The following is a 55783-nucleotide window of genomic DNA, read 5'->3' on the forward strand; positions in this document are numbered from 1 at the left end:
TCGCCGTTGATGCCGACGTCGATGACCTCCTTCACGCGCGGGTCCTTGAGCAGGTCGGCCTTGATGGCGTCCTTGTAGGACAGCCCGGCCTCGTCGGCGGCCACGACGACACGCCACTGCGGGGTCTCGGTCACGGTGATCTCCTCGGTGTCTCGTGCGGTCAGAGGTTGTCGGCGATGGTGCGGGTCACCAGCGCCAGGGAGATCGCGCCGGCGTCCGGGTGCCCCAGGGACCGCTCGGCCAGCGGCCGGGCCCGCCCGATCTGCGGGCGCAGGTCCTTGGTGGCCTCCGCGGCGGCCGTGGAGGCCTGCGCGGCGGCCGCCCAGGCGGTCTTCAGGTCGTCGCCGGCCGCCACGCGCTCGGCGAGCGCCTCGGCGAACGGCACCTGCGCGTCCAGCATGGTCTTGTTGCCCACCCGCGCCCCGGCCAGGCGCTGCACGGCCTCCACCGACGCGCCGGCACCGGCGGCGACCTGCTCGGCGGTGGGCGCGCCCGCATCACCGAGCTGGTCGGCGAACGCGTGCAGCAGCACCCCCCAGATCACCCCGGAGGTGCCCCCGGCGCGATCGGCCCACGCCCCACCGGCCGCGGCCAGCGTCGAGGCGGCGCCCGCCCCGGCGTCGGCGGCGGCGCGGGCGGCCTGCGCGGCGGCCACCGAGCCGTTGACCATGCCGGTGCCGTGGTCGCCGTCACCGGCGATGGCGTCGATGCGGCCCAGCTCGGCCTCGGCGTCCTCGAGGACGTCGCGCACGGCCTCGATGAGCGCGGCCACCTTCTGGCCGGCCTGCTGCGCGGCCTCGGGGGTGCCGGAGTAGTCGGCCACCTCCTCCTCGGGCGCCTGGAACACCGGGGCGGGGGTGGTCTCGATGACCGGGCCCACCGACAGCGCCGGGCACTGGGCCGGAGCCGTCCACAGCGTCTCCAGCTCCTCGTCCAGCCAGGTGACCGTCAGCGAGGCGCCGGCCATGTCCAGGGAGGTGACCAGCTCTCCGACCTGGGGGGCGACGATCTCGTAGCCGGCCGCCCGCAGCCGCGCCGCGATCGGCGCGTAGAGCAGGAACAGCTCCTCGTACTTGGTGGAGCCCAGGCCGTTGACGAGCACGGTGATCCGGCCGGTGTCGGGGGCGCCGGCGGGCTTGGCGCCCAGGACCCGCTGCACCAGCAGCTCGGCGATCTCCTCGGGGGAGCCGATGGGCTCCTCGGAGATGCCCGGCTCGCCGTGGATGCCCAGACCGACGCCCATGTGCCCGGGCGTGACCGTGAACAGCGGCTCGCTCTCGCCGGGCAGGGTGCACCCGGCGAAGGCGATGCCCATCGAGCGGGTCAGGTCGTTGGCGCGGCGCGCGGCGCGCACGACGCCGTCGAAGTCGTAGCCGGCCTCGGCGGCCGCGCCGGCGATCTTGAACGCCACGACGTCGCCGGCGATGCCGCGGCGCTGGCCGTTGGCCCCCTGGCCCTCGGAGGCGACGTCGTCGGTGACCACGATGAGCTCGGCCGGGATGCCTTCGGCGCGCAGCCGCTCGGCGGCCAGGCCGAAGTTGAGGATGTCACCGGCGTAGTTGCCGAAGCCCAGGACCACCCCGCCGCCGCGGTTCGCGGCCTTGGCCACGTCGTAGACCCAGCGGGTGGAGGGCGAGGCGAACACGTTGCCGCACACGGCGGCGTCGGCCAGGCCTGGGCCGACGTAGCCGGCGAAGGCGGGGTAGTGCCCGGAGCCGCCGCCGGCGATCACGGCGACCTTGCCCTCGGGGGTGGCGGTGGAGCGGATCACGCCGTGCGGCACCGGCTGCACGTACTGCGAGTACAGGTCCACGAACCCTGCCATGGCGTCGTCGACGAACGAGGCCGGGTCACCGAAGATCTTCGTCATGTCGAACGGTCTCCTTCGATCGCTCAGAGGGTGCGGAACGGCGCCCAGGGCGTCTGCTTGGGCAGGACGCGGCGGATGTACTCGCGGTTGGTGGCGCCGACGCTGATGCTGTCGCCGCCGTAGTGCTCCACGCAGAACGTGCCCCGGAAGCCGGACTCGATCGCGATGCCGATCGCCTTGCGGTAGTTGATGGTGCCGAACTCCAGCGGCGCGGGGTGCGTGCGCACCGAGCCGGTGCTCGGCTCCTCGTCGCGGTAGTAGTTCTTCAGGTGCCAGTAGTTGGTGTGCGGCAGCATCTTCGCCGCGATCTCCTCCCACGGCTCCACGGGCCGGTGCAGGCGCCAGATGTTGCCGAAGTCGGGGTTGAGGCCGACGTTGTCGTAGCCCACCTCGTGGATGAACTGCACGGCGGAGTCGGCGGTGCCGAGGTAGGTGTCCTCGTACATCTCCAGCGCGATCTGCACACCCACCTCCTGGGCGTGCTTCGCGAGCTCCTGGATCTTCTTCACGGCCGTGCGGCGCGCCTCGTCGGAGAAGTCGTCGGAGTAGCCGGGCTCCAGCCAGAACCACAGGGCCTTCGCCTGCGCGGGGGTGAAGCCGCGCATGAAGCCGAAGTTCACCAGCGGGATGCCGATGGCGGCGCACGCGTCGATGGCGCGGTGCGAGTAGGCGAGGTTCTCGTCGGCCTTCTCGTGGTCCATGACGCTGCGGCGCGAGGTGGAGAACGCCGGGATGCTCAGGCCGGCGGCGCGCACGGTGCGGGCGAACTCCTGCAGCCGCTCCGGCGACAGGTCCGCGATGCGGATCCAGGTGTCGGTCGGGTCGATGCTGGTGTAGCCGGCGTCGACCATGACGTCGAGGGTCGCGGCCCAGCCCTCGGCGGGCTGGTCCTGCACCGACGTGCCGTCGGGCAGCACACCGGGGTGCGGCATCATCGGCACGGTGATCGGCCAGTTCTCCCGCGTCAGGACCTCGGGGTAGCCGTCGAAGACGGTCGTGCGCTGGGTGGGCTGTGCGGCGTCGTCGCTCACGTCTCGCTCCATCGGGACCCGGGGTCCCAGATTCTATAGAAAATCAGGACGGGGAGCAGACTGCCTCACCGCGCCCGAGCTGTCAACGCCCGGCACCCCGTCCGGGTGCCCGCGGCGGCGGCCCCCGCCGGGGGTCAGTCCGTGGTGGCCCTGGCCAGCACCCCCTCCAGGTGCGCGCGCATCGCCGCGGCCGCCGCGACCGGGTCGCGCACCTCGAAGGCGCGCACGATCGCCTCGTGCTCGGCCACGCTCTCCGCGGAGTCCGGCACGTGCTGCTCGACCTGGTGCAGGCGCTGCACGAACCCGCGGAAGGAGTCCAGCGTGCGCACGATGAAGGGGTTGCCCGTGCCCTCGGCGACGAGCTCGTGGAAGGCCCAGTCGGCGGCCAGGTAGTCCTTGAACCCGCTGTAGCCCGGCCCCGTGGGGGCGTGCCGCTGCCGCTCGACCGCCGCGTGCAGCCGGGCGACGAACGCGTCGTCGGCGCGGGTGCAGGCCCGCTCGGCGTTGCCCGGTTCCACCAGCAGGCGCACGTCGACGAGCTGGGCCAGTTCGCGCGCCGACAGCAGCGGCGCCGCCCGGTAGCCGCGCCGGGCGCTGCGCACCACCAGGCCGGTGCCCTCCAGGCGCGCCAGCGCCTCGCGCACCGGGGTGGCCGAGACGCCCAGCCGGTCGGCGAGGCCCTGCGTGCGCAGCGCCGAGCCGGGTTCGACCCCGCGGCTCATGAGCAGTTCCAGCAGCGCGTCGTGGACGGCGTCGGTCACCCCGCGGTGCCCCTCGCCCGTCCACTCGCCCGCGCCGGCCGGGCGTGCCGGTGCGGCGGCGGGTGGTGGGGTTCCCATGGCACGCGGACGTTACCGTCCGCACCGGGTCCGTCCCGCGCACCGGGCGGGCGGCGTCTAGCGTGGCGGGCGTGAGCGCACAGGGGAACGCGACGGACGGTGGCCGGGCGAGCGGGGAGGGGGCGGGCCTGTCCGCGCAGGCGCGGCAGGTGGCCCAGGACGAGGTCGTCGACCTCGCCCGCGACCTCATCCGCATCGACACCTCCAACCCGGGTGACGGTTCCGGACCCGGCGAGCGGGCCGCGGCCGAGCACGTCGCGGCCCTGCTGCACGAGGTGGGCCTGCAGCCGGAGTACGTCGAGGGTTTCCCCGGTCGCGGCAACGTCGTCCTGCGCATCCCCGGCGACGAGCGCGGCACCGCCGAGCGCGGTGCGCTGCTGCTGCACGGGCACCTGGACGTCGTCCCCGCCCGCGCCGCGGACTGGAGCGTCGACCCCTTCGCCGGCGAGATCGCCGACGGCTGCCTGTGGGGCCGCGGCGCCGTGGACATGAAGGACATGGACGCGATGCTGCTGGCCGTCGTGCGCGACCTGGCCCGCACCGGCCAGCGCCCGCCGCGCGACCTGGTCGTGGCCTTCCTCGCGGACGAGGAGGCCGCCGGGGTGCAGGGCGCGGAGTGGCTCGTGCACCACCGCCCCGACCTCTTCGAGGGGGTGACCGAGGCCGTCAGCGAGGTCGGCGGTTTCTCCGTCGACCTGGACGGCAGGCGCGCGTACCTGCTGCAGACCGCGGAGAAGGGCCTGGCGTGGCTGCGGCTGGTGGCGCACGGGCGCGCCGGGCACGGTTCGCAGGTCGGCACCGACAACGCCGTCACCCGGCTGTGCGCCGCCGTGGCCCGCATCGGCGCGCACCAGTGGCCGATCGAGTACACCGCCACCGTGCGCCAGTTCCTGCAGGGGGTCTCGGAGATCACCGGGGTGACCTTCGACGAGGACGACCCCTCGGCGCTGCTGGCGACGCTGGGCACCACCGCCCGGTGGGTGGGCGCCACCCTGCAGAACACCGCCAACCCGACCGTGCTGGAGGCCGGGTACAAGCACAACGTCATCCCCGGCACCGCCACGGCGCTGGTGGACTGCCGCTACCTTCCCGGCCGGCAGGAGGAACTGCTGGCCACGATCCGCGAACTGGCCGGTGAGCGCATCGACGTCGAGACCGTCAACGAGTCCGTGGCGCTGGAGACGGACTTCGCCGTGCCCCTGGTGGACCGCATGCGCTCCGCGCTGGAGGCGGAGGACCCCGGGGCCGCCGTGCTGCCGTACTGCCTGGCCGGTGGCACCGACAACAAGTCGTTCTCGCACCTGGGGGTGCGCGGGTACGGTTTCGCGCCGCTGCGCCTGCCGGCCGGCATGGACTTCGCCGGCATGTTCCACGGGGTGGACGAGCGCGTCCCGCTGGACGCGCTGCGCTTCGGCGTGCGGGTGCTGCAGCGGTTCGTCGCCACCTGCTGAGCGGGTCCGCCCGCTCCGGCGCGCATGGATCGGCGCGCACGGGGCAGGAGTGCGGCCAGAGCCGCCGCGCCGCGGCGCGCCGCGACCCGGAGGTCCGCAGTGAGCACTCCCGACACGTCCCGCCCGTTCGCCGTCGTGACCGGCGCCTCCACGGGCATCGGGCTGGAGCTGGCCAAGCAGTTCGTCGCCGGCGGCTACGACGTGCTCGTCGCCGCCGAGGACGAGCGCATCACCGCCGTGCCGGAGCAGCTGGCCGAGGTGGAGGACGCCGCCCGCGTCGAGGCGGTCCGCGTGGACCTGTCCACCGCCGCCGGTGTGGAACAGCTCTGGGCGGCGGCCACCGCGGGCGGGCGGGACGTGGACGCGGTGGCGATCCACGCGGGGGTGGGCGTGGGCGGCGAGTTCGTCGAGACCGACCTCGAGGCCGAGCTGCACCTGATCGACCTCAACGTCGTCTCGTTCGTGCACCTGGCCAAGCTGGCCGCCCGCGCGATGGTGCGGCGCGGTGAGGGCCGGATCCTGTTCACCTCCTCCCTGGCCGCGCGCGTGCCGGCTCCCTACCAGGCCGTCTACGGCGCCTCCAAGGCCTTCGTGCAGTCCCTGGCGCAGTCGCTGCGCCAGGAGCTGCAGCAGGCGGGGGTCGGCGTGACCGCGTTCCTGCCCGGCCCCACCGACACGGAGTTCTTCGAGCGCGCCGGCATGGAGGACACGAAGATGGCGCAGACGTCCGCCAAGGACGACCCGGCCACCGTCGCCCGGCAGGCGTTCAAGGCGCTGAGCAAGGACCGCGACCACGTGGTCACGGGGTCGCTGGGCACCAAGCTGCAGGGTGCCACCGCCAACCTGCTGCCGAACGCCCCGCTGGCCAAGGGGCAGGGCAAGCTCGCCGAACCCGGCTCGGCGGACTGACGGCACCGCGGCGGCGGCCGGCGGGAGCGGCCCCGTGCACGGTCCGTCGCAACCCGACAACTGTCGGTAGTACTTGTGCAGCAGTGCGGGTGAACACCGCGCCCCGCACCCCGGGCACTGGCACACTGCCCACCTCGGCCCCCTCGCGGGGCGGGCCGGGACCAGGACGTGGAGCGCCGGGGGAACCGGGATCGCGCGCAGGAGCGCGGCACCGGGCGGCGCCGGGGGGAGGAGTGGATCCAGTGAGCGCACCGACACTCGTGCGTCAGGAGGCGGGCACGGGTGCCGGCCTGCCCGTCGTGGTCGCCGGCGCCGGATCGCGGGGTCTGGCGGCCGCCGAGGCCCTGCTGGACGCCGGCGTCGACGTGGTCGTCGTCGAGGCCGCCGACACCGTCGGCGGCCTGGCCCGGTCGGTGGAGCTGTGGGGCCTGCCGCACTCGCTGAGCTCACCGGGGTGCGCGGTGGACGCCGCGCCGCAGGTCGTCGCCCAGTGGCTGGACCTCAGCGGCGGGCACGTGGAGCGCACCCGCGCCCGGCACGCGCTCGCCCCGCGGGGACACCGGCCGCGGGCGCCGCGCCGCGGCCCCGAGGTCCTCAGCCCCGTGGCCGGCACCGGCGCGCTGTGGGCCGAGCTGGCCCGCCGGTTGCGGGCCCGCGGTGCGCTCGTGCTCACCGGGGCCACCGCCACCGGCCTGCACGCGCAGGACGGCCGGGTGGCCGCCGTGCGCGTCCGGGACGCCACCGGCGAGCACCTCCTCGCCTGCCGCGGCGTCGTCGACGCGCTGCCCACCCACCGGCGCCTGCTCCCGCCGGGCGCCGTGGCCGTGGCCAGCAGCCGCGACGCCCACCTGGTGCACCTGCTCGTGGACGCCCCCGACGGCGCCGTCGTCGGCCCCCGCGCCCACGACGTCACCGCAGCCGACCCCGGGCCCCGCGTGCGCCGCCTGACGTCCGCGCGAGCGTGGCGCCCCCGCACCCTGGCCGCGGCCCACGGCGCGGTCCTGCGCGCCGAGCTGTCCGCCCCGGGCGACGAGCTGACCGCGATGGACGACGCCGCCCTGCGGCGCCTGGTCCTGGCCGAGCTGCCCGCCCTCGGCGTGCCCGGGCCGGTGCGCGTCCTGGACGACGCGGTCGTGCGCCTGCCCGCCAGCCTGCCGCTGACGGCCGAGGAGGCCGGTGGTGCCCCGCTCCCCGGCCTGGTCCGCGTGGAGGACGGCCCCGTGGCCGGTGCCGGCGACGGGCTGCCCGCCGCCCGCGCCGCGGTGCAGCGGCTCGCGGTCCCCGTGCGCTGAGGGCGCGGCGGTCCCGGGGAGCACCGGCCCGGGCCGCTGCGTCGGTGCCCCGGCTTAGCCTCTACGCGTGCCCGACCCCGCCACCTACCGCCCCAAGCCCGGGGAGGTCCCCGACGAGCCCGGCGTCTACCGCTTCCGCGACCCGGCGGGGCGCGTCGTCTACGTCGGCAAGGCCAAGAACCTGCGCCAGCGCCTGGCGAACTACTTCCAGGAGCCCTCGGCGCTGCACCCGCGCACCCTGGCGATGGTCACCACGGCCGCCGGCGTGGAGTGGACGGTGGTCTCCACCGAGGTCGAGGCGCTGCAGCTGGAGTACTCCTGGATCAAGGAGTTCGACCCGCGCTTCAACGTCAAGTACCGCGACGACAAGTCCTACCCGTACCTGGCGGTGACCATGGGCGAGGAGGTGCCGCGCGTGCAGGTCATGCGCGGCGCCAAGCGCAAGGGGACCCGCTACTTCGGGCCCTACACGCACGCCTGGGCCATCCGCGAGACCGTCGACCTGCTGCTGCGGGTCTTCCCCGTGCGCACCTGCTCCTCGGGGGTGTTCAAGCGCGCCGCCGCCTCCGGGCGCCCCTGCCTGCTGGGCTACATCGACAAGTGCTCCGCACCGTGCGTGGGGCGCATCTCCACCGAGGACCACCGCGCCCTGGCCGCGGACCTGTGCGACTTCGTGGCCGGCAACACCGCCAGGTTCGTGCGCCGCACCGAGCAGGAGATGCGCGCCGCCGCCGCCGAGCTGGACTTCGAGCGCGCCGCCCGCCTGCGCGACGACCTCGGCGCCCTGCAGAAGGCGCTGGAGAAGTCCGCGGTCGTCCTGCCCGACGCCACCGACGCGGACGTGTTCGCCGTCGCCGACGACGAGCTCGAGGCCGCCGTGCAGGTCTTCCACGTGCGCGGCGGGCGGGTGCGCGGCCAGCGCGGCTGGGTGGTGGAGAAGGTCGAGGACGTCGGGCCCGCCGAGCTCGTCGAGCAGCTGTTGCTGCAGGTGTACGGCGGCGAGTCCGGCGAGGCCGTGCCCCGCGAGGTGCTGGTGCCGCACCTGCCGGCCACCGGCGAGGCCGAGGTGGAGGACTGGCTCGGCGAGCTGCGCGGCTCCCGCGTCGACCTGCGCGTGCCGCAGCGCGGCGACAAGCGCGCCCTGATGGAGACGGTGCAGCGCAACGCGACCCAGGCGCTGGCCCTGCACAAGACGCGCCGCGCGGGGGACCTCACCACCCGCAGCCAGGCGCTGCAGGAGCTGCAGGAGGCCCTCGGCCTGGACGAGGCGCCGCTGCGCATCGAGTGCTTCGACGTCTCGCACACCCAGGAGACCAACGTCGTCGCCTCCATGGTCGTCTTCGAGGACGGCCTGCCCAGGAAGTCCGACTACCGCCGTTTCGCCGTGCGCGGCGACGAGGGCGGCCTGGACGACACCCGCGCCATGCGCGAGGTCCTCACCCGCCGGTTCAAGCGCTCGCGCGCCGAGCGCGACGACGGTGCGGCCCCGGTCGCCGGCCTGGCCGAGGTGGAGGCCGAGACCCCGGGGGGGACCGGGGCCGCGGCGGAGGGCGGGCTCGTGGTGGAGCTGGACGGCGCCACCGGCGATCAGGCGCCCGGGGTCGACCCCGACACCGGGCGCCCCCGGCGCTTCGCCTACGCGCCCAACCTCGTCGTGGTCGACGGCGGCCGCCCCCAGGTCGAGGCCGCCGCGCGGGCGCTCGCCGACGCCGGCGTCGTCGACGTGGCCCTGTGCGGGCTGGCCAAGCGGCTGGAGGAGGTCTGGCTGCCGGGGGAGGAGCACCCCCTGGTCCTGCCGCGCACCAGCCAGGGCCTGTTCCTGCTGCAGCGGGTGCGCGACGAGGCCCACCGCTTCGCCATCACCTACCACCGCTCCAAGCGCAGCCGGGCCATGACCACCAGCGCCCTGGACGGCGTGCCCGGCCTCGGCGCGGCGCGCCGCGCCGCGCTGCTGAAGCACTTCGGCTCCGTCAAGAAGCTGCGCGCCGCCACCGCCGAGGAGGTCGCCGAGGTGCCCGGCGTGGGCCCGCGCACCGCGCTGGCCGTGGTGGCGGCCCTCGCCGGCGCGCCGGCCCCCGAGCCGGCGGTCGACACCGCGACGGGCGAGCTGCTGGAGTGAGCGGCGCGGGGCGCCGGGCGGGTCTCGTCCAGCGGTGAGGGGAACGCCACGTCACCTCACGGCTGCGGAGCGTGCCGTCCTCGTCGCGCGCGACACGCCCGGGGTGACAGGATGGCACCCGTGGAACCACCGGCAGACGCCCGCCCCGAGGCTCCCCAGGGCTCTGCGCCCGCGGGGTCCGACGCCGTTGCCGCGCAACCGGACCCGGCGCAGGAGGCCCGCCCGCGCCGGCCCGAGCTGCTCATCATCACCGGCATGTCCGGTGCGGGCCGCTCGACCGCCGGCAAGGCGCTGGAAGACCTCGGCTGGTACGTCGTGGACAACCTCCCGCCGCAGATGCTCGAACCGCTGGCCGAGCTGGCCGCCCGCGCCGGGCTGTCCGTGCCGCGCATCGCCGTGGTCGTCGACGTCCGCGGCGGCAGCTTCTTCGCCGAGCTGACCGGCACGCTCGCCGCCCTGGACACCCGCCACGTCTCCCCGCGGGTGCTCTTCCTCGACGCCACCGACGAGGCCCTCGTGCGCCGCTTCGAGTCCGTGCGCCGCCCGCACCCCCTGCAGGGCGACGACCGCATCGTCGACGGCATCGCCCGCGAGCGCGCCCTCACCGGCGACCTGCGCTCGCGCGCCGACGTCGTGGTGGACTCCTCCTCCTTCAACGTCCACCAGCTCGGCGCCCTCGTGGCGTCCCTGTTCGAGGCCGAGGGCACCGACGACCTGCGCGTGACCGTCATGAGCTTCGGCTTCAAGTACGGCACCCCCGCCGACGCCGAGCACATCGCCGACCTGCGCTTCCTGCCCAACCCGCACTGGGAGCCGGAGCTGCGCCCGCTCACCGGCCAGGACGCCCCCGTCTCGGCGTACGTGCTGGCCGCCGAGGGCGCCCGCCCCTTCCTCGACCGCTACGTCGAGGCGCTGGAGCCGGTGCTGACCGGCTACCGCCGCGAGAACAAGCGCTACGCGACCATCGCGTTCGGCTGCACCGGCGGCAAGCACCGCTCCGTGGCGATGGCCGAGGAGCTCGGCACCCGCCTGCGCCGCGCCGGCGTGGGCGTGCGCGTCCTGCACCGGGACCTGGGGCGCGAGTGAGCCTGCCCACCGGCCCCGTCCCGATCACCGGTGCCCTGCCCGCGCGCACCGCGCCCGCCGCGCCGACGGGGGCGCCGGCCGTCGTCGCGCTGGGGGGCGGCCACGGGCTGTACGCCTCCCTGTCGGCCCTGCGCCACCTCACCGACCGCCTGACCGCCGTGGTCACCGTCGCCGACGACGGCGGTTCCTCCGGCAGGCTGCGCCGCGAGCTGGGCGTGCTGCCGCCCGGGGACCTGCGGATGGCCCTGTCCGCCCTGTGCGACGACTCCGAGTGGGGCCGCACCTGGCGCGACGTGCTGCAGCACCGCTTCGACTCCGCCGGCGGCCTGCACCAGCACGCCACCGGCAACCTGCTCATCGCCACCTTGTGGGAGCTGCTCGGCGACGAGGTCAGCGGCCTGGACTGGGTCGCCCGGCTGCTCGGTGCGCGCGGGCGCGTGCTGCCGATGGCCGCGGTCCCGCTGGACATCGAGGCCGACGTGCTCGGGCTGGTGCCCGGCGACGACACGGCCGTCACGCCCGTGCGCGGCCAGGTCGCCGTGGCCTCCACCACCGGCCGCGTCAGCGGGGTGCGGCTGGTGCCCCCGGACCCGCCGGTGCCCGCGGAGGTGGTCCACGCCGTGCGCGCGGCGGACTGGGTGGTCCTGGGGCCGGGGTCCTGGTTCACCAGCGTCCTGCCGCACCTCATGGTGCCCGCGCTGGCGCAGGCGCTGTGCGAGACGAGCGCCCGGGTGTGCGTGACGCTGAACCTGGCCGCCCAGCCGGGGGAGACCGACGGCTTCAGCGCCGAGGCGCACCTGGAGGTGCTGGCGGCCCACGCCCCCGGGCTGCGGGTGGACGCCGTGGTCGCCGACCCGGTGGCCGTGGGCGACCCGTCGGAGCTCGCCGCCGCGGCGGCCGGGCTGGGGGCCGAGCTCGTGCTGCGCCCCGTCTCCACCGGCGACGGCACCGCGCGGCACGACGCGCTGCGGCTGGCGGCGGCCTACCGGGACGTCTTCGCCGGCCCGGTGGTCCCCGGCCCGGGCGCGGGGGTGGCACCGTGGGGTCGGTCGTGAGCGCGCCGGCGGGCGCGGGCGGGGACACGCAGGAGGCGGCGCGGTGCGCGCCGCCGCGGGACGCGAGGTCCGAGGAGGACTGGGCATGGCGATGACGGCGGCGGTCAAGGACGAGCTGAGCCGGCTGCCGGTGACGACGACCGCGGCGCGCAAGGCCGAGGTGTCGGTGATGCTGCGCTTCGCCGGTGGGCTGCACATCGTCTCCGGGCGCATCGTCATCGAGGCGGAGCTGGACTCCGCCTCGATCGCGCGGCGGCTGCGCCGCGACATCGCCGACGTCTTCGGCCACCCCAGTGACCTGCTCGTCGTGCAGGCCTCCGGCCTGCGCCGCGCCACCCGGTACGTGCTGCGCGTGGCGCGCGAGGGGGAGTCCCTGGCGCGCCAGACCGGCCTGCTGGACACCCGCGGCCGGCCGGTGCGGGGCCTGCCCTCGCACATCGTGTCCTCCTCGGCGCAGATCGCCGAGGCCGCCTGGCGCGGGGCGTTCCTGGCGCGCGGCTCGCTCACCGAGCCCGGCCGCTCCGCCGCCCTGGAGGTCACCTGTCCCGGCCCCGAGGCGGCGCTGGCCCTGGTGGGCGCGGCCCGGCGGCTGGAGCTGTCGGCCAAGGCCCGCGAGGTGCGCGGCGTGGACCGGGTCGTGCTGCGCGACGGCGACGCCATCAGCGCGCTGCTGACCCGGCTGGGCGCGCACGACGCGATGATGACGTGGGAGGAGCGGCGGATGCGCCGCGAGGTGCGCGCCACCGCCAACCGCCTGGCCAACTTCGACGACGCCAACCTGCGCCGCTCGGCGCGCGCCGCCGTCGCCGCCGGCGCGCGCGTGGAGCGGGCCCTGGAACTGCTGGGCGACGACGTGCCGGAGCACCTGCTGCAGGCCGGGCGCCTGCGCCTGGAGCACAAGCAGGCCAGCCTGGAGGAGCTGGGGCAGCTGGCCGACCCGCCGATGACGAAGGACGCCATCGCCGGGCGCATCCGCCGGCTGCTGGGGATGGCCGACAAGCGGGCCGGCGAGCTGGGGGTCCCGGGCACCGACTCGGGCCTGTCCGCGGACATGCTCGACGCCTGAGCGCCGCGCGGCGCCGGGCCGCCGACGCACCCCGGCTGCACCCGACGTGACGCAGGCCATAGGGTCGTACCGTCGCCGCGGCGCTGCGGCTGGCGCAGCAATGACGATCACGCAGAGCTGACGCGCCCGGGCCCGCCCGGTGCGTCGAGGAGGAGAGCGCATGACCACCAAGGTCGGCATCAACGGCTTCGGCCGCATCGGCCGCAACTTCTTCCGCGCCGCACTGGCCTCCGGTGCGGACATCGAGGTCGTGGCCGTCAACGACCTCACCGACGCCAAGGCGCTGGCGCACCTGCTCAAGCACGACTCCGTCCTGGGCAAGCTGGCCGAGGAGGTGCGCGTCGAGGGCGACTCCATCGTGGTGGGGTCCCGCTCGGTGAAGGTCCTGGCCGAGCGCGACCCGGGCAAGCTGCCCTGGGGCGAGCTGGGCGTGGACGTCGTCATCGAGTCCACCGGCTTCTTCACCGACGGCGAGAAGGCCAAGGCTCACGTGACGGCCGGCGCCAAGAAGGTCGTCATCTCCGCGCCCGCCAAGAACGACGACGTCACCGTCGTCATGGGCGTCAACGACGGCGACTACGACGCCGCCAAGCACACGATCATCTCCAACGCCTCGTGCACCACCAACTGCCTGGCGCCGCTGGCGAAGGTCCTCAACGACGCCTTCGGCATCGAGCGCGGCCTGATGACGACGGTGCACGCCTACACCGCCGACCAGAACCTGCAGGACGGCCCGCACAAGGACCTGCGCCGCGCCCGCGCCGCCGCCCTGAACATCGTGCCGACCAGCACCGGTGCGGCCAAGGCGATCGGCCTGGTGCTGCCCGAGCTGAAGGGCAAGCTGGACGGCTACGCGCTGCGCGTGCCGGTCCCGACCGGCTCGGCCACCGACCTCACCGTGACCCTGAGCCGCGAGGTCAGCGCCGAGGAGGTCGACGCCGCCTACCGCGCCGCCGCCGACGGCCCGCTGAAGGGCTACCTCGTGTACTCCGACGAGGAGCTGGTCTCCAGCGACATCGTCACCGACCCCGCCTCCTGCATCTACGACTCGGGCCTGACCAAGGTCATGGGCGACCAGGTGAAGGTCGTCGGCTGGTACGACAACGAGTGGGGCTACTCCAACCGCCTCGTCGACCTCGTCAAGCTGGTCGGCAGCTCCCTCTGAGCACCGCCACCGGCCCGGGGCAGCGCGCCCCGGGCCGGTGAGGGCTGCCCGCCCGCACCCGCCCGACGCCCCCAGGCCCCCGGAGGAACCGTGAAGACCATCGACGACCTCGAGCGCGAGCTCGGCGGCCTGCGCGGCCGGCGGGTGCTGGTGCGCAGCGACCTCAACGTGCCGCTGGACCACTCCGGCGACGCCCCCCGCATCACCGACGACGGTCGCGTGCGCGCCTCGGTGCCCACGCTGCGCCGCCTGCTGGACGCCGGCGCCCGCGTCGTCGTCACGGCCCACCTGGGCCGGCCGAAGGGGGCCCCGGAGGCGAAGTACTCCCTGGCCCCCGTGCACGCCCGCCTGGCGGAGCTGCTGGACGGCGTGGACGTCTCCTTCTGCCCGGTGACCGTCGGCGACGAGGCCGCCGCGGCCGTCGGGTCGCTGGCCGACGGTTCCCTGGTGCTGCTGGAGAACGTGCGCTTCAACGCCGCCGAGACCAGCAAGGACGACGCCGAGCGCGGCGCCTTCGCCGACTCCCTCGCCGCCCTGGCCGACGCCTACGTCTCCGACGGCTTCGGCGCCGTGCACCGCAAGCACGCCAGCGTCTACGACGTCGCCCAGCGCCTGCCGCACGCCGCCGGCGGCCTGGTCGCCACCGAGGTCGAGGTGCTGCGCCGGCTGACCACGTCCCCCGAGCGCCCCTACGCCGTGGTGCTCGGCGGCTCGAAGGTCTCCGACAAGCTCGGCGTCATCGACAACCTCCTCGGCTCCCTGCTGGCCCCCGGCGACCGGCTCCTGGTCGGTGGCGGCATGGTCTTCACGTTCCTGAGGGCCGCCGGCCACGAGGTCGGCAAGTCCCTGCTGGAGGAGGACCAGCTCGAGACCGTGCGCTCCTACCTGCGCACCGCGCAGGACAAGGGCGTCGAGGTGGTGCTGCCCAGCGACGTGGTCGCCGCCACCGCCTTCGCCGCCGACGCCGACCACGCCGTCGTCGCGGCCGACGCGATCCCCGCCGACCGCATCGGCCTGGACATCGGGCCGAACTCCGCCGACGCGTTCGCCGCGAAGCTCGCCGACGCGCGCACCGTGTTCTGGAACGGGCCGATGGGCGTGTTCGAGATGGAGCCGTACGCGGGCGGCACCCGCACCGTCGCCCAGGCCCTGGCCGACTCGCAGGCGTTCAGCGTCGTCGGCGGCGGCGACTCCGCGGCGGCCGTGCGCACCCTCGGGTTCGCCGACTCCCAGTTCGGCCACATCTCCACCGGTGGCGGCGCCAGCCTGGAGTTCCTGGAGGGCAAGCACCTGCCGGGCCTGGACGTCCTCGAGGACTGACGACGGACCGACCACCCCGACCCAGCCCGCCCCCGACCCACGGACGGACCCCATGAGCCGCACCCCCCTGATCGCCGGGAACTGGAAGATGGTCCTGGACCACCAGCAGGGCACCCTGCTGGTGCAGAAGCTGGACTGGACGCTCAAGGACGCCAAGCACGACCACTCGGCCGTCGAGGTCGCCGTGCTGCCCTCGCACACGTCCCTGCGCACGATCCAGACCCTCATCGAGGGCGACCAGCTGGCGATCAAGCTCGGTGCCCAGGACGTCTCCGCGCACGAGTCCGGCGCCTACACCGGTGAGGTCTCCGCGGCGCAGCTGGCCAAGCTGGGCGTCACGTACGTCGCGGTGGGCCACTCCGAGCGCCGCCAGTACCACGGTGAGGACGACGCCACCGTGCGCGCCAAGACCGCCAAGGCCCTCGAGCACGGGCTGGTGCCGATCGTGTGCGTCGGGGAGGCCCTGCAGGTGCGCAAGGCCGGTGAGCACGTCGCGTTCACCGTCGGGCAGGTCACTGCGGCGCTGGAGGGCCTGCGCGCCGGGCAGGTGGCCGGGCTCGTGCTGGCCTACGAGCCGGTGTGGGCCATCGGCACCGGTGAGGTCGCCACCCCCGAGGACGCCCAGGAGGTCTGCGAGGCGGTGCGCACCGCGGTGGCCGGTCAGTTCGACGCGGAGACCGCGCAGGCCGTGCGCATCCTGTACGGCGGCAGCGTCAAGCCCGCCAGCATCGCCTCGATCATGCGGCAGCCGGACGTGGACGGCGCCCTGGTGGGTGGCGCCAGCACCGACGCCGGCGACTTCGCCGCCATCGTCCGCTACCGCGACCACCCCGCCTGACGACCCGCCCGGCCCCGGCCGGGGCACGCCGACGGCGTCCTGGTCGACCTGACCGCGGCGCCGATGGCCTACTCTGGTCCAGCCCCGACCCGGTCGGCCCGCTGCGCGGGCGACCACGAGATGAAGGATCCGCGTGTCCGTCCTCCGCATCGTGCTGCAGGTCCTGCTGGCGCTGTCCAGCCTCTTCCTGACGCTGCTGATCCTCATGCACAAGGGCAAGGGCGGGGGGCTGTCGGACATGTTCGGCGGCGGTGTCACCACCAGCCTGTCGGGGTCCAGCATGGCCGAGCGCAACCTCAACCGCTTCACGGTCGGGATCGCCCTGCTGTGGTTCGTGTCCATCGTGCTGCTCGGCCTGGTGCAGCGCTTCGCCGACGACTTCTGAGCAACAGAGCACCACACCGCGAGCAGCGGACGAGGGGAGACGTTCAACGTGGCAGGTGGCAACGCCATCAGGGGCAGCAGGGTCGGCGCCGGCCCCATGGGGGAGGCCGAGCGCGGGGACACCGCCCCTCGCGTCCGCATCTCCTACTGGTGCGCCAACGGGCACGAGACGCGGCCCAGCTTCGCCGAGGAGTCTGGCGTGGAGCCGCCGGAGACGTGGGACTGCCCGCGCTGCGGGTTCCCCGCCGGCACGGACCGCGCCAACCCGCCGGCGCCGCCCCGCAACGAGCCGTACAAGACGCACCTGGCGTACGTGAAGGAACGCCGCAGCGACGCCGACGGTGAGGCCATCCTCAACGAGGCCCTGGAAGGTCTGCGCGCTCGCGGTCTCATCCGCTGAGGGCCCCTGGGCGGTTCCGTCACCGGCACCGCCGTGAGCACGACCGAAGGCCCCGACCGTCGCGGTCGGGGCCTTCGGTCGTGCTCGGTGAGCGGTCAGCGGGGCAGGTCCGCGGCGGCAGCGTCGTCCACGAGCCACAGCGTCGCCTCGGTGCCGCGCACGCCGGCCGCGGGAGTGGTGCTCACGTCCTCCCCGGCGACGCCGCGGGCCACCGCACCGGCCTTCTCCGCACCGGAGGCGACCACCCACACCTGCCGGGCGCGGGCCAGCGCCCCGAAGGTGAAGGACAGCCGCACGGGCGGCGGCTTCGGCGACTGCCGCACCCCGATGACGCTGGACTCGTCGCGCGCCAGACCGGGGTGGTGCGGGAAGAGGGAGGCGACGTGACCGTCGGGCCCCATCCCCAGCAGCAGCACGTCGAACGCGGGGACCTCCGCGCCACCGGCCAGCGAGGCCAGTTCCGCGGCGTAGCGGGCGGCCGCGGCGTCCGGGTCGTCGCCGTCCGGGCCGTCGGAGGCGGGCGGTTCGTGCACCGTGGCCGGGTCCAGGTCCAGCGCGTCCAGCAGGGCGCGGCGGGCCTGGGTGGCGTTGCGCTCCGGGTCCCCCGCCGGCAGGAAGCGCTCGTCGCTCCACCACAGGTGCACCCGGCGCCAGTCCACGGCGTCACGGGCGGGGGAGGCGGCGACGGCCTCGAGGGTCTTGCCGCCGATCGTCCCGCCGGTCAGGGAGACGTGCGCGACGCCCCGCTGGGCCAGGGCGTCGGTGACGGCCGTCAGCAGCCGCCCGGCCGTGGCGTGCGCGAGCGCCTCCGGCGTGGGGTGGACGACGACGAGGGGGTGCGCGCTCACGCCGAAGCCCCGCGGGTCGTGCGCCCGGCGGTCCCGCCGGCCGCGGCCCGCTTCGCCGGTGCCGCCTTCTTCGCGGCCGCGCCCCTGCCGGCCGCCGTCCGCTTCGCCGCGGCGGTCTTCTCCGCCGGTGCCGTCCCGCGCTCCGAGGCGTTCTCGGAGTGCACGTCGTTCGGCACCGCGGTGCCGCCGACGCGCTGGGTGGGCTCGGCGGGCTGGGCCCGCTTCATCGCCCGGGACACGCGCGCGGACTCCACCTCCGCGGCAGCCTGCTCGCGCGCGGTCTCCGACGGCGGGCGCAGCCGCCCCTGCGCCTGCGCGGCGCGGACCGTGACGACCTTGGAGCCGACCTTCGGCAGCCCGTCCCGCAGCACCTCGCCGTAGACCTCGTCCGGGTCCAGGCGGCGCAGCTCCTCCGACAGGCAGTCCTTGACGGGCCGGCGGGCCAGGGCCATCCGCCGGTCCGGCTGACCCGGCTGCGTCAGCGTCGCCACGTTCTGGTCCGGGCGCACCAGTTCCACGGGGCCCGAGGTGCGCTCCAGGCGCACGCTCTGCACGCCGGTGCCCTTCTTCGTGCGCGCCCGCAGCACCGGCGCCTTCAGCTTCACGGCCAGCCACGCCGCCAGCAGTTCGGTGCTCGGGCTGTCCGGCGCCCCGGCCACCGTGATGGAGGTGACCCGCTCGAAGGGCGGCTGGTCCAGCGCCGCGGCCAGCAGCGCCCGCCAGTTCGTCAGGCGCGTCCACGCCAGGTCGGTGTCCCCGGCGCGGTAGGTGGCCCGGCGCTGCTCCAGGGCCTTGCGCGGGTCGCGGGCCTCGGCGGAGTCGGTGATCCGGCGCTGCGCGATGCGCCCGATGGGATCGCTCGCGAGGTCCTCCGGCGCCGCTCCCGGCCACCACGCCACGATCGGCGCGTCCGGCAGCAGGAGCGAGACGACCGTGGTCTGGCCGTGCTCGACCAGCGGGCCGTACGCGCGCAGCACCACGACCTCGCTGGCCCCGGCGTCCCCGCCGACGCGGATCTGGGCGTCCAGGCGTGCCGCGCCGCGCTTGTTGCCGCGCGCGAGCACGAGCACCCGGCACGGGTGCTCGCGGCTGGCCTCGTTGGCCGCGGCGATCGCGTCCTCGGCGTGCGCGTCGTCGGTGACGACGACGAGCGTGAGCACCCGGCCGAGCGCGACCGCGCCCCCGGAGTCGCGCAGGTCGACCAGGGCCTTGTTGATGGCGCTGGTGGACGTGCTGGGCAGGTCGATGATCACTTCGTCCGCTCCCCGTCGAGGTGCTGTCCGGTCGTGGGGCCCGCCGCCCGGGCAGCGGGCGTCACGGCCGCCGCCACGAGCGGCCGGTGCGCTCGAGCATGGCCGTGGCCGAGGCCGGTCCCCACGTCCCCGACGCGTACGGCTCGGGCTTGCCGTTGCGGGCCCAGAAATCGATGATCGGGTCGAGGATCTTCCAGGAGAGCTCGACCTCCTCGTGCCGGGGGAACAGCGGCGGGTCGCCGAGCAGCACGTCCAGGATGAGCCGCTCGTACGCCTCGGGGCTGGACTCGGTGAAGGCGTGGCCGTACCCGAAGTCCATGGTGACGTCGCGCACCTCCATCGCGGTGCCCGGCACCTTGGAGCCGAACCGCAGGGTGACGCCCTCGTCGGGCTGCACCCGGATCACCAGGGCGTTCTGCCCCAGCTCCTCGGTGGCCGTGTGCTCGAAGGGCAGGTGCGGCGCCCGCTTGAAGACGACCGCGATCTCCGTGACCCGGCGGCCCATGCGCTTGCCGGCGCGCAGGTAGAACGGCACGCCCGCCCAGCGGCGGGTGTCGATCTCCAGCTCGATCGCGGCGAACGTCTCGGTCGTGGAGTCCGCGGGGATGCCCTCCTCGTCCAGGTACCCCTTGACGTGCTCGGAGCCCTGCCACCCGGCGGAGTACTGCCCGCGCGCGGTGGAGCGGGCCAGGTCCTTCGGCAACCGCACCGCGGAGAGGACCTTCGCCTTCTCCGCGCGCAGCTCGGCGGCCTCGAAGGACACCGGCTCCTCCATGGCCGTCAGGGCCAGCAGCTGCAGCAGGTGGTTCTGGATGACGTCGCGGGCCGCGCCGATGCCGTCGTAGTAGCCGGCCCGGCCACCGATGCCGATGTCCTCGGCCATCGTGATCTGCACGTGGTCGACGTGGTTGGCGTTCCACAGCGGCTCGAACATCTGGTTGGCGAACCGCAGGGCCAGGAGGTTCTGGACCGTCTCCTTGCCGAGGTAGTGGTCGATGCGGAACACCGAGTCGGCGGGGAAGACGTCCTCGACGACGGTGTTCAGCTCTCGCGCGGACTTCAGGTCGTGCCCGAACGGCTTCTCGATGACCACGCGGCGCCACTGGTCGCCGTGCTGGGCGCTCAGCCCGCTGCGCGCCAGCTGCTTGGCCACGACCGGGAAGAACCGCGGCGGGATCGACATGTAGAACGCGTGGTTGCCACCGGTGCCGCGCACGCGGTCCAGGTCGGCCACCGTGGCGGCCAGCTGGTCGAAGGCCTCGTCGTCGTCGAACTCGCCGGGCACGAACCGGAAGCCCTCGGCCAGCTGCGCCCACACCGACTCGCGGAAGGGCGTGCGGGCGTGCTGGCGCACGGAGTCGTACACGATCTTGCCGAAGTCCTGGTCCACCCAGTCGCGGCGGGCGAACCCGGTGAGGGCGAACCCCGGCGGGAGCAGCCCGCGGTTGGCGAGGTCGTAGATCGCCGGCATCAGCTTCTTGCGGGCCAGGTCGCCGGTGACTCCGAACATGACCATCCCGCACGGCCCGGCGATCCGCGGCAGGCGGCGGTCGCGGGGGTCGCGCAGCGGGTTCGAGCCCGCCGGGGTGGGGCTCACTTGCCCTCGACCTGGGTCTTCACGCGCTCCAGCTCGTCGGTGACCGTCTGCAGCAGCTCGCCCCAGCTCTTCTCGAACTTGTCCACGCCCTCGCGCTCGAGCAGGTCCACCACCTCGGTGTAGGACACGCCCAGGCGCTCCAGGTCGTCGAGCACGGCCTGCGACTCGCCGTAGGAGCCGCGGATCGTGTCGCCGGTGACCTCGGCGTGGTCGACCGTGGCGTCCAGCGTCTTGCCGGGCATCGTGTTGACGGTGTTCGGCGCCACGAGCTCGGTCACGTACAGGGTGTCCGGCAGGTTCGGGTCCTTCACGCCCGTGGAGGCCCACAGCGGCCGCTGCGCCTTGGCACCGGCCTCCTTCAGGACCTGCCAGCGCGGGGTGCCGAAGACCTCCTCGTAGGCCTGGTAGGCCAGGCGGGCGTTGGCCAGGCCGGCCTTGGAACGCAGGGCCTTCGCCTCGTCGGTGCCGATGGCGTCCAGGCGCTTGTCCACCTCGGAGTCCACGCGGGAGACGAAGAACGAGGCGACCGACTCGATCTTGGAGATGTCCAGGCCCTTCTGCTGGGCCTGCTCCAGACCGGTCAGGAACGCCTGCATGACGGCGCGGTAGCGGTCCAGGGAGAAGATCAGCGTGACGTTGACGCTGATGCCCTCGCTGATGGCCGTGGTGATCGCACCCAGGCCCTCCACGGTGGCCGGGATCTTGATGTAGAGGTTGGGGCGGTCCACGGCCGCCCACAGCTGGCGGGCGGAGGTCTCGGTGGCCGCGGTGTCGTGCGCCATGCGCGGGTCCACCTCCAGGGAGACCCGGCCGTCCAGCCCGTCGGTGCGGTCGAACACCGGCCGCAGGACGTCGCAGGCGCGGCGCACGTCCTCGGTGGTGATCTGGAACACCGCCTCCTCGGTGTCGGCACCGGCGGCGACGAGCTCCTTGACCTGCTCGGTGTAGGCGTCGCCCTTGGCCAGCGCCGTGGCGAAGATCGTCGGGTTGGACGTCACGCCCAGCACGCCCAGGTCGACCAGGCGCTGCAGCTCACCGGAGTCGGTCAGCTCGCGCGAGAGGTCGTCCAGCCACACCGACACGCCGTGCTGGCGCAGGGCCTCGAGGTTCTTGTTGCTCACGGTGGTTCTCCGTTCCGTTCGTCCACTGCGGGCGCCGGGACGGGCGCCCTCGCTGCTGGCGCCCGCCCCGCAGGGCGGGACGCCGGTGCCCCGCGGGGCCGCCCGGTGGGCGGCCCCGCGGGGGAGGGGTCACTGCAGACCGGCCAGGCTCTCCTTGGCGGCGGTCGCGACGACCTCGTCCGTAAGGCCGAACTCCCGGTACAGGTCCTGGTAGTCCGCCGAGGCGCCGAAGTGCTCGATGCTCACCACGCGGCCGGCGTCGCCGACCAGGTCGTGCCAGCCCTGGGCGATGGCGGCCTCGACCGACACGCGCGCCTTGACCTGCGGCAGCAGGACGGTGTCGCGGTACGACTGGGGCTGCTCGTCGAACCACTCGCGGCACGGCATCGACACCACGCGGGTGGGGATGCCGGCCTCCTCGAGCTTCTCGCGGGCGGCCACGGCGATCTGCACCTCCGAGCCGGTGCCCATGAGGATCACCTGCGGCGTCGCCGCGGAGGCCTCCACCAGGACGTACCCGCCCTTGGCGACGCCCTCGGCCGCGCCCCAGCCGGGCTGGGAGCGGTCGAAGGTCGGCAGGTTCTGGCGCGAGAGGGCCAGGCCCGCCGGGCGGTCGGTGTGCTCGAGGATCGTGCGCCACGCCCACGCGGTCTCGTTGGCGTCGGCCGGGCGGACGACGTCCAGACCCGGGATGGCGCGCAGCGAGGCGAGGTGCTCGATCGGCTGGTGCGTCGGGCCGTCCTCGCCCAGGCCGATGGAGTCGTGCGTCCACACGTACGTCACCGGCAGCTTCATGATCGCGGCCAGGCGCACCGACGGGCGCATGTAGTCGCTGAAGACCAGGAAGGTGCCGCCGTAGGGGCGGGTGCCCCCGTGCAGGGCGATGCCGTTGAGGATCGCGCCCATCGCGTGCTCGCGGATGCCGAAGTGCAGGGTGCGCCCGTACGGGTTGCCGTCCCACGTCTTCGTCGTGCGGCTGGCCGGCAGGAACGACGGCTCGCCCTTCATGCTGGTCAGGTTGGACTCGGCCAGGTCGGCCGAGCCGCCCCACAGCTCCGGCAGCACCGGGGCCAGGGCGTTGAGCACCTCGCCGGACGCCTTGCGCGAGGCGATGGCCTTGCCGGGCTCGAAGACGGGCAGCGCCTGCTCCCAGCCGGCCGGCAGGGTGCGGGTGCTCACGCGGTCGAACAGCTCGGCGCGTTCACCGGCGACCTTGCGCCACGCGTCCATCGAACCCTGCCACTGCTCGCGCAGCGCCTTGCCGCGCTCGCGGGCGGCGCGGGTGTGGGCGATGACGTCCTCGGGCACCTCGAAGGTCTGCTCGGGGTCGAAGCCGAGGACCTCCTTGGTGGCGCGGACCTCGTCCTCGCCGAGGGCCGAGCCGTGCGACTTGCCGGTGTTCTGCAGGTTCGGGGCGGGGTAGGCGATCGTGGTGCGCAGGACGATCATCGACGGCTTGGTGGTCTCCGCCTTCGCCGCCTGCAGCGCGTCCCACAGGCCCTGCACGTCCTCGGTGTAGGGGCCCTCGCCGCCGTTGGTCCAGTCGAGGGTCTGGACGTGCCAGCCGTAGGCCTCGTAGCGCTTGCCGGTGTCCTCGGCCAGCGAGATCGCGGTGTCGTCCTCGATCGAGATGTGGTTCGCGTCGTAGATCGCGATGAGGTTGCCGAGCTCCTGCACGCCCGCGATGGCCGAGGCCTCCGCGGACACACCCTCCTGGATGTCGCCGTCGGAGGCGAGCACGTACACGAAGTGGTCGAACGGGCTGGTGCCCGCCGGGGCCTCGGGGTCGAACAGGCCCCGCTCGCGGCGCGCGGCCATCGCCATGCCGACCGCCGAGGAGATGCCCTGGCCCAGCGGGCCGGTGGTCATCTCCACGCCCGCGGTGTGGCCGTGCTCGGGGTGACCCGGCGTCTTGCTGCCCCACTTGCGCAGCGCCTTCAGGTCGTCCAGCTCCAGGCCGTAGCCGGCCAGGTACAGCTGGATGTAGAGGGTGAGGCTGGAGTGCCCGCAGGACAGCACGAAGCGGTCGCGCCCCGTCCAGTCCGGGGCGGCCGGGTCGTGCTGCATCAGCTTCTGGAACAGCGTGTAGGCGACGGGGGCCAGGCTCATCGCCGTGCCGGGGTGCCCGTTGCCCGCGCGCTGCACGGCGTCCATCGCCAGGACGCGGACGGTGTCGACCGCCTTGCGATCGAGGTCGCTCCACTCGAGGCTCTGCTGGCTCACGTGTCTCCTCCCGTGCGAACCAGCTGACCGTCCAGCGCCGCCGGGGCGGTGGGGGAACCGGCCGTGGTCCGCTCTCTGTCTGCGTCTTCGTCCCCGGCGCCGTCACCGGTCCCCGGCGCGGACCGGCGACGCGGCCCGCAGGGCTGCGCCGGGACCCGGTCCGCCCGCGGTCGTCGTCAGTGGTGCCGGCCGAGGGCCACCGCCAGGAGCGGCGACGGACGGTCCGGCGGATCACTGCGTGTCGAGCCTACTCTCAGCTCGGCGTGGCGCAGCTCACGGCCGGTCGGCGGCCCCCGCCGCGCCACGACGCGCCCCGGACAACGACACGACGTAATAGAGGCGTAGCATCGCCGGTGCCCGCTGCCGCCTCGCCCAGAGGATCCTGTGACTGTCGTCGACCCGCGTCCCTCCGACGCCCCCGCGCACTCGCGGCCCCTGGTGGGGCGCCGGCGCCGGGCCCGCCGGGGACCCAGCCGATTCCCGCGCGCCGCGGCCTACCTCGCACTGACGAAGCCGCGCATCATCGAGCTGCTGCTCATCACGACGATCCCCGTCATGGTCTTCGCGGCCGGCGGGCTCCCGCCCCTGGGCCTGGTGCTCGCCACGTTCGTCGGCGGCGCCTTCGCCGCCGGGTGCGCCAACACCCTCAACTGCTACTTCGACCGCGACATCGACGCGGTCATGAAGCGGACCTCCAACCGCCCCCTGGTCACCGGGGCGGTGACCCCGCGGCAGGCGCTGGTCTTCGCCGCGGCGCTCGGCCTGACCTCGGTCGCGCTCTTCGTGACCTTCGTCAACGTGCTCTCGGCCGTGCTGGCCGTGGCCGCCATCGCGCTGTACATCCTGGGCTACACGCTCCTGCTCAAGCGGCGCACCTCCCAGAACATCGTCTGGGGCGGCGTGGCCGGCTGCATGCAGGTCCTCATCGGCTGGACGGCGGTGACCGGCAGCCTGGACTGGGCGCCGTTCGTCCTCTTCGGCGTCATCTTCCTGTGGACGCCCCCGCACTACTGGCCCCTGTCGGTGCGCTACCGCGAGGACTACGCCAACGCCGGGGTGCCCATGCTGCCCGTGGTGGCCCGCCCCACGACCGTCTCCCGGCAGATCGTCGCCTACACCGTGGCGATGGTGCTCTGCTCGCTGCTGCTCGTCCCCGTGGGCGGTGCCGGTGTGCTCTACGGCGTCGCGGCCCTGCTGCTCGGTGGCGGTTTCCTGGCCCAGACGATCGCCCTGCACGGGCGCGCGCGCCGCTTCGAGCAGGAGACCGGTGGCCGCGACGCCGGCACCGCCGAGCAGCTCAAGCGCATCAGCCCCATGGGCGTCTTCCACGGCTCCATCACGTACCTGACGCTGCTGTCGCTCGCCGTGGCGGTGGACCCGTTCCTGCGGGTCGCCTGGCCCTTCTGACACCTCTCGCGCACGAGCCCCCGTCGACCCCGGTCGGCGGGGGCTCCTTCGCGTCCGGTGCGGGTGGTGCGGCGCGTGGTCGGGTTGGTGCGGGTGGCGGCGGGTGCTGCGGCCGGCTCTCCGCCCGCTGCCGGGTGCACCACCTCACCGAGGGTGAGCTGGGCGGGCTCCGGACGCCGACCTCCGCACCCGCCGCCACCCGGACGCGCGCTGCGGTGGCCGCGTGGCCCGGCCGCCTCGTGGGACCTCGCCGAGGGTCGCGACCCGCCCGGTGGCCGCGAGGCGTCGGGGACCGGTGCTCAGGTGCGGCTGGAGGGTGGTGGGGTGGTCCGTTCGGCGGGCGTCCGGAGCCCGCCCTCCGCGCGGCGGCGAGGTGGTGTGCGGGAGCAGCGGGCGGAGAGCCCGACGGGCGGACCACCCCACCACCCGGGCGCAGACCCGGCCACGCGACCGCCCCCGGAGGGGGCGCCGGGATCAGGCGGTGGCTGCTGCGACGGCCGGGGAGAGCGCCTCGCGCGGGGCCGTCAGCGCACACAGCAGGCGGACGTGGAAGACCACCAGGGCGCAGGCGCCGGCCATGTGCACGGCCACGAGGACCCAGGGCAGGTCGGTGAAGTACTGCACGTACCCCACCGCGGCCTGGGCGAGCGTCACGAGCAGCAGCTGCCAGGCGGCGCGGACGGCGGGGCGCGGGGCGGACGTGGCGCGCAGCGCCACCAGCACGCCCACGAGGAGCCCCGTGTAGGCCATGACGAGGTCGGCGTGCAGCCAGCTCACCGACTGCGGGTCCAGGCCGAAGCGGGCGGGCTCGTCGGCGTCGCCGGAGTGGGGGCCCGAGCCGGTGACGACGGTGCCGACGACCACGACGGCGTAGAGCACGGCGGCGGCCAGCCAGGCGGCACCGCGCACCTCGCGGCGCACGGCGGGCACCCGGGGGCCGGGCGCCTCCAGGCCGCGGCGCCACAGGACGGTGGAGGCCGTCACCAGCAGCACCGAGACCAGGAAGTGCGTCATCACGACGCCGGGGTGCAGGTCCGTGTGCACGGTGATGCCGCCGATGACGGCCTGCGCGAGGATCCCGAAGAGCAGCAGCCCCACGTACGGCAGCAGGTCGCGGCGCCGGTTGCGCCACACCACCACGAGGCAGGCGAGCGCCAGCAGGCCCACCAGGCCGGTGAGGGTGCGGTTGCCGAACTCGATCCACTTGTGGAAGCCCTCCTCCTGCACCACCACCGGGGTGTAGGAGCCGGGCACGCACTCGGGCCAGGTGGGGCAGCCCAGGCCGGAACCGGTCAGGCGGACCACGCCGCCGGTGACGACGATGAGGCACTCGCCGAGGACGTTCAGCAGCAGCACCAGGGCGCCCCAGGTGCCGAGCGCGCGCGCGGGCGCGCCGGGCCGGGTGTCCACGCCTGCGGGGGCGGAGATCAGTCCCACGTGCTCACTACTCCCAGGAGAACCATCGGGCGGACGCGGCGACGGCTGCGGCCGTCCACGCGAGGAGGACGAGCAGTGGGCCGGCGGCCACGGCGTGCTCGGTGAGGGCGCCGCGCAGCGCGGCCCCCAGGGCCCCGGAGGGCAGCGCGGAGGTCAGGGCCGGCACGGGCGAGGGCAGCACGAGGCCGCCCCCGGCCAGCAGCAGCACCCACACGAAGTTGGCGGCCGCGAGGGTCGCCTCGGCGCGCACGGTGCCGGCCAGCAGCAGCGCCAGGGCCGTGAAGGCCGTGCAGCCCAGGACGAGGGCGGGCAGTGCGGCCAGCAGGCCCAGGGGGTCGGGCCGCCACCCGCAGGCGGCGGCCACGGCGCACAGGACGACGAGCTGCACCGCCACCAGCAGGGCCACGGCGCCGGCCTTGCCGGCCAGCAGGCCGCCGCGGCCGAGGGGGCTGGTCGCCAGCAGGCGCAGCACGCCGTTGCGGCGGTCGAAGCCGGTGGCGATGGCCTGGCCGGTGAACGCGGTGGAGACCACGGCCACGGCCAGCACCCCGGCCAGGGCCAGGGAGGGGCGGTCGCCGTCCCCGAGGTCCACGGCGGTGGTGCGCACCGCGGCCACCAGGACGATCACGGGCAGCACGAGGGTCAGCAGCAGCTGCTCGCCGTTGCGCAGGGCGATGCGCGCCTCCAGCCCGGCCTGGCGCAGCGTGCGGCGCCACAGCGGGGCGGCGGTGCCGCGGGGGGTCAGGTCCAGGGCGGGCCCGGGGGCGGCGGTGCCGGCCGGCCCGCTGCTGCGCCCGGGGGAGGCGGCCACGCCGGCGCCGCTCACCGCAGCGTCCGGCCGGTGAGGTCGAGGAACACGTCCTCGAGGGTACGGCGGGACGCGCCCAGCCCCTGGGCGAGCACGTCGTGGGTGGCGCACCAGGACGTCACCGTGGCGGCGGTGCGCGGGTCGGCGGGCACGCCGCTGACGACGTAGCGGCCCGGTTCGGGCTCGGCCACGACGGCCCCGACGGGCAGCGCCGCCTCCAGGGAGGCGGTGGGCAGGCCGGAGGGGGCGGTGAAGGTCAGCGCCGCGGCCCCCCGGGTGAGCTCGGCGGGGGAACCCGCGGCCACGAGGCGGCCGTGGTCGACGACGACGACGTCGTCGGCGAGCCGTTCGGCCTCCTCCATCAGGTGCGTGGTGAGCAGCACGGCGACGCCGGCGTCGCGCGCCTGGCGCACCACCTCCCACACGGCGAGGCGCGCCTGCGGGTCCAGCCCGGTGCTCGGCTCGTCCAGGAAGAGCAGTTCGGGGCGGCCCACGAGGGCGCAGGCCAGCGCCAGCCGCTGGCGCTGCCCGCCGGACAGGCGCCGCACGCGCGTGCGGGCGAACGACGTCAGGCCCAGCCGTTCGGCGAGCGGTCCCACCGGCAGCGGGTCGCTGTGCAGGCCGGCCAGGTGCCGCAGCGCCTCCATCGCGCCCACCCCGGTGGGCAGCCCGCCGTCCTGCAGGACCACGCCCACCCGCGCGCGCAGGGCGGCGCCGTCGGTGGCGGGGTCCCGGCCCAGGACCCGCAGCGTGCCGGAGTCGACGCGGCGCAGGCCCTCGCAGCAGGCCACGGTCGTGGTCTTCCCGGCGCCGTTGGGACCCAGCAGCGCGGTGACGCGCCCGCGGTGCGCGGTGAAGCTCAGCCCGTCCAGGACGGTGGCGCCGCCGTAGCTCTTGCGCAGCCCGCGCGCCTCGACCGCGAGGTCCGCGGCGTCGCCCGGTGCGGGGGAGGGGGGGAGGGCCACGGGGCACGAGTCTACGAGGCGCGGTAGTAGTCCCCGGCACGCCGCCGTGGTGTCCCGCATCACCCGCCGGTGCCTCGTCCCGCCCGGTTCCCGCGCGCCCGCCCATTTAGGTAACATGGGTGTTGTGGAAATGGTGAGGGTGACCTCACCCCGGGCGACGCGCACCGGGGGTGAGCCGAGCGCCGCGGAACTGCGCACGCGCACCCGCGTGCACGCCGCCGTCGCCGAGCTGGGCCCCGTCAGCGCGGCCCGCATCGCCACCCTGCTGGGCCTGAGCGGCCCCGCGGTGCGCCGGCACCTGGACGCGATGGTCGCCGAGGGCGTCGTGGAGGCGCGCGAGCCGCGCCCCGCCCAGCGCCGCGGCCGCGGTCGGCCCGCCCGCGAGTTCGTCGTCTCCTCCGCGGGGCACGACTCCATGGCGGCCGGCTACGACGACCTCGCCCTCGCCGCGCTGAGCTACCTGGCCCAGGTGCAGGGCCCCGAGGCCGTCGCCGCCTTCGCCGAGCAGCGCTTCGCCGCGCTCGAGGCGCACCTGTCGGCCGCCGTGCCGGCCGGTGCGTCCACGTCCGAGCGCGTCGAGGCCCTGGCCGCGGCCCTCGCCGCCCAGGGCTTCTCGGCCTCGGCCCGGCCCGTGGGCGCCGGAACAGGCGCCGAGGGGACGCAGTTGTGCCAGGGGCACTGCCCCGTGCGGCGCGTCGCCGAGGCGTTCCCCGAGCTGTGCGAGGCCGAGCGCCGCGCCTTCGAGCGGGTCCTGGGCACGCGCGTGCAGCGCCTGGCCACGCTGGCCCACGGCGACCACGTGTGCACCACGCACGTGCCGCACGAGGCTCCGCGGGACCGGGCCCCGCAGGACCAGGGCCCCCGCCGGGGCCCGCACCAGACTCCCCTCGCCGTCACCACCGCGGGGAACCAGACGCCGACGGAAGGACGACGACTGTGACCGACACCGTGTCTGACACCCAGACCACCGACCTGGCGGGACCGCCGGAGCTCGAGGGCCTGGGCAAGTACCGCTACGGGTGGGCCGACTCCGACAGCGCCGGCTCCGCCGCGCGCCGCGGGCTCTCCGAGGAGGTCGTGCGCGACATCTCGGCGAAGAAGGGCGAGCCCGAGTGGATGCTGCAGATGCGCCTGAAGGCGCTGAAGCTCTTCTACCGCAAGCCCATGCCCAACTGGGGCTCGGACCTCACCGGCATCGACTTCGACAACATCAAGTACTTCGTCCGGTCGACGGAGAAGCAGGCCACCAGCTGGGACGAGCTGCCCGAGGACATCAAGAACACCTACGACCGCCTGGGCATCCCCGAGGCGGAGAAGCAGCGCCTCATCGCCGGCGTCGCCGCGCAGTACGAGTCCGAGGTCGTCTACCACCAGATCCGCGAGGACCTGGAGGAGAAGGGCGTCATCTTCGTCGACACCGACACGGGCCTGCGCGAGCACGAGGAGCTCTTCAAGGAGTACTTCGGCTCCGTCATCCCCGTCGGCGACAACAAGTTCGCCTCGCTGAACACCGCGGTGTGGTCCGGCGGCTCCTTCATCTACGTGCCCCCGGGCGTCCACGTCGACATCCCGCTGCAGGCCTACTTCCGGATCAACACCGAGAACATGGGCCAGTTCGAGCGGACGCTGATCATCGCCGACGAGGGCTCCTACGTGCACTACGTCGAGGGCTGCACCGCGCCGATCTACCAGTCCGACTCGCTGCACTCCGCGGTCGTCGAGATCGTCGTGAAGAAGAACGCCCGCGTGCGGTACACGACCATCCAGAACTGGTCGAACAACGTCTACAACCTGGTGACCAAGCGCGCCACGGCCGCCGAGGGCGCCACCATGGAGTGGATCGACGGCAACATCGGCTCCAAGGTGACGATGAAGTACCCGGCGGTCTACCTCATGGGCGAGCACGCCAAGGGCGAGACGCTGTCCATCGCGATGGCCGGCGAGGGCCAGCACCAGGACGCCGGCGCCAAGATGGTGCACGCCGCACCGCACACCGCCAGCTCGATCGTCTCCAAGTCGATCGCCCGCGGCGGCGGGCGCACCTCCTACCGCGGCCTGATCCAGGTGCTGGAGGGGGCGCACCACTCGGCCTCGACGGTGCGCTGCGACGCCCTGCTGGTCGACACCATCTCCCGCTCGGACACCTACCCCTACAACGACATCCGCGAGGACGACGTCGTCATGGGGCACGAGGCGACCGTCTCCAAGGTGAGCGACGACCAGCTCTTCTACCTCATGAGCCGCGGCATGGCCGAGGACGAGGCCATGGCCATGATCGTCCGTGGTTTCATCGAGCCCGTGGCGCGCGAGCTGCCCATGGAGTACGCGCTGGAACTGAACCGCCTGATCGAGCTGCAGATGGAAGGGGCCGTCGGCTGATGACCGCCGTCGACGAGACGAAGACCGACCCGGCGGCGGGTTCCCCCGTCAACACCGCCAGGGCGCACAGCCACGGCGCCGGCGTCGTGCCCGACGCCAGCCGCGCCGAGCGCGTGACGTCCTTCGACGTCGCCGACTTCGCGGTGCCCACCGGTCGCGAGGAGGAGTGGAAGTTCTCGCCGCTGCGCGAGTTCGCCCCCCTCTTCGAGACCGCCCCGGCCGGCTCCGCCCAGGTCGAGGTCAGCGCGCCGGACGCGGTGGCGCACCGCACCGGCACGCTGCAGGAGGTGGGCGCCGGCACGGCGTTCACCCCCGGCGACCGGGCCGCGGCCGCCGGGTGGGCCGGCACCACCGAGGCGCACCTGCTCTCCGTCCCGGCCGAGGCCGAGCTGGACGCCCCCGTGCTGGTGACGGTGCGCGGCACCGCCGGCAGCACCACCTCCGGCCACCTGGTCGTCGAGGCCGGTCACCACGCCAAGGCGCTCGTCGTCCTCGCGCACACCGGCTCCGGTGCCCACCGCGGCGGCGTGGAGGTGCGCGCCGGCGACGGCGCCGACCTGACGGTGGTGACCCTGCAGGAGTGGGACGCCGACGCCGTGCACGTCGGTCAGCACGACGTCCTGGTCGGGCGCGACGCCCGCGTGCGGCACATCGCCGTCAGCCTCGGCGGCAAGGCGGTGCGGGTGTCCACCAACGTGCGCTACGCCGCGCCCGGCGGCGACGCGCAGGCCCTGGGCGTGTACTTCGCCGACGCCGGCCAGCACCTGGAGCACCGCCTGTTCGTGGACCACGAGGCCACGAACTGCAAGAGCTACGTCGAGTACAAGGGCGCCCTGCAGGGCGACGACGCGCACGCGGTGTGGATCGGCGACGTCCTCATCCGCGCCGCCGCCGAGGGCACCGAGACCTACGAGCTCAACCGCAACCTGGTCCTCACCGACGGCGCGCGCGCCGACTCGGTGCCGAACCTGGAGATCGAGACCGGCGAGATCGTCGGGGCGGGTCACGCCTCGGCGACCGGCCGCTTCGACGACGAGCAGCTGTTCTACCTGCAGGCGCGCGGCATCCCCGAGGCGGAGGCCCGCCGCCTGGTGGTGCGCGGCTTCTTCGCCGGCATCGTCGAGCGCATCGGCGTGCCGGAGATCTCGCAGCGCCTCATGACCACGATCGAGACCGAGCTCGCCGCCACCGCCCAGGCCGGCGCGAGCAGCACCGAGGAGAACTGATGCCCACGCTGGAGATCCGCGACCTGCACGTCACGGTCGACGAGGCCGACGGCGGCACCAAGGAGATCCTCCGCGGTGTCGACCTCACCATCAACTCCGGTGAGGTGCACGCCGTCATGGGCCCGAACGGGTCCGGCAAGTCCACCCTGGCGTACTCCATCGCCGGCCACCCGAAGTACACCGTCACCGGCGGCTCGGTGACGCTGGACGGCGAGGACGTGCTGGCCATGAGCGTCGACGAGCGCGCCCGCGCCGGCCTGTTCCTGGCCATGCAGTACCCCGTCGAGGTCCCCGGCGTGACGGTGTCGAACTTCCTGCGCACCGCCAAGACCGCCATCGACGGCGAGGCGCCGAAGCTGCGCACCTGGGTCAAGGACGTCAAGCAGGCGATGGACGACCTGAAGATGGACCCGACCTTCGCCGAGCGCAACGTCAACGAGCACTTCTCCGGCGGTGAGAAGAAGCGCCACGAGATCCTGCAGATGGAGCTGCTCAAGCCGAAGTTCGCGGTCCTGGACGAGACCGACTCCGGCCTGGACGTCGACGCGCTCAAGATCGTCTCCGAGGGCGTCAACCGCGCCCTGGCGAACACCGGCCCCGGTGTCCTGCTGATCACGCACTACACGCGGATCCTGCGCTACATCAAGCCGCAGTTCGTGCACGTCTTCGTCGAGGGCCGCGTCGCCGAGCAGGGCGGCCCGGAGCTCGCCGACTCCCTCGAGGAGACCGGTTACGACCGTTTCCTCACCCGCGCCTGAGACCCCGGAGGTCGTCGTGAGCGAGACCACCACCCAGAGCACCGAGCAGCCCGCCGAGCAGCCCGCCGCCCCCGCGGCGACGGGTCCGGTCCCCGCCCCCCTGGAGGAGGTCGAGGAGGCCCTGCGCGACGTCGTGGACCCCGAGCTGGGGATCAACGTCGTCGACCTCGGCCTGATCTACGGCCTGTCCGTCTCCGAGGACAACGTGGCCACCATCGACATGACGCTCACCAGCGCGGCCTGCCCGCTGACCGACGTCATCGAGGAGCAGACCGAGCAGGCGCTCGTGGACGTGGTCGCCGGGCACCGCATCAACTGGGTGTGGATGCCGCCGTGGGGCCCGGAGAAGATCACCGACGACGGGCGCGAGCAGCTGCGGGCCCTGGGCTTCAACGTCTGAACCGCAGCACCCCCGAGCCGGGGCCGTCCGCCGCCGCGGACGGCCCCGGCTCGCGTCCGGGCCCCGCGTCCCCGGGTGCCTCGCCCCCGGGTGCCTCGGCCCCTCCGTCGTCCGGCCCGTGCTCCAGCCCGCGCGCCGCCAGCGCCTCGGCGACCGCCTCGGCGTGGGCCACGGTGCGCACCACCGCCGGCACCAGCACCGCCCGCGGGTCGCCCCGCAGGCCGCGGGCGGCGGCGGCCTCGCGCGCCTCCGCCAGCAGGCGCGCCACGACCGGCACCCCGGCCAGCGCGACGCTGAACGTCAGCGCGACGTGCTCGGGGTCCACGCCCACCCGGCGCAGCGGCCGCGCAGCGCGGGCCAGGGCGTCCAGCAGCACCGGCACCGGGGTGGTGGCGGTGAGCGCGGCCGCCGCCCACAGGCACCCCACGAGCCCGGCCAGCACCGCCGCGGCCGTCGCCGGACCGTTCGACCAGACCTGGAAGACCCCCAGCGCCAGCAGCACCCACGCCAGCGAGCGCACCTGCCCGGCGAGGTAGCGCGGCCGCAGCCCGGCGCTCAGGGCGAGCCCGGCGAGCAGGGCGGCCAGCCCCGCCAGCACGAGCGCGGCCGGTGCGGGCGCCAGCAGCCAGCGCGCCAGTCCCGTCGCCACCCCCACGGCGACCACCCCCACCAGCTTCGCGCCCGCACCGGCGCGGTGCAGCCAGGACGAGCCCGGCTGCAGGCGCCCCAGCAGCGGCGCGTCGACGACCAGGCCGCGGTGCCGCCGCACCCGCCACCTGACGCGCCGGCTCACGCGCCGGCCCGGTAGGCCGCCACGACCTGCGCGGCCGGCCCGTCGGCGACCACGCGCCCCTCGTGCAGCCACAGCGCGCGCCGCGTGCGGGCGGCCAGGTCCAGGTCGTGCGTGGCCACCACCAGCTGCGCCGGTGAGCTCAGCAGCACGTCCGCCACCCGCCGGGCGTTGCGCAGGTCCAGCAGCGTCGTCGGCTCGTCGCACGCCAGCACCGCCGGGCCGGTGGCCAGCACCGCCGTCAGCGCCAGCAGTTGGCGCTGCCCGGACGACAGCCGGCGCACCTCGCCGTCGGCGCCCTCCGCCAGCCCCTGCTCGGCCAGCAGCCGCCGCGCGTGCTCCTCCCGGTCGCGGCGCGGCACCCCGGCACGCCGCAGCGACAGGGCCACGTCCTGCACGGGGGTGGGCATGACCACCTGCGCGTCGGGGTCGGGGAAGACGAAGCCCACCCGCCGGCGCACGGCCGCCAGGGCGTGCTCGGGCTGCAGGCCGTCCACCTCGACGGTCCCCGCGGACGGCAGCACCAGGCCGTTGAGCAGGCGCAGCAGGGTGGACTTGCCGGAGCCGTTGGGCCCGACCAGGGCCACCGACGGCTCACCGAGCTGCACGCTCAGCGGGTGCAGCACCACCTTCTCCCCGGCGCGCACCGCCACCTGCGACAAGCGGATCACGGCGCGGCGCTCACCACGGCGACCGGCTCGGCACGCTGAGCCCGTGCGCGCCGGTCAGCGGCCCAGCAGCAGGCGGGGGGACGCGCGGTGCACCGCCGAGGCGACCACGACGGCCACCACGAGCTTGACCAGGTCGCCGGGCACGTACCGCAGCGACGCCCACGCCGCCTCCTGCAGGGTCAGGCCGCCGGCCAGGGCCATGCCCGGGACCCCGCCGGCGTAGACGACGGCCACGCCACCCAGCAGGCAGCCGGCCACCAGCCCGGCGCCGGTCGCGCGCCGCCGGGCACCGGCCCGGGCCAGGGCCCCGGTCACCAGCGCCCCGGCGGGGTAGGCCAGCAGGAACCCGGCGCTGGGGCCCGCCAGCACCGCCGGGCCCGCCGCGCCCCCGGCGAACACAGGCAGCCCCGCCAGGCCCATCAGCAGGTAGACCAGCGCGGCCAGCGCCCCGCGCCACGGCCCCAGCACCGCCCCGCACAGCATCAGGCCCAGCGTCTGCAGCGTGACGGGCACGCCCACCGGGCCCGTGGGCAGCGCCGGCGTCAGCGCCAGCGCCGCCACCAGCGCGGCGAAGACGGCCACCAGGGCCAGGTCGCGGGTGCGGCTGGCGGGGCGCCGCACGTCGCCGCCGGAGGGGACCTGCGCGGCGGCGCGCGCCGGTGAGCGGCGCAGGGGGGAGGACATGGCGCGACGGTAGCGGACCCGGACCCGGACCCGGACCCGCGCCCGGTCCCGTCCGGCACGCCCTAGGATGGTGCCGTCCCCCGAACGTCCCCGTCCGCTGAGAGCTGCCCCCGTGATCGTCGCCACCGACATCGAACTGCGTGCGGGAGCCCGGCTCCTGATGGAGGGCGTGGACTTCCGCGTCGCCGCCGGCGACCGCATCGGCCTGGTCGGGCGCAACGGCGCCGGCAAGACCACCCTGACGAAGGTGCTGGCCGGCGAGGCCCAGCCCGCCTCGGGCACCGTGACCCGCTCCGGGGAGATCGGCTACCTGCCCCAGGACCCGCGCGCCGGCGACCCCGAGATGCTGGCCCGCGACCGCATCCTCGCCGCTCGCGGCCTGGACGACGTGATCACCCGCCTGCGGCGCGCCGAGCAGGACATGGCCAGCGACGACCCCAGGGTCCGCGACCGCGCGATGGACAGGTACACCAAGCTCGACGCCCGCTTCGTGGCCATGGGCGGCTACACCGCCGAGAGCGAGGCGGCGCGCATCTGCGCGAACCTCAACCTGCCCGAGCGCATCCTCGACCAGCCGCTGAAGACCCTCTCGGGCGGTCAGCGCCGGCGCGTGGAGCTGGCCCGCATCCTCTTCTCCGCCAGCGAGACCCTGCTGCTGGACGAGCCCACCAACCACCTGGACGCCGACTCGATCGCCTGGCTGCGCGATCACCTCAAGAGCTACTCCGGCGGCCTCATCGTCATCAGCCACGACGTGGAACTGCTGGAGGTCGTCGTCAACCGGGTGTTCCACCTGGACGCCAACCGCGCCACGATCGACGTCTACAACGTGGGCTGGAAGAACTACCTCAAGCAGCGCGAGACCGACGAGAAGCGCCGCCAGCGCGAGCGCGCCAACGCCGAGAAGAAGGCCGGCGCGCTGATGGCGCAGGCCGACAAGATGCGCGCCAAGGCGACCAAGGCGGTCGCCGCGCAGAACATGGCCAAGCGCGCCGAGCGGCTGGTCAGCGGCCTGGAGGACGTCCGCGTCCAGGACAAGGTCGCCAAGCTGCGCTTCCCCAAGCCCGCCCCCTGCGGCAAGACGCCGCTGACCGCGCAGGGCCTGTCCAAGTCGTACGGCTCGCTGGAGATCTTCACCGGCGTGGACCTGGCCATCGACCGCGGCAGCCGCGTGGTGATCCTGGGCCTGAACGGTGCCGGCAAGACGACGCTGCTGAGGATGCTGGGCGGGGTGGAGGAGCCGGACACCGGCCGCATCGTCGGCGGCCACGGCGTGAAGATCGGCTACTACGCCCAGGAGCACGAGACCCTGGACGTGAACCGCACCGTCCTGGAGAACATGCGCTCGGCCTCCCCGGACCTGGACGACACCCGGGTGCGCACCGTGCTGGGCTCCTTCCTCTTCTCCGGCGACGACGTCGACAAGCCCGCCGGGGTGCTCTCCGGCGGGGAGAAGACCCGCCTGGCGCTGGCCACCCTCGTGGTCTCCAGCGCGAACGTGCTGCTGCTGGACGAGCCGACGAACAACCTCGACCCGGCCAGCCGCGCCGAGATCCTCGACGCGCTGCGGCACTACGAGGGCGCCGTCGTGCTCGTCACCCACGACGAGGGGGCGGTGGAGGCGCTGGACCCCGAGCGCGTCGTGCTGCTGCCCGACGGCGTGGAGGACCTGTGGAACGCCTCCTACGCGGAGCTGGTCTCCCTGGCGTGAGCACCCCGCTCGCTCTCGCCCGCGCACCCCGCGTGAGCACGGGAGGGGCGTTCGAGTGGCCGATCCCGCCGCGGGTGGTGACCATGGTGCACGTCGGCGACGACGTGGAGGAGGTCGGTGTGACCGAGGCGGTCAAGCGGGGATCCCGGTTGAGCGGGACCGAACGTGCGCAGCTCGCCGAGGAGCTGTCGAAGGGCTACGCGGAGGGCAAGAGCATCCGGGCGCTCGCGGAGGAGGCCGGGCGTTCCTACGGCTTCGTCCACCGGCTGCTCAGCGAGAGCGAGGTCTCCCTCCGCAGCAGGGGGGGAGCCACCCGGGGGCGCGGCAAGCAGCAGTCCGAGCCGGAGCAGCGGGCGAGCTGAACCCCGCCCGTGGACGGGGCCGCCGGCCGCTCACAGCGAGCGGTCGGCGCCCCCGTCCACGGTCAGGGACGCACCGGTGACGTAGGACGCCGCCGGGGACAGCAGGAAGACCGCGGCGCGCGCGAACTCGTCGGGCAGGCCCGCGCGGCGCAGCGGCACCGCCTCGAACCCGTCGCCGTCCACGGTGGTGGGTTCCTCGAACTCCAGGGGCGAGTCCGCGTCCACCCGCCCCACCAGGACGTTGTTGATCCGGATGCCGCGCGGCCCCAGCTCGTCGGCCAGCGCCTTGGCGGCCATGGCCAGGCCGGGGCGCAGGCCGTTGGCGACCCCGGCGTCCTGCGCGGGGCTGCGCACCGTGCTGGACAGCAGCATCACCAGCGAGGCGCCCTCGCCGGTGGCCGCCTTGGCCACCGACCGCGCGAGCCGCAGCGGCCCCAGCAGGCTCGCCTCGAAGGCCTCGCGCCAGGAGGCGTCGCTGGCCTCCACCACCGAGGAGGTCGGGGGCGTGCCGCAGGAGACCACCGCGCCGTCCAGGCGACCGAAGCGCGCGTTGGCGGCGGCCACCAGGCGCGTCTCGGTGCCCGGCTCGGTGATGTCGCCGGGGACCAGCAGCATCCGCTCCGGTGCGCCGATGCCGCCCGCCACGGCGGCCAGCTCCTCCGGGTCGCCGGCGGACAGCACCAGCAGCGCGCCCTCGTCGGCCAGGACCTGCGCGCACGAGCGCCCCAGGCCGGAGGAGGCACCGGAGACGATGTAGACGCGATCACTGAGGCCGAGGTCCATGACCACATTGTTGCGCAGAGTCGCTAGTGCTCAACGCAGCATCACCACTTGGAGCATCGGCGTCCGTGGGGGGCGGCCGGCTCAGCGCCGGGGGCGTGCGCCGGCCTCGACCTCGAGGTCCTCGGCCTCCTCGTCGCTGCCCGGGCGTGCGGGCCGCGCCCGCCGCGCGGGGCGCCGGATCGGGGCGGCGGGTCCTCCCGCTGCCGGGCCACCCCTGCGCGCGCCCTCCGGAGCCGACCCGGGACGCTGGGCGTCGCCTGCGCCGCCGGCACCCGCCGGGGCGCCGTCGGCGCCGGGAGCAGCCGGCAGCGCGCGCGCCTGCAGCTCGCGCCTGCCCGCCACGACCCAGACCACCAGCGCCGTCAGCGCGAAGCCGTACCACTGCACCGTGTAGGCTAGGTGGGGACCCTCGTCGACCTCGGGGCGCTCGGCGCTCGCAGGAGCCGGCAGCGCGGCCGGGTCCTCCGAGGCGAGCACCGCGTACCCCCCGCGCAGCGGCGGCACGCCGGCGGCGCCGGTCACCTCGGCGACCGGGCCGGGGGCGATGGAGGCGACCTGCCCCTGCGGCACGGTGCTGTCGCGGGCGGGCTCCCACGCGCGCACCCGTGCCGTGACGCTCACGGTGCCCTCCGGGGGGGCGGGGACCGCGTCCGGCGCGCTGCTGGTGCTGCCGGCCGGCACCCACCCGCGGTCCACGAGCAGGGCGGTGCCGTCGGCCAGCACCAGCGGCACCAGGACGTCGTAGCCCACCGCCTGGCCGTGCTGGCGGTTGCGCACCAGGACGGTGCCCTCCGCGGCGTAGCTGCCGCTGACGCGCACCGGCGTCCACAGGTCGTCCTCGGCCGGCGGCGAGCCGTCGGCGGGAAGCACGGCGTCCAGCGCCACGGGTGCCGCGTCGTAGTTGCTCACCAGCGGTGCGTTGGCGGCCAGGCGGTCCTGGCGGCGGTGCCACTGCCACTGGCCCAGCACCAGGCACACCGCGGCCACGGCCAGCGCCAGGGCCAGGCCGCGGCGCCAGCCGGGCTCGCGCAGCAGCCCGAGGACCCCGCGCACGCCCGTGCCGGGGGGCGTCGCCGCGGCGGTGGGGGGGAGGGGGGTGGTGCCGGTGCTCACGACGACAGGGCGTCCACCCCGACGACCTCCCGCAGGAAGCCGCGGGCGCCGAGGAACTGCGCGAGGTGCTCGCGGTGCTGGCCGCAGGCCAGCCACGTCTTGCGCCGCTCGGGGGTGTGCAGGCTGGGGTTGTTCCACAGCAGGCCGAAGTCGGCCGGGCGGCTGCAGCCGCGGGCGCTGCAGACGAGGTCGGACGGCGGTTCGTGCCCCGGTTCCCCGGCGGCGCTGCGCGTGCGCGGCGCCGCGGGGACGGCTGGAGTGTCCACGGCGCCAGTCTCGCACCGCCGCGGCGCGGGGTCGACGTGCCCCCGGGGGTCTGCTCCGGGGGCGGCGGCGGTGCTCAGGCGGCTCCGGGCCGGCCCGCGGGGGAGTCCTCGCCGGGGGAGCGCACCGCGGTCACCCGCGCCTCCAGGGCCGGCAGGTCGCGCGGGGGCGCCTCGGGGACGCTGAAGGACTGCGGCGGTGGCGCCTTGGACTCCCGGCCGGCGTTGGCCAGCACGACGGCGACGTAGGGCAGGAACAGGGCCCCGGCCACGAACAGCCAGCGGGTCCAGTGGTCCACGACGACGAACAGCACGAAGCAGGCCGTGCGCACGAGCATGGAGACGACGTACTTGCGGTAGCGCACGCCGAGGTCGTCGGTGTGCGCGGTGGGGGCGGCGGTGATCCGGTACACGCCGGGCGGGTCCGCGTCAGCGGTGTGCCTGCCGGTGGGGGTGGGGTGCGAGGGCACGACGCCCACGGTAAGCGCTGGGTGCGACACGTGCCCCCGCTGAGGGTCCCGGCCGCAGGCGGGGACCGCCCCGGGCGGGCCGGTGGTCCCGGCGGGTGGTGGCTCCCGGCGGGCGATGCGTTAGCTTTCCTCCCCGTGCCCGACGCCACGACCCCGCCCCCCGCTCCCGCCACCGGTGGGGAGAGCGCCGCCGGGCGCGCCCCCCGCAGCGTCCTGGTCACCGGCGGCAACCGCGGAATCGGCCTGGCCGTGGCGCGGGCCTTCGCCGCGCAGGGCGACCGGGTCGCGGTCACCCACCGCTCCGGGGAGGCGCCCGAGGGCCTGCTGGGGGTGCGCGCCGACGTCACCGACGGTGCCTCCCTGGACGCCGCGTTCGCCGCCGTGGAGGAGGCGCACGGGCCCGTGGAGGTGCTCGTCGCCAACGCCGGCGTCACCCGCGACCAGCTGCTGATGCGCATGGGCGACGACGACTTCGACGCCGTGGTGGACACCAACCTCGCCGGCGCGTGGCGCTGCGCGCGCCGGGCGGTGCGCGGGATGGTGCGCGCCAAGCGCGGGCGCATCGTGTTCGTCTCCAGCGTCGTGGGCCTGTACGGCTCGCCCGGGCAGACGAACTACGCGGCCAGCAAGTCCGGCATGGTGGGCCTGGCGCGCTCCATCGCCCGCGAGCTGGGCGGGCGCGGCATCACCGCCAACGTGGTCGCCCCCGGCTTCATCGACACCGACATGACCCGCGCGCTGCCCGAGGCCACCGCGGCGGACTACCGCGGCCGCATCCCCGCCGGCCGCTTCGGTGCCGTCGACGACGTCGCGCAGGCCGTGCTGTTCCTCGCCGACGCCGGCTACGTCAACGGCGCGGTGCTGCCCGTCGACGGCGGCCTCGGCATGGGCCACTGACACCGAACGAAGGACGAGAGGGAACCTGATGGGTCTGCTGGACGGCAAGCGCCTGCTCGTGACCGGAGTGCTCACGGACCGCTCGATCGCCTTCGCGGTCGCGCGCGTGGCGCAGGAGGAGGGCGCCGAGGTCGTGCTGTCGTCCTTCGGGCGCCAGATGAAGATCACGTCCACGATCGCCAAGCGGCTGCCGAAGCCCGCGCCGGTGGTGGAGCTGGACGCGACCAGCGAGGAGGACCTGGCCGCGCTGGAGTCGCGCGTGCGCGAGCACGTCGACGGCCTGGACGGGGTGCTGCACTCCATCGGCTTCGCCCCCAAGGACGCCATGGGCGGCAACTTCCTGAACACCGAGTGGTCCAGCGTGGCGACCGCGCTGCAGGTCTCGGCGTACTCGCTGAAGTCCATCGCGGTGGCCGCGCTGCCGCTCATGGCCAACGGCGGCTCGGTCGTCGGCCTGACCTTCGACGCCCGCGTGGCCTGGCCGGTCTACGACTGGATGGGCGTGGCCAAGGCCGCGTTCGAGTCCACCGCCCGCTACCTCGCCCGCGACCTCGGCCCGAAGGGCGTGCGCGTCAACGTGGTCTCCGCCGGGCCGCTGCGCACCACCGCCGCCACCTCCATCCCGGGCTTCGAGACCCTGGAGGGCACCTGGGGCGAGCGCTCCCCGCTGGGCTGGGACGTGACGGACACCGAGCCCCCCGCGCGCGCCGCGCTGGCGCTGATGTCCGACTGGTTCCCCGCCACCACCGGCGAGATGATCCACGTCGACGGCGGTTTCCACGCCATGGGGTCCTGAGGTCCGTGGCCGAGCAGCCCCCGCCCTCGGGCGGCCGGCGCCTGGCGGTGCTGGCCGGTTCGATGGTCCTCGTCGTCGCGGTGCTGGTGGCCCTGGCCACCTGGGCCAGCGTGAACGGCTGACCGGGCCCGGTGCGGTCCACACCGAGGTGGGACCGCACCGGGGTGGTGCCCGCCGCGCGCCTCAGCGACCGGCGGGCGCCTCCCGCCCCGGTGCCAGGGCCTCGTCGGCCAGGTCGGCGTCCTCCACGTCCTCGCGGGTGATGCCCAGCAGCGGCAGCACCGCGTCCAGGTACGGCACGTTCACGGCCGCGTCGGCCTGCTCGCGCACGACGGGCTTGGCGTTGAAGGCGATGCCCAGGCCCGCCGCGCCGATCATGTCCAGGTCGTTGGCGCCGTCGCCGATCGCGACCGTGCGGTGCAGCGGCAGGTGCTCGGCGGCGGCGAACTCCCGCAGCGCGGCGGCCTTGGCCGCGCGGTCCACCACCGGGCCCAGCAGTCGGCCGGTGAAGCGCCCGTGCACCACCTGCAACCGGTTGGCACGCACGTGCGCGATGCCCAGCTCGGCGGCCAGCGGCCCCACCACCTCCAGGAAGCCGCCGGAGACCAGCGCCAGCGTGAAGCCGAGGCGGTGCAGGGTGCGGCACAGCGTGCGCGCGCCGGGGGTGAGCACGACCGCCTCGCGCACCCGCTCGACCACGGCCACGTCCAGCCCCTCGAGGCAGGCCACCCGCTGGCGCAGGGAGGCCGCGAAGTCGATCTCCCCGCGCATGGCGCGCTCGGTGACGGCGGCCACCTCGGCCTCGCGTCCGGCGTGCGCGGCCAGCAGTTCGATGACCTCCTGGCGGATGAGCGTGGAGTCCACGTCCATGACGACCAGTCGCCGGCCCATCCGGGCCAGCCCGCCGGGGGAGACGGCCGCGTCCAGGCCGTGCCGGGCCGCCTCGGCCGCCAGGGTGCGGCGCAGGTCCAGGACCTCCTCGGGCGTGGCGTCGAGCGACACGTCGAACTCGACGCTGGTCACCGGGGCCGAGGCCATCCGCCGCACCCGGTCCACGTTGGCCCCGCGCTCGGCCAGCACGGCGGTGGTGCGGGCGACCGCGGCCGGGCGCAGCGGGGCGCCCAGCAGCGTGACGTGCAGCCGCCGCGGGCGCACCGCCGGCGCCCCCGGCGCGCGCACGGTGCAGGTCACGTCCAGCCCGTCCCCGCCCCAGCCGGACAGGGCCGCGGTCACGGCGGCGGGTTCGGCGGTGCCCACGAGCACCGCCAGGGTCAGCACACCGCCGACGACGACCTGCTCGACGTCCAGGACCTCGGCGTCGGTGCCCGCCAGGGCGGTGAACAGCGCCGAGGTCACCCCCGGGCGGTCGCCCCCGGTGACGGTGACCAGCAGGGTGGGCGCGCAGGCGGGCGCAGCGCCCGGGGACGTGTCGACGCGGGTTCCGGGCACGCGGCGAAGGCTACCGGCCCGCTGCGCCGCACCGGGCCCGCGCACCGGGCCCGCGCACCGGGCCCCGCGCACCGGGCCCCGCGCACCGGGCCCGGTGCACCGGAGCCGCTCTCAGGCCCGCGCGGCGTTCTTCTCGTCGCGCCAGGCGATCCAGCGCCGCAGCGGCTCCAGGTCGTGGTCCGGGCCGCCGACGCCGAGGGTGAACAGGCGCGTGCCGACCGCGTGCAGGGCCTCGCCCTTGTCGGCGGGGTCGTCCGCCACGTCCACCCCGGCGGAACGCTCGATCTCACCGGGGTCGCGGCCCAGGGCGGCGCAGTGCGCGTCCAGGACCTCGTGCTTGCGGGCGATGGTCTCCACGTCGCCGAAGCCGTGCCAGATGTCGGCGTGCTGCGCCACGATCCGCAGGGTCTTGCGCTCCCCACCGCCCCCGATCAGCACGGGCACGTGCCGGGTGGGGGGCGGGTTGAGCCGGCCCAGGCGCGAGGTGATCCGCGGCAGGTCCTCGGCGAGCTTGTCCAGGCGCCCGCCCGCGGTGCCGAACTCGTAGCCGTACTCGGCGTAGTCCTTCTCGAACCAGCCCGAGCCGATGCCCAGCACCAGCCGGCCGGTGCCGGTGTCGTGGGCGGAGACGTGGTCCACGGTGCGGGCCATGTCCGCCAGCAGGTCGGGGTTGCGGTAGCTGTTGCAGGTCACCAGCGCGCCGATCTCGATGCGGCTGGTCGCCTCGGCCCACGCCGCCAGCACGGTCCAGCACTCGAAGTGCAGACCGTCCGGGTCGCCGTACAGCGGGTAGAAGTGGTCCCAGTTGAAGGCGATGTCCAGGCCCATCTCCTCCGCGCGCGCCGCCGCGGCGCGGATCGCGGGGTAGCTGGCGTGCTGGGGCTGGATCTGGACGCCGATGCGCACCGGACGGTCGCCGGCGGGTGCGGGGGAAGTCATGGCACGGATGCTGCCGCACCGCGCCGCCCGGCGACAGGGGCGGCGCGGTGCGGGTGGCGTGCGCTCAGGACGGGATGGTCTGCCCCTTGCCGACGACCGTGATGCCCGAGTCGGTGACGGTGAACCCGCGCGCGCGGTCCTCCTCGGGGTCCACCCCGACGCGGGCGTCGTCGGGCACCACGACGTTCTTGTCCAGGATGGCGCGCTGCACCACGGCGTGCCGGCCGACCTGCACGTTGTCCATGAGCACCGACTCGCTGACGTGCGCCCAGGAGTCCAGCCGCACCTTGGGGGAGACCACAGACTTCTCCACCAGGGCGCCGGAGACGACCGTGCCGGCGGAGATGATCGAGTTGACCGCGTGCCCGTAGGTGCCCTGCCAGCCGTGCACGAACTTCGCCGGCGGGTAGAAGTCCTGCGCGGCGATGATGGGCCACTCGTAGTTGTAGAGGTTGAACACCGGCAGCACCGAGATGAGGTCCATCTGGGCCTCGAAGTAGGAGTCGAGCGTTCCCACGTCGCGCCAGTAGGCGCGGTCGCGGTCGGTGGCCCCGGGCACCTCGTTGTCCTTGAAGTCGTACACGTTCGCCAGCCCGCGCTCGACGAAGTCGGGGACGATGTCCCCGCCCATGTCGTGCTTGGACCCCTCGTCCTCGGAGTCGCGGGTCACCGCGTCCACCAGGGCGTCGGCGTCGAAGACGTAGTTGCCCATCGAGGCCAGGACCTCGTGCGGGGAGTCGGCCAGGCCCTGCGGGTCCTTCGGCTTCTCCAGGAACTGCGCGATCCGGGACGAGCCCGGCTCGGTCTGGATGACGCCGAACTGGTCGGCCAGCGAGATGGGCTGGCGGATGGCTGCCACCGAGCACGGCGCGCCGGAGGCCACGTGCGCGTCGACCATCTGGGAGAAGTCCATCCGGTACACGTGGTCGGCGCCGACCACCACGACGATGTCGGGCCGCTCGTCGGAGATGAGGTTCATCGACTGGTAGATGGCGTCGGCGCTGCCGAGGTACCAGCGCTTGCCCACGCGCTGCTGCGCCGGCACCGAGGCGATGTAGCTGCCGAAGAGGTTCGACATGCGCCAGGACTGCGAGATGTGCCGGTCCAGGCTGTGGGACTTGTACTGCGTCAGGACCACGATCTTGCGGTAGCCCGCGTTCACGAGGTTCGACAGGGCGAAGTCGATGAGCCGGTAGGTGCCCCCGAAGGGCACGGCGGGCTTGGCCCGGTCGGCGGTGAGGGGCATGAGCCGCTTGCCCTCCCCGCCGGCGAGGACGATCGCGAGGACGTTGGGTGCAGCCACGAGGGGCACGATAGGCCCGCGACCGCCACGATGCCCGGGCGACGCGGGGAAAGATCCTGCGCGCCGCCGCCGCAGGGCCCCGCGGCGGCGCGGTGGACGAGCTGCGAGGACGAGGAGCGGACATGCGCGTGGACCTGCTGACGAAGGAGTACCCGCCGGAGGTCTACGGCGGAGCGGGTGTGCACGTGGCCGAGCTGGTGCGGGCCCTGCGCGCCGCCGAGGGCGGCCCGGAGGTGCGGGTGCGCTGCTTCGGCGCCCCGCGGCAGGAGGAGGGCGTCACCGCCTACGGCGAGCCGGCCGAGCTGGCCGGCGCCAACGCGGCGCTGCGCACCCTGGGGGTGGACCTGCCGATGGCTGCCGGCACCGCCGGGGCGGACCTGGTGCACTCGCACACCTGGTACGCCAACACCGCCGGGCACCTGGCCTCCCTGCTGCACGGGGTGCCGCACGTGGTGACCGCGCACAGCCTGGAGCCGCTGCGGCCGTGGAAGGCCGAGCAGCTCGGCGGCGGGTACGCGCTGTCCAGCTGGGCGGAGCGGACCGCCTTCGAGGCCGCCGCCGGTGTGATCGCCGTCAGCGCCGGCATGCGCGCCGACATCCTGCGCAGCTACCCGGCCCTGGACCCGGCGAAGGTGCACGTGGTGCACAACGGCATCGACGCCACCGAGTGGGCGCCCGTGGACGGGCGCGACCTGGTGCGGGCCAACGGCGTGGACCCCGACCGCCCCAGCGTCGTGTTCGTCGGTCGCATCACCCGCCAGAAGGGCCTGCCGCACCTGCTGCGCGCCGCCGCGCAGCTGCCGCCGGAGGTGCAGCTGGTGCTGTGCGCCGGCGCCCCCGACACCCCCGAGATCGCCGCGGAGGTCTCCGGCCTGGTCGCTGAGCTGCAGCAGCGCCGCTCCGGCGTGGTCTGGCTGGACCGGCACCTCAGCCGTGAGGAGCTGCTGCAGCACCTGTCCCAGGCCACCGTGTTCGTGTGCCCGTCGGTGTACGAGCCGCTCGGCATCGTCAACCTGGAGGCCATGGCCTGCGGCGCCGCCGTCGTGGGCACCGCCACCGGCGGCATCCCCGAGGTGGTCCAGGACGGCGTCACCGGCTGGCTGGTGCCCATCGAGCAGGTCACCGACGGCACCGGCGCCCCCGTCGACCCCGACCGGTTCGTCGCCGACCTGGCCGCCGCGCTCGCCGACGCCGTCTCCGACCCCGACCGCGCCCGCGAGCGCGGGGCCGCGGGCCGCCGCCGCGCCGTGCAGGACTTCAGCTGGTCGGCCATCGCCCGGCGCACGCTCGAGGTGTACGAGTCGCTGCTCTGAGACAGCATCGGCCCATGCCGCCCACCGCGCCGACCCGAAGCCGGCCCCTGCCCTCCCGGGTCGTCGCGGTGGAACCCGCGCTGCCGCCGCACCGCTACGAGCAGGAGGAGATCTCCGCCCAGCTCGTGCCGCTGCTGGTGCCCGAGGGCCCGCGGCGCCAGCTGCTGCACCGCCTGCACCGCGCCAGCGGCGTGCACCGGCGCCACCTGGCCCTGCCGCTGGAGCGCTACGGGCAGCTGACGTCCTTCACGGCGGCCAACGCCGCCTTCGGCGAGGTGGGCCTGGAGCTGGCCGAGCGGGCCCTGAAGGGGGCCCTCGCCACGGCCGGCGTGGCGCCGGAGGAGGTGGACTTCCTGCTGTTCACCACCGTCACCGGCGTGGCCGCCCCCTCCCTGGACGCGGCGCTCGCGGTGCGCGGCGGGCTGCGGCCCACCGTCAAGCGGCTGCCGTCCTTCGGCCTGGGCTGCGCCGGCGGGGCGGCGGGGCTGGCGCGGGTGGACGACTACCTGGCCGGGCACCCGGACCAGGTGGGGGTGCTGGTGTCGGTGGAGCTGTGCTCGCTGACCCTGCAGCACGACGACGCCTCCACCGCCAACCTCGTCGCCAGCGGCCTGTTCGGCGACGGTGCGGCCGCGGTCGTGCTGGCCGGTGCCGAGCGGGCCGCCGGCACGCCCGGCTGGGACGTGCTGGCCTCGCGCAGCCGGTTGTTCGCCGGCACCGCGGGCTCCCTGGGCTGGGACGTGGGCAGCTCCGGCTTCAGCATCGTGCTGGCCCCCGACCTGCCGGACCTGCTGGCCGCCGAGCTGGGCCGGGAGGTGGGCGCGCTGCTGGGGGAGCGGGGCCTGGGCGTCGACGGGGTGGACCGCTGGGTCGTGCACGCCGGCGGGCCGAAGGTGCTCGACGCCGTCAGCGGCGCCCTGGGCCTGCCCGAGGGGGCGCTGGCCACCAGCTGGGACTCGCTGCGCCGGGTCGGCAACCTGTCCAGCTCCTCGGTGCTGCACGTGCTGGCCGCCACGCCGCGCGAGCCAGGCGAGCACGCCCTCGTGCTGGCGGTGGGGCCCGGCGTGGGCACCGAGCAGGTCCTGCTGCGGGCCGCCGCGTGAGCTCCGCCGCCCTGTTCACCGCCCTGGTGCTGGCCACCGGCCTGGAACGGCTGGCCGAGCTGGTGGTCTCCACCCGCAACGCCCGCTGGTCCTTCGCCCGCGGCGGGGTCGAGACCGGCCGGGGTCACTTCGGCCCCATGGTCGTGCTGCACACCGGCCTGCTCGTGGCGTGCCTGGCCGAGGTGGCGCTGGCCGACCGCCCGTTCCTGCCGGCCCTGGGCTGGCCGATGCTGGCGCTGGCGCTGCTCAGCCAGGTGCTGCGCTGGTGGTGCATCGCCTCGCTGGGGCGGCGCTGGAACACCCGGGTCATCGTCGTGCCCGGCCTGCCGCCGGTGACGCGCGGGCCGTACCGGTTCCTCAAGCACCCCAACTACGTCGTCGTGGTGCTCGAGGGCTTCGCCCTGCCGCTGGTGCACTCGTGCTGGGTGACCGCGGCCGCCTTCAGCGTCCTGAACGCCGTGCTGCTGCTGGGCTTCCGGTTGCCGGCGGAGAACCGGGCCCTGGCCTCCCTGCCGCCCGCGACGCGCACCGCGGCCTGACCCGGCCGGCCCCGCGAGCGCCGGGCGGTGCGGCGGGCGGTGTCAGGGCCGCACCGGCTCGGCGTGGGCGTTGACGGCCGCGACCACCGCGCGGCGCGCCACCTGCGCCACCTCGCGCAGCGCCCGGGCGCGCGAGGCCGCCTCGAAGCCGGTGACGGCCGCACCGTCGTCCTCGCTGGCCAGCTCCACGATGGCCAGCACCCGCGCCGCGGTCTGCAGCACCCGCGCCGCCCGCGGAGCCGTGCCCGGCGGCAGCGCGTCGCGCGCCAGGCCGCCGTCGCGCACCGCCGCGATGCGGTCGGCGGCGTCCTCGCGCCAGCGCGCCACGTCCAGGTTCGCCAGCGCCTGCGTGGCCGTGGCCAGCGCCAGGCGCAGCTCCCGCTCGGAGTCGGCCACGCTGGAGCTGCTGGGCGCCCGCCGCGGCGCCGCCCCCAGCACCGCCCAGGTCACCAACGCCCCCGGTTCCCACACCGAGCCGAACTCGGTGACCTCCGGCACCAGCGCCCAGCGGCCCACCGCGCCGGGCGGTTCGGCGACCACGCACTCGCCGGCCTCCAGGGCCGCGACGTTCACCGCCGCCGGGCCCGGCAGGTCCCGCGGGTCGCCCGGCACCGGCAGCGCCAGCAGCAGCGGCCCGCAGCCGGCCGCCCGCAGGGCGGTGAGCAGGCCGCGCACGTCGGCGGGGTCGGCACCGGGGGCGGCGGGCGCACCGTCGGCCCAGCGCACCGCGTGGGGCTCGTCGTCGCGCACGACCGCGGCGACCGCGGCGTCCAGGCCCGCGGCACCGGTCAGCACACCGGTGCCCCAGGCCGCCAGCCGCGCGGAACGGGGCAGGTCCAGCACGCGCCGCAGCCTACGACGGCACCCCCACCCCCGGCGGCGCCCGGGGCCCGCCCTGGCTAGGGTTCTCCCGTGCCCGTTCCCCCCGCCGCCGCGCAGCCCGCCCCCGACGAGGACGAGGTCCTGGGCCTCGACGCCGTCACCGTGCGCCGCGGGACGAACCTGCTGCTGGACGCGGTGGACCTGCGCGTGCACGAGGGCGAGCGCTGGGTGGTCCTCGGTCCCAACGGCGCCGGCAAGTCCACGCTGCTGTCCGTGGCCGCGGCGCGGCTGTTCCCCACCACCGGCGCCGTGCGCGTGCTCGGCGAGCGGCTCGGGCGGGTGGACGTCTTCGAGCTGCGCCCGCGCATCGGCCTGGCCAGCACCGCCCTGGCCCGCGCGGTGCCCGGGCAGGAGAAGGTGCGCGACGTCGTCGTCACCGCCGCCTACGGCGTCACCGGCCGCTGGCAGGAGGCCTACGACCCCGACGACGACGAGCGCGCCCTGCAGCTGCTGGACCTCCTCGGCGTGGCCCACCTGGCCGAGCGGCCCTTCGCCACCCTCAGCGACGGCGAGCGCAAGCGCACCCAGATCGCGCGCGCCCTCATGACCGACCCGGAGCTGCTGCTGCTCGACGAGCCGGCCGGCGGGCTGGACCTGGGCGGGCGCGAGGACCTGCTGCGGCGCCTGACCGCCCTGGCCGCCGACCCCGCCGCCCCCACCACCGTCACCGTGACTCACCACGTCGAGGAGATCCCGGTGGGCACCACGCACGCGCTGCTGCTGCGCGGCGGGCGCGCGGTGGCCTCCGGCCCGGTCGACGACGTCCTCACCGGCGAGCTGCTGACGCGCACCTTCGGGTTGCCGCTGTCGATCGAGCGTCGCGGCGGACGGCTGACGGCGCTCGCGGTCTGACCGCCCCCGCGCCGCCGGGACGACCCCGAGGCGGCCGGGGCCCCGGGGTCGCGCGGCCTCAGGGGCGCAGCAGCTGCTCAGGGGCGCAGCAGCTGGCGGTCGTAGCCGCCGTGCTCCGCGCGCGAGTAGCGCAGCCGCAGGTGCTGGCCGTCGGGGGAGGACTGCCAGAACTCCACCCGCGAGGCGTCCACGCCCCACAGCCGCCAGGTGGACGGCACCGTCGACGGCTCCAGGGCGATCAGGTCGTCGACCTCGGCGAACTCGTCGGACAGGTGCGCCTCGTCCAGCGGGCGGCTCTGCCGCTCCAGCAGGGACTCCGCGCGCCCGTGCGCCGGCCGCTCCAGGAAGTCGCGCGCCGACTCGCGCTCGCCGCCCGCGCGCACCCGCCCGCGCACCCGCACCTGCCGGCCCTGCTGCGGCCAGTAGAACACCAGCGCCGCCACCGGCACCGAGGCCAGCTGGCGCCCCTTGGGGCTGCCCGCGCCGGAGGCCACCCACAGCGCCGAGTCCGCGACGTCCTTGAGCACGAGCACCCGCGCGTCGGGGCGCCCGGCGGCGTCCACGGTGGCCAGGGTCAGCGCGTGCGGTTCGGGGACCCCCGCCGCGACCGCCTCCCGCAGCCACGCCACCAGCAGCTCCAGCGGCTCGGCGGGGGCCTCGGCGGGCGCGAAGGCCGGCGGCTGCGCCCTCAGCAGCGGCAGGTCGCGCAGCCACTCGCGCAGCGGCGCCCCGCCGGGGCCGGGCTCGGAGCGGTGCGCGGGCGGGTGGTGGTGGGCGGGATCGTCCTGCACCGGCGCGTCCGCCGGGTGCGGGGACCAGGACCGGGCCGTGCGTGTCACACCCCGACGGTACCCGCGTCCTCAGGGCCCGGCGTCCCAGAGGGCCCGGTAGTACGCCGTGCGCCGCGCGTCCGGCGCCACGCCGTAGGCGTCGAGGAACACCCCCTCCCAGCCGGGGCCGTAGTTCCAGCCGAGGCTCATCGTGGCCACCGCCAGGTCCGCCCACCGGTCGGCCACGCCGAGGCCGCCGAGGTCCACGTGCGCCACCGCCGCACCGTCCTCGCCCAGCAGCGTGTTGGGCGCGCAGGCGTCGCCGTGGCACACCACCGCCCGCTCCACCGGCGGCGCCGGCCCCAGGCGGCTCACGTCGCCCACGGCGCGCGCCAGCCGGTGCGGCACCGACCAGTCGAAGGGGCACTCGCGCACCGGCAGCCGCTCGTGCAGCGCGCGCAGCCCGCGCGCCAGGGCCGGCACCGCCACGCCCGGCGCGGCCAGCCAGCGAGGGGCGACCGCCGACTCCCCGGGCAGCCCCGCGGTCAGCAGCCAGGACCCGTCCGCGTCGGCGCCCGAGCCCAGCACCCGCGGCACCGGGGTGAACGGCGCCGCCCACGCCAGCCGCTGCACCTCCTCGGCCAGCGGCAGCGCCGCCCCGGCCGGCGCCCACTTGCAGAAGCGCACCCGCCCGCCCGTGCCCCCCAGGCGGAACGTCACCCCGCCGAGCTGGTTGACCCACACGGCGTCCACGTCCTCGCCCGCGGCCAGGCGGCGCACCGCCGCGGGGACCGGCACCGGCGTCTCGGGGGTGCTCACGGGCGCCACCGTAGGCCCGCCGCACCCGCTCCGGGCGTGCGCGGGGCGTGCGCGGGGCTGAACCGGGCGGGCCGCTGCGTCGTTGCGCGTGCGGGCGGCACCGCGCGGGGCGGTGCGCCGGGGACGGGGGGACGCCGGTGGCCGACGCCGACGAGGAGCTGGTGCGTGCGCTGCACTCCGAGCACGCCGACGCCCTGTTCGGCTTCGTGCTCTCGCTGACCGGTGACCGCGCCGAGGCGCAGGACGTCGTGCAGGAGACGCTCCTGCGGGCCTGGCGCAACCCCGGGGCGCTGGACCCGGCCACCGGTTCCAACCGCGCCTGGCTGTTCACCGTGGCGCGCCGCCTGGTCATCGACCAGCGCCGCTCGGCGCGCGCCCGGCGCGAGAGCGTGCGCGCGGACGTGCCCGAGACGGCGGTGCTGGACGAGTCCGAGCAGGTGCTGCAGCAGTGGGTGGTGCAGCAGGCGCTGACGCGGCTGTCGCCGGAGCACCGGGCGGTGCTGCGCGAGTGCTACTTCCGGGGCCGCTCGGTGGCGGAGGCCGCCCGCGTGCTGGGCGTGCCGGCGGGCACGGTGAAGTCGCGCACCCACTACGCGCTGATGAACCTCAGACTGGCGCTGCAGGAGATGGGGGTGAGCCGTCGATGAACGACGCCGCGGGCGACCCGTTCGCCGTCGACGCCGGCCCGTACGTGCTGGGGGCGCTGTCGCCCGCCGAGCGCGACGACTTCGAGGAGCACCTGGCCGGGTGCCCGTCCTGCCGGTCGGCCGTGGAGGACCTGGCGGGGTTGCCGGGCCTGCTCTCGCGCGTGCCGGCGGACGTGGTCGCGGCCCTGGGCGAGGACGCCCCGGCCGCGGTGCCGTCGGCGCCGGACACGCTCCTGCCGCGGCTGCTGCGCGCGGCGCGCACCCGGCGCCGGCGCCGGCGGCTGGCCCTGGCCGGGGCCGTCGCCGCCGCGTGCGCGGTCACGGCCGGTGGTGCGGTGGCGCTGCTGCCGCCGGCTGCGCAGCCCGTGGAGCAGGCGGCCGGGGGGGAGTCGCAGCGCATGGAGGCCCTGATGCCGGTGCCGCTGCGGGCGACCGCGCGGCTGACCGAGGAGGACTGGGGCACCCAGGTGGACCTGGTGTGCGCCTACGCGGACGACGAGGCCGGCAGCGCCTACCCGTACGCGCTGGTGGTCACCGACACCGACGGCAACCCCCAGCGCATCGGCACCTGGCAGGCGCGCCCCGGCCACGACGCGCGGCTGAGCGGGGCCACCGCCCTGACGCGCGAGCAGATCGCCGCGGTCGAGGTGCAGACGCTGCAGGGCACCGCCGTGCTGCGCCTGGAGGGCGTCGCGGGCAGCGCCTGAACCGCCGCCCCGCGCGAGCGCGGGCCGGCGGCGGTGCCGCGCCCTCAGGTGCCGGCGTCGATCTCGTCGGCGATGCGCTGCACCATGACGACGTACCAGTCGGCGTGGTTGTAGCGGAACAGCGCTCCGGACTCGCCGGCGCGCCCCGCCCCGGCCCCGTTGGCGCACAGGTAGCGCGCGGCCGAGAAGACGGCGTCGGCGGGGTCCCACGCGTCGGTGTCGCCGTCGCCGTCGCCGTCGACCCCGTAGGCGGCGAAGGTGGCCGGCATGAACTGCATCGGCCCGATCGCCCCGGCCGAGGAGGGGCCCACGTCGCGCCCGTGGCCGCTCTCGACCTGGCCGACGGCCTGCAGCAGCGCCGGGCGCATCCCCGGGCACGTCGTGGCCGCGCGGGCGTACAGGTCCGCGTAGTCGGCGGGCGCACCGCCGGCGCGCACGCCCGCGCCGGCACCGGCGGCGGCGGCCTGGGCGGTGCGGGCGGCGGCGGCGGCCGCCGCGAGCTCCTGCGCGGCCCGCTCGGCCGCCTCCAGGCGGGCCGCGTCGGCGTCCAGCGCGTCCAGCCGGTCCTGCGCCTGCTGCAGCGCCTGCTGCAGCTGCCCCGAGCGGGCCGCCAGGTCGCGCAGGGCGGCGACCTGCTCGCCGGCGGCCCGGTCGGCGTCCTCGGCGGAGACGACGGCGGTGCGGGCGCCGTCGGCGGCCGCGCCGGTGGCGCGCTGGTCGGCGCGGGCCCCGGCGTCCACGGCCCGCCCGCTGGACAGCTCGTGCGCGCGCAGGGTCGCGGAGGGGTCGGAGCCGGTCAGCAGGGAGCGCACCAGCGCGTAGGTCCCGCTGCCGGTCAGGGCGCCGGCCGGGGCCATGTACAGCGCGCGCACCCGTCGGGTGCCGTCGGCACGGGCGCTCTCGGCGGCCGCCAGCGCACGCTCGGCCCGCACCTGCGCGCCGACGGCGGCCGAGGCGGCGCGCCGGGCGCCCTCCTGCTGCCGCTCCAGGGCGTCCTCGACCTCCCGCACGCGCTGGGCCGCCCCCTGCGCGGCCGCGCGTGCGGCCTCGGCGGCGGCGCGGGCCCCGCGGGCGGAACCGTCGGCGGACGTGCCGGCGGACGCGCTCGCGGGGGTGGGCGCGGCGCTCGCCGGGGCGGGGCCGACCAGCGGTGCGCCGGCCGGGCCGGTGACGGCCAGGACGGCGCAGACCAGGGCGGTGCCCGCGGCGCCGAGCCCGGTGCCGAGCGCACCGGTGCGCCGCGGGGCGGGTCCGGGCGGCGTGCGGCTCACGTGTCCCTGGTCGACCGGCCCGGGGCAGACCTTGAGCACGCAGCATCACCACGAACTGTGACCATGCCGTCACAGCACTATGCTCGCGCGGAACGGCGGGCGGAGCCGCCCGGGATGGGCGCGGCGCGGCCCCGGGACGGGAGGAGGCGGACGTGCGAGCACCTCGGGCACTGCCGTTCGCCCACGGCCGCTGGCGCGGGCGCCTGGCCGACCTCGCGGCCCACCCCGAGCTGCTGCGCCCCGTGCTGCACCCGGTCGTCGACGTGGCCGCCGGTCGCGTGGCCGGCTACGAGGTCCTGTCCCGCTTCGCGCCCCTGCGCGGGCGCGCGCACGGCCCCGAGGAGTGGTTCGCCGCCGCCCGGGCGCTGGGCCGCAGCGCCGAGCTGGACCTGCTGGTGCTGCGGCGGGCCCTGCCGCTGCGCGAGCACCTGCCGCACGGCACCTTCCTGACCGTCAACGCCGCCCCCGCCTCGCTGGGCGACCGGCGGGTGCTGGACCTGCTGCTCGCGCACGACCTGACGTCGGTGGTCGTGGAGCTCACCGAGCACACCGACTACGACGCCGGTGCCCTGAGCGCGCCGCTGGACGCGTTGCGCGAACGCGGCGCCCGCATCGCGCTGGACGACGTCGGCACCGGGCACTCCGGCCTGCTGCGGATGGCCGTGGTGCGCCCCGAGGTGCTCAAGGTCGACCTGCAGCTGGTGCGCGGGCTGGACGGCGACCCGGTCAAGCGCTCCCTCGTGCGGTTCCTCGGCGAGTGCGCCGACCGCCTGGACGCCTGGGTGGTCGCCGAGGGCGTGGAGACGCCCGGGGAGCTGGACGTGCTGCGCTCCATGGGGGTGCCGCTGGTGCAGGGTTTCCTGCTGGCCCGGCCCGCGGAGGGTTTCGCACCGCTGTCGCCGCGGGCCCGCCGGGTGCTCAGCACCGGCTCGGCCGCTCCGCCCGGCGACGAGGGCCCCCGGCTCAGCGGCCAGCTGGCCCGGCGCACCAAGACCTCCCGGACGGTCGACGAGGCGGTGCGCGCGGTGGCCGAGGACCGCGCACCCGTCGTCGTGGTCGACGAGCGCGACGTGCCGCGGGTGCTGGTGCTGCCCGGGACCCACCCCGGCGAGGACCCGCGGGTGCGCCGGGCCTGCACCACCCTGGCCCCGGAGACCGCCGTGCCCGAGGCCGCCGCGCGCGCCGTGTCCCGGCCGGCGCCGGTGCGCTTCGACCCCATGGTGTGCACCGACGCCACCGGGCGCTACGTCGGCGTCGTGGGCGTGGAGGACGTGGTGCTGGACCTGGCCGGCGCCACCGGCCGGGGAGCGGGCGGCGGGGCCGAGGACCCCGCCCTGGAGCGGGGGGTGGTCGCGTGAAGACGTTCCGGTGCGGGGACGTGGTGCCCGGGTGCCTGCGCGAG

General features: G+C 75.6%; 55 protein-coding genes (1 of these 55 cut by a window edge). 30 read left to right on the top strand and 25 right to left on the bottom strand.

The features are described 5' to 3' along the window. Positions 1–160 precede the first annotated feature (160 nt). The 3 genes from ACRYM0_RS00005 to ACRYM0_RS00015 form a co-directional block, all read right to left on the bottom strand. Entirely contained in the window at positions 161–1870 is a 1710-nt protein-coding gene (locus ACRYM0_RS00005) for a dihydroxyacetone kinase family protein (protein WP_432500847.1), read from the bottom strand. A 23-nt stretch (positions 1871–1893) separates the two neighbouring features. After that, on the bottom strand, positions 1894–2805 hold the full coding sequence (locus tag ACRYM0_RS00010; RefSeq protein WP_432501170.1) for a sugar phosphate isomerase/epimerase family protein: 912 nt from the start codon (positions 2803–2805) through the stop codon (positions 1894–1896). A gap of 230 nt (positions 2806–3035) precedes the next feature. Continuing rightward, positions 3036–3740, bottom strand: coding sequence for a GntR family transcriptional regulator (locus tag ACRYM0_RS00015; protein WP_432500850.1), 705 nt, complete (start codon positions 3738–3740; stop codon positions 3036–3038). A gap of 128 nt (positions 3741–3868) precedes the next feature. Here ACRYM0_RS00015 and ACRYM0_RS00020 point away from each other — a divergent pair, with 128 nt between their 5' ends. The 12 genes from ACRYM0_RS00020 (at position 3869) to ACRYM0_RS00075 (ending at position 16825) form a co-directional block, all read left to right on the top strand. Further along, positions 3869–5191: a M20/M25/M40 family metallo-hydrolase gene (locus ACRYM0_RS00020; protein WP_432501172.1), complete on the top strand. Its 1323-nt coding sequence runs from the start codon at positions 3869–3871 to the stop codon at positions 5189–5191. A gap of 99 nt (positions 5192–5290) precedes the next feature. Next, the gene (locus ACRYM0_RS00025; RefSeq protein WP_432500851.1) at positions 5291–6100 is read left to right on the top strand and encodes an SDR family NAD(P)-dependent oxidoreductase; all 810 of its coding nucleotides are present in this window, start codon (positions 5291–5293) and stop codon (positions 6098–6100) included. Between the two features lie 242 nt (positions 6101–6342). Then, complete coding sequence (locus ACRYM0_RS00030) at positions 6343–7392, top strand: FAD-dependent oxidoreductase (protein WP_432500853.1); 1050 nt, start codon at positions 6343–6345, stop codon at positions 7390–7392. Between the two features lie 67 nt (positions 7393–7459). Beyond that, positions 7460–9511: an excinuclease ABC subunit UvrC gene (gene uvrC, locus ACRYM0_RS00035; RefSeq protein ID WP_432500855.1), complete on the top strand. Its 2052-nt coding sequence runs from the start codon at positions 7460–7462 to the stop codon at positions 9509–9511. Between the two features lie 111 nt (positions 9512–9622). Beyond that, entirely contained in the window at positions 9623–10597 is a 975-nt protein-coding gene (rapZ, locus tag ACRYM0_RS00040) for an RNase adapter RapZ (protein ID WP_432500858.1), read from the top strand. Continuing rightward, positions 10594–11652, top strand: coding sequence for a gluconeogenesis factor YvcK family protein (locus ACRYM0_RS00045; RefSeq protein WP_432500861.1), 1059 nt, complete (start codon positions 10594–10596; stop codon positions 11650–11652). The genes rapZ and ACRYM0_RS00045 overlap by 4 nt, the downstream gene beginning before the upstream one ends. Positions 11653–11737: 85 nt before the next feature. After that, positions 11738–12718: a DNA-binding protein WhiA gene (gene whiA, locus ACRYM0_RS00050; protein ID WP_432500863.1), complete on the top strand. Its 981-nt coding sequence runs from the start codon at positions 11738–11740 to the stop codon at positions 12716–12718. 160 nt (positions 12719–12878) lie between these two features. Continuing rightward, complete coding sequence (gap, locus tag ACRYM0_RS00055) at positions 12879–13883, top strand: type I glyceraldehyde-3-phosphate dehydrogenase (protein ID WP_432500865.1); 1005 nt, start codon at positions 12879–12881, stop codon at positions 13881–13883. Positions 13884–13973: 90 nt separating this feature from the next. Next, entirely contained in the window at positions 13974–15203 is a 1230-nt protein-coding gene (locus tag ACRYM0_RS00060) for a phosphoglycerate kinase (RefSeq protein ID WP_432500867.1), read from the top strand. Positions 15204–15255: 52 nt separating this feature from the next. Then, on the top strand, positions 15256–16041 hold the full coding sequence (gene tpiA / locus ACRYM0_RS00065; protein WP_432500869.1) for a triose-phosphate isomerase: 786 nt from the start codon (positions 15256–15258) through the stop codon (positions 16039–16041). 133 nt (positions 16042–16174) lie between these two features. Next, a complete protein-coding gene (gene secG / locus ACRYM0_RS00070; RefSeq protein ID WP_432500872.1) occupies positions 16175–16426 on the top strand; it encodes a preprotein translocase subunit SecG in 252 nt (83 codons plus the stop codon). Positions 16427–16474: 48 nt separating this feature from the next. After that, positions 16475–16825, top strand: coding sequence for an RNA polymerase-binding protein RbpA (locus ACRYM0_RS00075; protein ID WP_166610646.1), 351 nt, complete (start codon positions 16475–16477; stop codon positions 16823–16825). Between the two features lie 95 nt (positions 16826–16920). Here ACRYM0_RS00075 and pgl read toward each other — a convergent pair whose 3' ends face one another. From pgl to tkt, 5 genes are all read right to left on the bottom strand, one after another. Then, on the bottom strand, positions 16921–17673 hold the full coding sequence (pgl, locus tag ACRYM0_RS00080) for a 6-phosphogluconolactonase (RefSeq protein ID WP_432500874.1): 753 nt from the start codon (positions 17671–17673) through the stop codon (positions 16921–16923). Continuing rightward, a complete protein-coding gene (gene opcA, locus ACRYM0_RS00085) occupies positions 17670–18926 on the bottom strand; it encodes a glucose-6-phosphate dehydrogenase assembly protein OpcA (RefSeq protein WP_432500876.1) in 1257 nt (418 codons plus the stop codon). Before opcA ends, pgl begins: the two co-directional genes overlap by 4 nt. 61 nt (positions 18927–18987) lie before the next feature. Beyond that, positions 18988–20523: a glucose-6-phosphate dehydrogenase gene (gene zwf / locus ACRYM0_RS00090; RefSeq protein ID WP_432500879.1), complete on the bottom strand. Its 1536-nt coding sequence runs from the start codon at positions 20521–20523 to the stop codon at positions 18988–18990. Beyond that, positions 20520–21644, bottom strand: a complete 1125-nt coding sequence (tal, locus tag ACRYM0_RS00095; RefSeq protein ID WP_432500882.1) for a transaldolase — start codon at positions 21642–21644, stop codon at positions 20520–20522. Before tal ends, zwf begins: the two co-directional genes overlap by 4 nt. A gap of 129 nt (positions 21645–21773) precedes the next feature. Next, positions 21774–23867, bottom strand: coding sequence for a transketolase (gene tkt / locus ACRYM0_RS00100; RefSeq protein ID WP_432500884.1), 2094 nt, complete (start codon positions 23865–23867; stop codon positions 21774–21776). Positions 23868–24251: 384 nt separating this feature from the next. On the opposite strand from tkt, the gene ACRYM0_RS00105 reads away from it, so the two are divergent. Next, entirely contained in the window at positions 24252–25274 is a 1023-nt protein-coding gene (locus tag ACRYM0_RS00105; protein WP_432500887.1) for a heme o synthase, read from the top strand. 474 nt (positions 25275–25748) lie between these two features. Here the strand turns inward: ACRYM0_RS00105 and ACRYM0_RS00110 are convergent, their stop codons facing one another. The 3 genes from ACRYM0_RS00110 to ACRYM0_RS00120 are packed head-to-tail and all read right to left on the bottom strand — an operon-like array spanning position 25749 to position 28484. Further along, entirely contained in the window at positions 25749–26711 is a 963-nt protein-coding gene (locus ACRYM0_RS00110; RefSeq protein WP_432500889.1) for a COX15/CtaA family protein, read from the bottom strand. A gap of 7 nt (positions 26712–26718) precedes the next feature. After that, on the bottom strand, positions 26719–27537 hold the full coding sequence (locus ACRYM0_RS00115) for an ABC transporter permease (RefSeq protein WP_432500890.1): 819 nt from the start codon (positions 27535–27537) through the stop codon (positions 26719–26721). After that, positions 27534–28484, bottom strand: coding sequence for an ABC transporter ATP-binding protein (locus tag ACRYM0_RS00120; RefSeq protein ID WP_432500892.1), 951 nt, complete (start codon positions 28482–28484; stop codon positions 27534–27536). Before ACRYM0_RS00120 ends, ACRYM0_RS00115 begins: the two co-directional genes overlap by 4 nt. 130 nt (positions 28485–28614) lie before the next feature. Between ACRYM0_RS00120 and ACRYM0_RS00125 the strand changes: the two genes are divergently transcribed. Genes ACRYM0_RS00125 through ACRYM0_RS00145 form a run of 5 tightly spaced genes read left to right on the top strand, consistent with a single transcriptional unit; the run spans position 28615 to position 33247 of the window. Continuing rightward, entirely contained in the window at positions 28615–29424 is an 810-nt protein-coding gene (locus ACRYM0_RS00125) for a helix-turn-helix transcriptional regulator (protein WP_432501173.1), read from the top strand. An 8-nt stretch (positions 29425–29432) separates the two neighbouring features. Continuing rightward, entirely contained in the window at positions 29433–30863 is a 1431-nt protein-coding gene (gene sufB / locus ACRYM0_RS00130; protein ID WP_432501175.1) for a Fe-S cluster assembly protein SufB, read from the top strand. After that, positions 30863–32089, top strand: coding sequence for a Fe-S cluster assembly protein SufD (gene sufD, locus ACRYM0_RS00135; RefSeq protein WP_432500894.1), 1227 nt, complete (start codon positions 30863–30865; stop codon positions 32087–32089). Before sufB ends, sufD begins: the two co-directional genes overlap by 1 nt. Further along, on the top strand, positions 32089–32847 hold the full coding sequence (sufC, locus tag ACRYM0_RS00140; RefSeq protein ID WP_432500896.1) for a Fe-S cluster assembly ATPase SufC: 759 nt from the start codon (positions 32089–32091) through the stop codon (positions 32845–32847). The genes sufD and sufC overlap by 1 nt, the downstream gene beginning before the upstream one ends. A gap of 16 nt (positions 32848–32863) precedes the next feature. Continuing rightward, the gene (locus ACRYM0_RS00145; RefSeq protein ID WP_432500899.1) at positions 32864–33247 is read left to right on the top strand and encodes a metal-sulfur cluster assembly factor; all 384 of its coding nucleotides are present in this window, start codon (positions 32864–32866) and stop codon (positions 33245–33247) included. Here the strand turns inward: ACRYM0_RS00145 and ACRYM0_RS00150 are convergent. From ACRYM0_RS00150 to ACRYM0_RS00160, 3 genes are read right to left on the bottom strand one after another with little or no spacing between them, the layout of a single operon-like run. Beyond that, positions 33237–34040 carry a CbiQ family ECF transporter T component gene (locus ACRYM0_RS00150; RefSeq protein ID WP_432500900.1) on the bottom strand — a complete coding sequence of 268 codons (804 nt, stop codon included), beginning with the start codon at positions 34038–34040 and terminating at the stop codon, positions 33237–33239. The genes ACRYM0_RS00145 and ACRYM0_RS00150 overlap by 11 nt on opposite strands. Further along, complete coding sequence (locus tag ACRYM0_RS00155) at positions 34037–34708, bottom strand: energy-coupling factor ABC transporter ATP-binding protein (protein ID WP_432500902.1); 672 nt, start codon at positions 34706–34708, stop codon at positions 34037–34039. The genes ACRYM0_RS00150 and ACRYM0_RS00155 overlap by 4 nt, the downstream gene beginning before the upstream one ends. A 54-nt stretch (positions 34709–34762) precedes the next feature. Continuing rightward, positions 34763–35392 (bottom strand): biotin transporter BioY, encoded by a 630-nt coding sequence (locus tag ACRYM0_RS00160; RefSeq protein ID WP_432500904.1) that lies wholly within the window; start codon positions 35390–35392, stop codon positions 34763–34765. A 112-nt stretch (positions 35393–35504) separates the two neighbouring features. On the opposite strand from ACRYM0_RS00160, the gene ACRYM0_RS00165 reads away from it, so the two are divergent. Beyond that, on the top strand, positions 35505–37103 hold the full coding sequence (locus tag ACRYM0_RS00165; RefSeq protein ID WP_432500906.1) for an ABC-F family ATP-binding cassette domain-containing protein: 1599 nt from the start codon (positions 35505–35507) through the stop codon (positions 37101–37103). 83 nt (positions 37104–37186) lie between these two features. Next, positions 37187–37465 (top strand): helix-turn-helix domain-containing protein, encoded by a 279-nt coding sequence (locus tag ACRYM0_RS00170; RefSeq protein ID WP_432501177.1) that lies wholly within the window; start codon positions 37187–37189, stop codon positions 37463–37465. Between the two features lie 30 nt (positions 37466–37495). On the opposite strand, the gene ACRYM0_RS00175 is transcribed toward ACRYM0_RS00170, so the two are convergent. The 4 genes from ACRYM0_RS00175 to ACRYM0_RS00190 form a co-directional block, all read right to left on the bottom strand. Then, the gene (locus tag ACRYM0_RS00175) at positions 37496–38248 is read right to left on the bottom strand and encodes an SDR family oxidoreductase (protein WP_432500908.1); all 753 of its coding nucleotides are present in this window, start codon (positions 38246–38248) and stop codon (positions 37496–37498) included. Between the two features lie 81 nt (positions 38249–38329). Continuing rightward, positions 38330–39361, bottom strand: a complete 1032-nt coding sequence (locus tag ACRYM0_RS00180) for an SURF1 family cytochrome oxidase biogenesis protein (protein ID WP_432500910.1) — start codon at positions 39359–39361, stop codon at positions 38330–38332. Continuing rightward, on the bottom strand, positions 39358–39627 hold the full coding sequence (locus ACRYM0_RS00185) for a hypothetical protein (protein WP_432500911.1): 270 nt from the start codon (positions 39625–39627) through the stop codon (positions 39358–39360). Before ACRYM0_RS00185 ends, ACRYM0_RS00180 begins: the two co-directional genes overlap by 4 nt. Before the next feature lie 74 nt (positions 39628–39701). Next, positions 39702–40094 (bottom strand): DUF3099 domain-containing protein, encoded by a 393-nt coding sequence (locus tag ACRYM0_RS00190; RefSeq protein ID WP_432500913.1) that lies wholly within the window; start codon positions 40092–40094, stop codon positions 39702–39704. A gap of 135 nt (positions 40095–40229) precedes the next feature. Here ACRYM0_RS00190 and fabG point away from each other — a divergent pair, with 135 nt between their 5' ends. Then, a complete protein-coding gene (fabG, locus tag ACRYM0_RS00195; protein WP_432500915.1) occupies positions 40230–40991 on the top strand; it encodes a 3-oxoacyl-ACP reductase FabG in 762 nt (253 codons plus the stop codon). Between the two features lie 28 nt (positions 40992–41019). Next, positions 41020–41787 (top strand): enoyl-ACP reductase FabI, encoded by a 768-nt coding sequence (gene fabI, locus ACRYM0_RS00200; RefSeq protein ID WP_432484258.1) that lies wholly within the window; start codon positions 41020–41022, stop codon positions 41785–41787. Positions 41788–41970: 183 nt separating this feature from the next. Here the strand turns inward: fabI and serB are convergent, their stop codons facing one another. The 3 genes from serB to glgC all read right to left on the bottom strand — a co-directional run bounded on the left by serB (position 41971) and on the right by glgC (position 45478). Next, positions 41971–43236 (bottom strand): phosphoserine phosphatase SerB, encoded by a 1266-nt coding sequence (gene serB, locus ACRYM0_RS00205; RefSeq protein WP_432500917.1) that lies wholly within the window; start codon positions 43234–43236, stop codon positions 41971–41973. A 111-nt stretch (positions 43237–43347) separates the two neighbouring features. After that, complete coding sequence (locus tag ACRYM0_RS00210; RefSeq protein WP_432500918.1) at positions 43348–44175, bottom strand: LLM class F420-dependent oxidoreductase; 828 nt, start codon at positions 44173–44175, stop codon at positions 43348–43350. 64 nt (positions 44176–44239) lie between these two features. Then, positions 44240–45478 (bottom strand): glucose-1-phosphate adenylyltransferase, encoded by a 1239-nt coding sequence (glgC, locus tag ACRYM0_RS00215; RefSeq protein ID WP_432500919.1) that lies wholly within the window; start codon positions 45476–45478, stop codon positions 44240–44242. A 122-nt stretch (positions 45479–45600) separates the two neighbouring features. Between glgC and glgA the strand changes: the two genes are divergently transcribed. From glgA to ACRYM0_RS00230, 3 genes are read left to right on the top strand one after another with little or no spacing between them, the layout of a single operon-like run. Beyond that, on the top strand, positions 45601–46791 hold the full coding sequence (glgA, locus tag ACRYM0_RS00220; RefSeq protein WP_432500920.1) for a glycogen synthase: 1191 nt from the start codon (positions 45601–45603) through the stop codon (positions 46789–46791). Positions 46792–46805: 14 nt separating this feature from the next. Next, entirely contained in the window at positions 46806–47894 is a 1089-nt protein-coding gene (locus tag ACRYM0_RS00225; protein ID WP_432500921.1) for a type III polyketide synthase, read from the top strand. Next, positions 47891–48433 (top strand): isoprenylcysteine carboxyl methyltransferase family protein, encoded by a 543-nt coding sequence (locus ACRYM0_RS00230; protein ID WP_432500923.1) that lies wholly within the window; start codon positions 47891–47893, stop codon positions 48431–48433. Before ACRYM0_RS00225 ends, ACRYM0_RS00230 begins: the two co-directional genes overlap by 4 nt. Before the next feature lie 42 nt (positions 48434–48475). Here the strand turns inward: ACRYM0_RS00230 and ACRYM0_RS00235 are convergent, their stop codons facing one another. Beyond that, on the bottom strand, positions 48476–49276 hold the full coding sequence (locus tag ACRYM0_RS00235) for a hypothetical protein (RefSeq protein ID WP_432500924.1): 801 nt from the start codon (positions 49274–49276) through the stop codon (positions 48476–48478). Positions 49277–49345: 69 nt separating this feature from the next. On the opposite strand from ACRYM0_RS00235, the gene ACRYM0_RS00240 reads away from it, so the two are divergent. Beyond that, positions 49346–50167, top strand: coding sequence for an ABC transporter ATP-binding protein (locus tag ACRYM0_RS00240; protein WP_432500926.1), 822 nt, complete (start codon positions 49346–49348; stop codon positions 50165–50167). A 77-nt stretch (positions 50168–50244) separates the two neighbouring features. Here ACRYM0_RS00240 and ACRYM0_RS00245 read toward each other — a convergent pair whose 3' ends face one another. Then, the gene (locus ACRYM0_RS00245) at positions 50245–51006 is read right to left on the bottom strand and encodes a pyridoxal 5'-phosphate synthase (RefSeq protein ID WP_432500928.1); all 762 of its coding nucleotides are present in this window, start codon (positions 51004–51006) and stop codon (positions 50245–50247) included. Between the two features lie 21 nt (positions 51007–51027). Next, complete coding sequence (locus tag ACRYM0_RS00250; protein WP_432500929.1) at positions 51028–51756, bottom strand: phosphotransferase; 729 nt, start codon at positions 51754–51756, stop codon at positions 51028–51030. A 137-nt stretch (positions 51757–51893) separates the two neighbouring features. Here ACRYM0_RS00250 and ACRYM0_RS00255 point away from each other — a divergent pair, with 137 nt between their 5' ends. Beyond that, positions 51894–52403 (top strand): sigma-70 family RNA polymerase sigma factor, encoded by a 510-nt coding sequence (locus ACRYM0_RS00255; protein WP_432500930.1) that lies wholly within the window; start codon positions 51894–51896, stop codon positions 52401–52403. Further along, positions 52400–53110, top strand: coding sequence for a zf-HC2 domain-containing protein (locus ACRYM0_RS00260; RefSeq protein ID WP_432500932.1), 711 nt, complete (start codon positions 52400–52402; stop codon positions 53108–53110). Before ACRYM0_RS00255 ends, ACRYM0_RS00260 begins: the two co-directional genes overlap by 4 nt. A 44-nt stretch (positions 53111–53154) precedes the next feature. Here the strand turns inward: ACRYM0_RS00260 and ACRYM0_RS00265 are convergent, their stop codons facing one another. Continuing rightward, entirely contained in the window at positions 53155–54381 is a 1227-nt protein-coding gene (locus tag ACRYM0_RS00265; protein WP_432500934.1) for a lytic transglycosylase domain-containing protein, read from the bottom strand. A gap of 152 nt (positions 54382–54533) precedes the next feature. Here ACRYM0_RS00265 and ACRYM0_RS00270 point away from each other — a divergent pair, with 152 nt between their 5' ends. Together ACRYM0_RS00270 and ACRYM0_RS00275 are read left to right on the top strand one after the other, a co-directional pair. After that, positions 54534–55739: an EAL domain-containing protein gene (locus ACRYM0_RS00270; RefSeq protein WP_432500935.1), complete on the top strand. Its 1206-nt coding sequence runs from the start codon at positions 54534–54536 to the stop codon at positions 55737–55739. Next, positions 55736–55783, top strand: the 5' end (the start) of a protein-coding gene (locus ACRYM0_RS00275) for a DUF1059 domain-containing protein (RefSeq protein ID WP_432500937.1). It continues 123 nt past the right edge of the window; 48 of the gene's 171 nt are visible here — the first part of the coding sequence; its start codon is at positions 55736–55738; its stop codon lies off the right edge, out of view. Before ACRYM0_RS00270 ends, ACRYM0_RS00275 begins: the two co-directional genes overlap by 4 nt.

The organism is Kineococcus arenarius subsp. arenarius (assembly GCF_050871845.1).
Lineage (GTDB): Bacteria > Actinomycetota > Actinomycetes > Actinomycetales > Kineococcaceae > Kineococcus.

What these genes read in the sequence shown, in the direction of transcription:
- ACRYM0_RS00005 (WP_432500847.1), bottom strand. Translation starts at nt 1,870, where the DNA reads ATGACGAAGATCTTCGGTGACCCGGCCTCGTTCGTCGACGACGCCATG.
- ACRYM0_RS00010 (WP_432501170.1), bottom strand. Translation starts at nt 2,805, where the DNA reads ATGATGCCGCACCCCGGTGTGCTGCCCGACGGCACGTCGGTGCAGGAC.
- ACRYM0_RS00015 (WP_432500850.1), bottom strand. Translation starts at nt 3,740, where the DNA reads ATGGGAACCCCACCACCCGCCGCCGCACCGGCACGCCCGGCCGGCGCG.
- rapZ (WP_432500858.1), top strand. Translation starts at nt 9,623, where the DNA reads ATGGCACCCGTGGAACCACCGGCAGACGCCCGCCCCGAGGCTCCCCAG.
- whiA (WP_432500863.1), top strand. Translation starts at nt 11,738, where the DNA reads ATGGCGATGACGGCGGCGGTCAAGGACGAGCTGAGCCGGCTGCCGGTG.
- gap (WP_432500865.1), top strand. Translation starts at nt 12,879, where the DNA reads ATGACCACCAAGGTCGGCATCAACGGCTTCGGCCGCATCGGCCGCAAC.
- tpiA (WP_432500869.1), top strand. Translation starts at nt 15,256, where the DNA reads ATGAGCCGCACCCCCCTGATCGCCGGGAACTGGAAGATGGTCCTGGAC.
- ACRYM0_RS00125 (WP_432501173.1), top strand. Translation starts at nt 28,615, where the DNA reads ATGGTGAGGGTGACCTCACCCCGGGCGACGCGCACCGGGGGTGAGCCG.
- sufD (WP_432500894.1), top strand. Translation starts at nt 30,863, where the DNA reads ATGACCGCCGTCGACGAGACGAAGACCGACCCGGCGGCGGGTTCCCCC.
- sufC (WP_432500896.1), top strand. Translation starts at nt 32,089, where the DNA reads ATGCCCACGCTGGAGATCCGCGACCTGCACGTCACGGTCGACGAGGCC.
- ACRYM0_RS00160 (WP_432500904.1), bottom strand. Translation starts at nt 35,392, where the DNA reads ATGTCCTCCCCCCTGCGCCGCTCACCGGCGCGCGCCGCCGCGCAGGTC.
- ACRYM0_RS00170 (WP_432501177.1), top strand. Translation starts at nt 37,187, where the DNA reads ATGGTGCACGTCGGCGACGACGTGGAGGAGGTCGGTGTGACCGAGGCG.
- ACRYM0_RS00175 (WP_432500908.1), bottom strand. Translation starts at nt 38,248, where the DNA reads ATGGACCTCGGCCTCAGTGATCGCGTCTACATCGTCTCCGGTGCCTCC.
- fabI (WP_432484258.1), top strand. Translation starts at nt 41,020, where the DNA reads ATGGGTCTGCTGGACGGCAAGCGCCTGCTCGTGACCGGAGTGCTCACG.
- ACRYM0_RS00210 (WP_432500918.1), bottom strand. Translation starts at nt 44,175, where the DNA reads ATGACTTCCCCCGCACCCGCCGGCGACCGTCCGGTGCGCATCGGCGTC.
- glgA (WP_432500920.1), top strand. Translation starts at nt 45,601, where the DNA reads ATGCGCGTGGACCTGCTGACGAAGGAGTACCCGCCGGAGGTCTACGGC.
- ACRYM0_RS00225 (WP_432500921.1), top strand. Translation starts at nt 46,806, where the DNA reads ATGCCGCCCACCGCGCCGACCCGAAGCCGGCCCCTGCCCTCCCGGGTC.
- ACRYM0_RS00260 (WP_432500932.1), top strand. Translation starts at nt 52,400, where the DNA reads ATGAACGACGCCGCGGGCGACCCGTTCGCCGTCGACGCCGGCCCGTAC.